54 protein-coding genes, 3 pseudogenes and 1 riboswitch (1 of these 58 running past the window's edge) are annotated in these 56793 nt (G+C 59.7%); of the genes and pseudogenes, 18 read left to right on the plus strand and 39 right to left on the minus strand.

All coding sequences use genetic code 11. From position 1 onward, the window contains the following. Both J5278_RS23380 and J5278_RS23385 read left to right on the plus strand, forming a co-directional pair. Positions 1-299, plus strand: the end of a protein-coding gene (locus J5278_RS23380; protein ID WP_209207209.1) for a tellurite resistance TerB family protein. The gene continues 421 nt to the left of window position 1, outside the view; only the last 299 of its 720 coding nucleotides appear in the window; its start codon lies beyond the left edge, outside the window; it ends in the stop codon at positions 297-299. A 277-nt stretch (positions 300-576) separates the two neighbouring features. Next, complete coding sequence (locus tag J5278_RS23385) at positions 577-2661, plus strand: carboxy terminal-processing peptidase (protein WP_142831401.1); 2085 nt, start codon at positions 577-579, stop codon at positions 2659-2661. An 80-nt stretch (positions 2662-2741) separates the two neighbouring features. On the opposite strand, the gene J5278_RS23390 is transcribed toward J5278_RS23385, so the two are convergent. Next, positions 2742-3008 carry a hypothetical protein gene (locus tag J5278_RS23390; protein WP_142831402.1) on the minus strand — a complete coding sequence of 89 codons (267 nt, stop codon included), beginning with the start codon at positions 3006-3008 and terminating at the stop codon, positions 2742-2744. Between the two features lie 120 nt (positions 3009-3128). Continuing rightward, positions 3129-3953, minus strand: coding sequence for a metallophosphoesterase (locus J5278_RS23395; RefSeq protein WP_219258524.1), 825 nt, complete (start codon positions 3951-3953; stop codon positions 3129-3131). A gap of 295 nt (positions 3954-4248) precedes the next feature. On the opposite strand from J5278_RS23395, the gene J5278_RS23400 reads away from it, so the two are divergent. The 4 genes from J5278_RS23400 to J5278_RS23415 all read left to right on the plus strand — a co-directional run bounded on the left by J5278_RS23400 (position 4249) and on the right by J5278_RS23415 (position 7592). After that, complete coding sequence (locus J5278_RS23400) at positions 4249-5361, plus strand: ABC transporter substrate-binding protein (RefSeq protein WP_219258526.1); 1113 nt, start codon at positions 4249-4251, stop codon at positions 5359-5361. A 7-nt stretch (positions 5362-5368) separates the two neighbouring features. Continuing rightward, positions 5369-6274: an ABC transporter permease subunit gene (locus J5278_RS23405; protein WP_247749340.1), complete on the plus strand. Its 906-nt coding sequence runs from the start codon at positions 5369-5371 to the stop codon at positions 6272-6274. 1 nt (position 6275) lies between these two features. After that, positions 6276-7025, plus strand: a complete 750-nt coding sequence (locus J5278_RS23410) for an ABC transporter permease (RefSeq protein ID WP_219258528.1) — start codon at positions 6276-6278, stop codon at positions 7023-7025. Between the two features lie 162 nt (positions 7026-7187). Further along, a complete protein-coding gene (locus J5278_RS23415) occupies positions 7188-7592 on the plus strand; it encodes a host attachment protein (RefSeq protein ID WP_142831405.1) in 405 nt (134 codons plus the stop codon). A 93-nt stretch (positions 7593-7685) separates the two neighbouring features. Here J5278_RS23415 and glpK read toward each other — a convergent pair whose 3' ends face one another. The 15 genes from glpK to J5278_RS23490 all read right to left on the minus strand — a co-directional run bounded on the left by glpK (position 7686) and on the right by J5278_RS23490 (position 25078). After that, positions 7686-9179: a glycerol kinase GlpK gene (gene glpK, locus J5278_RS23420; protein ID WP_209229704.1), complete on the minus strand. Its 1494-nt coding sequence runs from the start codon at positions 9177-9179 to the stop codon at positions 7686-7688. 141 nt (positions 9180-9320) lie between these two features. Continuing rightward, entirely contained in the window at positions 9321-11045 is a 1725-nt protein-coding gene (locus tag J5278_RS23425) for an ABC transporter substrate-binding protein (protein ID WP_142831407.1), read from the minus strand. 75 nt (positions 11046-11120) lie between these two features. Further along, entirely contained in the window at positions 11121-11408 is a 288-nt protein-coding gene (locus J5278_RS23430) for a DUF2160 domain-containing protein (protein WP_142831408.1), read from the minus strand. A 2-nt stretch (positions 11409-11410) separates the two neighbouring features. After that, positions 11411-12259, minus strand: a complete 849-nt coding sequence (locus J5278_RS23435; protein ID WP_224128692.1) for a carbohydrate ABC transporter permease — start codon at positions 12257-12259, stop codon at positions 11411-11413. Position 12260: 1 nt separating this feature from the next. Next, complete coding sequence (locus J5278_RS23440) at positions 12261-13127, minus strand: carbohydrate ABC transporter permease (RefSeq protein WP_142831409.1); 867 nt, start codon at positions 13125-13127, stop codon at positions 12261-12263. Further along, positions 13124-14200, minus strand: a complete 1077-nt coding sequence (locus J5278_RS23445; RefSeq protein WP_209187984.1) for an ABC transporter ATP-binding protein — start codon at positions 14198-14200, stop codon at positions 13124-13126. The genes J5278_RS23440 and J5278_RS23445 overlap by 4 nt, the downstream gene beginning before the upstream one ends. 10 nt (positions 14201-14210) lie before the next feature. Next, on the minus strand, positions 14211-15287 hold the full coding sequence (locus tag J5278_RS23450; protein ID WP_142831411.1) for an ABC transporter ATP-binding protein: 1077 nt from the start codon (positions 15285-15287) through the stop codon (positions 14211-14213). A gap of 58 nt (positions 15288-15345) precedes the next feature. Then, entirely contained in the window at positions 15346-16842 is a 1497-nt protein-coding gene (glpD, locus tag J5278_RS23455) for a glycerol-3-phosphate dehydrogenase (protein ID WP_209187983.1), read from the minus strand. Between the two features lie 122 nt (positions 16843-16964). Then, entirely contained in the window at positions 16965-17735 is a 771-nt protein-coding gene (locus tag J5278_RS23460; protein WP_142831413.1) for a DeoR/GlpR family DNA-binding transcription regulator, read from the minus strand. A 111-nt stretch (positions 17736-17846) separates the two neighbouring features. Further along, on the minus strand, positions 17847-18929 hold the full coding sequence (locus J5278_RS23465) for a DUF2218 domain-containing protein (protein ID WP_219258532.1): 1083 nt from the start codon (positions 18927-18929) through the stop codon (positions 17847-17849). Next, on the minus strand, positions 18926-19777 hold the full coding sequence (locus J5278_RS23470; RefSeq protein WP_209207218.1) for an ABC transporter ATP-binding protein: 852 nt from the start codon (positions 19775-19777) through the stop codon (positions 18926-18928). Before J5278_RS23470 ends, J5278_RS23465 begins: the two co-directional genes overlap by 4 nt. Further along, a complete protein-coding gene (locus J5278_RS23475) occupies positions 19774-20817 on the minus strand; it encodes an iron chelate uptake ABC transporter family permease subunit (protein ID WP_257623420.1) in 1044 nt (347 codons plus the stop codon). Before J5278_RS23475 ends, J5278_RS23470 begins: the two co-directional genes overlap by 4 nt. Further along, positions 20814-21857, minus strand: a complete 1044-nt coding sequence (locus tag J5278_RS23480) for an iron chelate uptake ABC transporter family permease subunit (RefSeq protein ID WP_209207219.1) — start codon at positions 21855-21857, stop codon at positions 20814-20816. Before J5278_RS23480 ends, J5278_RS23475 begins: the two co-directional genes overlap by 4 nt. Continuing rightward, on the minus strand, positions 21857-22870 hold the full coding sequence (locus J5278_RS23485) for an ABC transporter substrate-binding protein (protein WP_209207220.1): 1014 nt from the start codon (positions 22868-22870) through the stop codon (positions 21857-21859). Before J5278_RS23485 ends, J5278_RS23480 begins: the two co-directional genes overlap by 1 nt. Positions 22871-22921: 51 nt before the next feature. Beyond that, complete coding sequence (locus J5278_RS23490) at positions 22922-25078, minus strand: TonB-dependent siderophore receptor (protein WP_257623474.1); 2157 nt, start codon at positions 25076-25078, stop codon at positions 22922-22924. A 115-nt stretch (positions 25079-25193) separates the two neighbouring features. Here J5278_RS23490 and J5278_RS31200 point away from each other — a divergent pair, with 115 nt between their 5' ends. Further along, a complete protein-coding gene (locus J5278_RS31200) occupies positions 25194-25328 on the plus strand; it encodes a hypothetical protein (RefSeq protein WP_257623421.1) in 135 nt (44 codons plus the stop codon). Positions 25329-25373: 45 nt separating this feature from the next. Here J5278_RS31200 and J5278_RS23495 read toward each other — a convergent pair whose 3' ends face one another. Then, positions 25374-26195: a phosphodiesterase gene (locus J5278_RS23495; protein WP_219258534.1), complete on the minus strand. Its 822-nt coding sequence runs from the start codon at positions 26193-26195 to the stop codon at positions 25374-25376. A gap of 251 nt (positions 26196-26446) precedes the next feature. Then, positions 26447-26675: riboswitch (cobalamin riboswitch) on the plus strand. Positions 26676-26855: 180 nt separating this feature from the next. Here J5278_RS23495 and J5278_RS23500 point away from each other — a divergent pair. The 4 genes and pseudogenes from J5278_RS23500 to J5278_RS23515 all read left to right on the plus strand — a co-directional run. Then, positions 26856-27872: an ABC transporter substrate-binding protein gene (locus J5278_RS23500; RefSeq protein WP_219258536.1), complete on the plus strand. Its 1017-nt coding sequence runs from the start codon at positions 26856-26858 to the stop codon at positions 27870-27872. Continuing rightward, on the plus strand, positions 27869-28912 hold the full coding sequence (locus tag J5278_RS23505; RefSeq protein WP_142831420.1) for an iron ABC transporter permease: 1044 nt from the start codon (positions 27869-27871) through the stop codon (positions 28910-28912). The genes J5278_RS23500 and J5278_RS23505 overlap by 4 nt, the downstream gene beginning before the upstream one ends. After that, the gene (locus J5278_RS23510; RefSeq protein WP_209187977.1) at positions 28909-29673 is read left to right on the plus strand and encodes an ABC transporter ATP-binding protein; all 765 of its coding nucleotides are present in this window, start codon (positions 28909-28911) and stop codon (positions 29671-29673) included. Before J5278_RS23505 ends, J5278_RS23510 begins: the two co-directional genes overlap by 4 nt. A gap of 168 nt (positions 29674-29841) precedes the next feature. Beyond that, a pseudogene (locus tag J5278_RS23515) lies at positions 29842-30558 on the plus strand (glycosyltransferase family 2 protein); the annotation flags it as partial. Here J5278_RS23515 and J5278_RS23520 read toward each other — a convergent pair. After that, positions 30556-31635, minus strand: a complete 1080-nt coding sequence (locus J5278_RS23520; protein WP_111223089.1) for an IS630 family transposase — start codon at positions 31633-31635, stop codon at positions 30556-30558. The pseudogene J5278_RS23515 and the gene J5278_RS23520 sit on opposite strands and share 3 nt — an antisense overlap. A 98-nt stretch (positions 31636-31733) precedes the next feature. Between J5278_RS23520 and J5278_RS23525 the strand changes: the two genes are divergently transcribed. Both J5278_RS23525 and J5278_RS23530 read left to right on the plus strand, forming a co-directional pair. Beyond that, positions 31734-32057, plus strand: coding sequence for a hypothetical protein (locus J5278_RS23525; RefSeq protein ID WP_219258538.1), 324 nt, complete (start codon positions 31734-31736; stop codon positions 32055-32057). 23 nt (positions 32058-32080) lie between these two features. Then, the gene (locus J5278_RS23530; RefSeq protein ID WP_219259213.1) at positions 32081-33769 is read left to right on the plus strand and encodes a hypothetical protein; all 1689 of its coding nucleotides are present in this window, start codon (positions 32081-32083) and stop codon (positions 33767-33769) included. Positions 33770-33972: 203 nt separating this feature from the next. On the opposite strand, the gene J5278_RS23535 is transcribed toward J5278_RS23530, so the two are convergent. From J5278_RS23535 to J5278_RS23590, 12 genes are all read right to left on the minus strand, one after another. Next, the gene (locus J5278_RS23535; protein ID WP_142831423.1) at positions 33973-34491 is read right to left on the minus strand and encodes a DUF992 domain-containing protein; all 519 of its coding nucleotides are present in this window, start codon (positions 34489-34491) and stop codon (positions 33973-33975) included. Between the two features lie 86 nt (positions 34492-34577). After that, the gene (locus J5278_RS23540) at positions 34578-34841 is read right to left on the minus strand and encodes a BON domain-containing protein (protein ID WP_209186198.1); all 264 of its coding nucleotides are present in this window, start codon (positions 34839-34841) and stop codon (positions 34578-34580) included. An 83-nt stretch (positions 34842-34924) separates the two neighbouring features. Further along, positions 34925-35104, minus strand: a complete 180-nt coding sequence (locus tag J5278_RS23545) for a CsbD family protein (RefSeq protein ID WP_219258539.1) — start codon at positions 35102-35104, stop codon at positions 34925-34927. Between the two features lie 119 nt (positions 35105-35223). Next, positions 35224-36774, minus strand: a complete 1551-nt coding sequence (locus J5278_RS23550; protein ID WP_219258541.1) for a helix-turn-helix transcriptional regulator — start codon at positions 36772-36774, stop codon at positions 35224-35226. Positions 36775-36942: 168 nt separating this feature from the next. After that, the gene (locus J5278_RS23555) at positions 36943-37794 is read right to left on the minus strand and encodes a formate/nitrite transporter family protein (protein ID WP_247750598.1); all 852 of its coding nucleotides are present in this window, start codon (positions 37792-37794) and stop codon (positions 36943-36945) included. A 315-nt stretch (positions 37795-38109) separates the two neighbouring features. After that, the gene (locus tag J5278_RS23560; RefSeq protein ID WP_142831426.1) at positions 38110-39009 is read right to left on the minus strand and encodes a homocysteine S-methyltransferase family protein; all 900 of its coding nucleotides are present in this window, start codon (positions 39007-39009) and stop codon (positions 38110-38112) included. Then, positions 39002-39694 (minus strand): GntR family transcriptional regulator, encoded by a 693-nt coding sequence (locus tag J5278_RS23565; RefSeq protein ID WP_209187974.1) that lies wholly within the window; start codon positions 39692-39694, stop codon positions 39002-39004. Before J5278_RS23565 ends, J5278_RS23560 begins: the two co-directional genes overlap by 8 nt. A gap of 9 nt (positions 39695-39703) precedes the next feature. Next, a complete protein-coding gene (locus J5278_RS23570) occupies positions 39704-40477 on the minus strand; it encodes an ABC transporter ATP-binding protein (protein ID WP_142831428.1) in 774 nt (257 codons plus the stop codon). Further along, complete coding sequence (locus J5278_RS23575) at positions 40474-41160, minus strand: ABC transporter permease (protein WP_142831429.1); 687 nt, start codon at positions 41158-41160, stop codon at positions 40474-40476. The genes J5278_RS23570 and J5278_RS23575 overlap by 4 nt, the downstream gene beginning before the upstream one ends. Next, positions 41160-41879: an ABC transporter permease gene (locus J5278_RS23580; protein ID WP_209229684.1), complete on the minus strand. Its 720-nt coding sequence runs from the start codon at positions 41877-41879 to the stop codon at positions 41160-41162. The genes J5278_RS23575 and J5278_RS23580 overlap by 1 nt, the downstream gene beginning before the upstream one ends. A 7-nt stretch (positions 41880-41886) precedes the next feature. Further along, entirely contained in the window at positions 41887-42744 is an 858-nt protein-coding gene (locus J5278_RS23585) for an ABC transporter substrate-binding protein (protein WP_219258543.1), read from the minus strand. 40 nt (positions 42745-42784) lie between these two features. Further along, positions 42785-43972, minus strand: a complete 1188-nt coding sequence (locus J5278_RS23590; protein WP_219258545.1) for a M20 family metallopeptidase — start codon at positions 43970-43972, stop codon at positions 42785-42787. Between the two features lie 278 nt (positions 43973-44250). Between J5278_RS23590 and J5278_RS31205 the strand changes: the two are divergent. Then, positions 44251-44373: pseudogene (locus J5278_RS31205) on the plus strand (IS110 family transposase); the annotation flags it as partial. A gap of 517 nt (positions 44374-44890) precedes the next feature. On the opposite strand, the gene J5278_RS23595 reads toward J5278_RS31205, so the two are convergent. Next, positions 44891-45265 (minus strand): hypothetical protein, encoded by a 375-nt coding sequence (locus J5278_RS23595; protein WP_209184806.1) that lies wholly within the window; start codon positions 45263-45265, stop codon positions 44891-44893. Between the two features lie 427 nt (positions 45266-45692). Next, positions 45693-47165 carry a sensor domain-containing diguanylate cyclase gene (locus J5278_RS23600; RefSeq protein WP_219258547.1) on the minus strand — a complete coding sequence of 491 codons (1473 nt, stop codon included), beginning with the start codon at positions 47163-47165 and terminating at the stop codon, positions 45693-45695. Positions 47166-47490: 325 nt separating this feature from the next. Here J5278_RS23600 and J5278_RS23605 point away from each other — a divergent pair, with 325 nt between their 5' ends. The 3 genes and pseudogenes from J5278_RS23605 (at position 47491) to J5278_RS23610 (ending at position 49399) form a co-directional block, all read left to right on the plus strand. Continuing rightward, positions 47491-48084, plus strand: coding sequence for a hypothetical protein (locus J5278_RS23605; RefSeq protein ID WP_142831435.1), 594 nt, complete (start codon positions 47491-47493; stop codon positions 48082-48084). A 131-nt stretch (positions 48085-48215) separates the two neighbouring features. Continuing rightward, positions 48216-48568, plus strand: a pseudogene (locus J5278_RS31680) (hypothetical protein); the annotation flags it as partial. A 222-nt stretch (positions 48569-48790) separates the two neighbouring features. After that, a complete protein-coding gene (locus J5278_RS23610) occupies positions 48791-49399 on the plus strand; it encodes an MFS transporter (protein WP_219258549.1) in 609 nt (202 codons plus the stop codon). 214 nt (positions 49400-49613) lie between these two features. On the opposite strand, the gene J5278_RS23615 is transcribed toward J5278_RS23610, so the two are convergent. The 6 genes from J5278_RS23615 to J5278_RS23640 form a co-directional block, all read right to left on the minus strand. Then, positions 49614-50114, minus strand: a complete 501-nt coding sequence (locus J5278_RS23615; RefSeq protein ID WP_219258551.1) for an NUDIX hydrolase — start codon at positions 50112-50114, stop codon at positions 49614-49616. A gap of 142 nt (positions 50115-50256) precedes the next feature. Further along, complete coding sequence (locus tag J5278_RS23620) at positions 50257-51087, minus strand: glycerophosphodiester phosphodiesterase family protein (RefSeq protein ID WP_219259215.1); 831 nt, start codon at positions 51085-51087, stop codon at positions 50257-50259. Between the two features lie 87 nt (positions 51088-51174). Continuing rightward, positions 51175-52035 carry an ABC transporter permease gene (locus J5278_RS23625; RefSeq protein ID WP_219258553.1) on the minus strand — a complete coding sequence of 287 codons (861 nt, stop codon included), beginning with the start codon at positions 52033-52035 and terminating at the stop codon, positions 51175-51177. Further along, the gene (locus J5278_RS23630) at positions 52032-52892 is read right to left on the minus strand and encodes an ABC transporter permease (protein WP_209207234.1); all 861 of its coding nucleotides are present in this window, start codon (positions 52890-52892) and stop codon (positions 52032-52034) included. Before J5278_RS23630 ends, J5278_RS23625 begins: the two co-directional genes overlap by 4 nt. Continuing rightward, on the minus strand, positions 52889-53929 hold the full coding sequence (locus J5278_RS23635) for an ABC transporter ATP-binding protein (RefSeq protein ID WP_219258555.1): 1041 nt from the start codon (positions 53927-53929) through the stop codon (positions 52889-52891). The genes J5278_RS23630 and J5278_RS23635 overlap by 4 nt, the downstream gene beginning before the upstream one ends. 98 nt (positions 53930-54027) lie before the next feature. Continuing rightward, complete coding sequence (locus J5278_RS23640) at positions 54028-55251, minus strand: extracellular solute-binding protein (RefSeq protein WP_219258557.1); 1224 nt, start codon at positions 55249-55251, stop codon at positions 54028-54030. A 137-nt stretch (positions 55252-55388) separates the two neighbouring features. On the opposite strand from J5278_RS23640, the gene J5278_RS23645 reads away from it, so the two are divergent. After that, on the plus strand, positions 55389-56537 hold the full coding sequence (locus tag J5278_RS23645) for an ROK family transcriptional regulator (protein ID WP_142831441.1): 1149 nt from the start codon (positions 55389-55391) through the stop codon (positions 56535-56537). The last annotated feature ends 256 nt before the right edge of the window (positions 56538-56793 follow it).

Raw genomic sequence — 56793 nt, forward strand, 5'->3', positions numbered from 1 at the left:
ATGCCGAACGGGCGCTGATCATGGACAAGATTGCAGCGGCCGACGTGACGGGTGAGGCTGCGAATTTCATTCAGCGAGAATTGACCGTGCCAACGGACCTCGACGCCCTGATCGCAGCGGCCGTCAGTGAGGAACAGAAGGTCGAACTCTACACAGCCTCGAGGCTGACGATCGAGCCGGATACTCGCTCAGAGCGAGGCTATCTGGATCTTCTCGCAGGACGCCTCGGCCTTGCCGATGGTCTCGTCGATCATATCGAGGCAATGGTGGTGCAGACGAAGAACGCTGCCCCACAATAACAATCGCGCAAAATTGGCATTCACGCTTTGGTGACGGCGGCAGCCACTGGCTGCCGCTTTCATGCCGGAATTCCCGTTATAAATTCGCTGAAATGCGCACAAGGCCGCGCTCGAGTGGCATCTTTAGCCGAATTCCAGGCCCGCCTTCAGAAGATAGGGGTAACGACGTTTGAGAAACGCCATACGCTTTGCTCATCCCCTTGGTTGCCAAAAGTCTAAAATTGTTCCACCAACGCTAAGCATCGAGACTCGGCATTACGAATTGGATCAAAGCTGAATGCGTAGACTTTCTGGTTTCCTCGGCATCTTTCTGGCGCTTTCATCTTCGGCTTATGCTCTGGAAATGGGACCGCTGCCCGTATTGGCGCCGCTACCGCAACAGGGACAGGCTGCACATCTCAGCGCCCAGTTTCTCACCCGCTTCAGCTACAAGCCGGTTCCGCTCGACGATGCGTTGTCGGTGAAGATAATGGACAGGTTCATCAAGTCGCTGGATCCGGACAGGATGCTGTTCCTGCAGGCCGATATCGACAAGTTCAAGGCTCAGGACACCAAGCTGGACGATGCCGTCAACAAGGAAGACCTGCAGATTCCGTTCTCGATGTTCAATCTCTATGAGCAGCGTGTCGTCGACCGTATGAATTATGCGCGCGACTTGCTGAAGACGAGTTTCGATTTCAGCAAGGACGAGAGCTATTCCTTCCTGCGCGAAGATGCGCCTTGGCCGAAGTCGGAAGCCGAGATCGACGATCTCTGGCGCAAGCGCGTCAAAGGTGACTGGCTCCGCCTCAAACTTGCAGGCAAGGACGACGCAGCCATTCGCGATACGCTCGACAAGCGCTATGAAAATTCGCTGGAGCGGGCCTACAAATACAAGAGCGAAGACGTGTTCCAATCGTTCATGGATGCCTACACCACATCCATAGACCCGCACACGGACTATTTCGGCGCCACCGCTTCGGCTGAATTCGATATCTCGATGAAGCTGTCGCTGGTCGGCATCGGCGCAGTGCTGCAAGAACGCGACGATTACACCACGATCCGCGAGCTTGTTCCCGGCGGCCCGGCGCAGGTGTCGGGCAAGCTTGCCGTCGGCGATCGTATTATCGGCGTTGGCCAGGGCGCCGATGGTCCGGTGAAGGAAGTGGTCGGCACTCGCCTCGACGAGATCGTCCAGATGATCCGCGGCGCCAAGGACTCCATTGTTCGCCTCGATATCTTGCCAGCGGAAGCAGGTGCCGATGGCGCCCATCACATCGTCAGCCTGACGCGCGACAAGATCAGCCTCGAAAAGCAGGCCGCCAAGAAAACGCTGCTCTCCATCAAGGACGGCGATGCGACGCGCAAGATTGGCGTGATTACCCTGCCGGCCTTCTACGAAGACTTCGACGCTCGCCGCAAGGGCGACAAGGATTACCGTAGCGCCAGCCGTGATGTGGCCAAGCTCATCGACGAATTGAAACAGGACAAGGCAGACGGCGTTCTTATCGACCTGCGCAACAATGGCGGCGGGTCGCTGGCCGAAGCGATTGATCTCACCGGTCTGTTTACGGGCAAGGGTCCCGTCGTCCAGCAGCGCGATGCTGGCGGCAAGGTTGCCATTGAGGGCGACGACCGCTCGCCTGCTGCCTGGACAGGTCCGGTCGGCGTGCTCATCAACCGCGGTTCCGCATCCGCCTCGGAGATTTTCGCGGCCGCAATCCAGGACTACAGCCGCGGCGTGATCATCGGTGAACCCAGCTTCGGCAAGGGTACCGTGCAGACAGTGGTCAATCTCGATCAGGTCGCGCACAACGCCAAACCGAAATTCGGCGAACTGAAAATGACGATAGCGCAGTTCTTCCGCATCAATGGGGGCACTACCCAGTTGCGCGGCGTGACGCCGGACATCGGGCTGCCGAGCCTGTCGGACCCGAAGACCTTCGGCGAGGCCAGCTACGACAATGCTCTTCCATGGACGCAGATCAAGCCGGCCAACTACAAGCCGGAAGGCGATGTGGCGGCAAAGATACCTCAGCTGCAGAGCCGCCACGACGCACGCGTTGCCAACGATCCGGATTTCAAGCGTCTGGTCGAAGACATCGCCGAGTTGAAGGCGCAGCGCGAGAAGGGCATCGTTTCTCTCAACGAGGCAGAGCGTCGCAAGGAACTGGCAGCTCAGGCGACCCGTGACAAATCACGCGAGAAGATAAACGATGGCGTCGACCCCGGGGAAGACGATGGCCTGCAGGCAAACGAACGCAGCCTGAGTGCCGATATCGCCATCGAAACCGCCCGCAAGAACGCCAAGGATGTCCTCTTGAACGAGGCGGCATCCATCATGGCCGACGACGCCGGCATAAAGGCGGCGAACTCGAAGTAAAACGAAAAGGCCGCCGGCAAACGACACTGCCGGTGGCCCGAAACTGTCAGAGACGACAGGACGGCAAAATCCAAAACCGATCAGCGCTGGTCTGTATTCGACCGCAGTGGAAACATGTCTTCGCCGTAGCGATGAAGACGCGTGTGATGTCTGCGGCAAAGCCAGCGAACCCTCAGGGGTTCGTCATACTCGTCGTGATGGGCGTCGACGGCATCGTGACCACAGACTTCACAGCCGAGCTTTTCGAGATCGCCGGCGACGATGGCACGCTGCACCGCGAGATGAGCATTGTACTTCATCGGGTTGGCGCGGCGCCAATCTGCCTGCCTGGTTTGACTTTCGATCATTCTCGCGTTCCGATTGACGTCGTTGACTTCATTGAACTGATGCCCCCCGTTTGCCATAAAACGACATCGTTAGCCAGCCACGATCAAAATCTGCAACTGCTATGCCCGCAACGAGGACCGCTATTCCGGTTTCGGATAAATCGAGCCGTTATAATCCTCGATGTAGGTTTCCGAGATGCCCGCAACACTGTCGAAGCGGACCTTGAGCGCGCCGTCGGTAAAGTCGAGTATCGTGATACCGAGGTTTGCCGCGCCCGGCTGTGACGGCATCGACGCATCGCGCGACAGGAAGCTCGTCGCCGCTGCCCAGATCTGGCGGGGACCATCGGCGCCTGGAAGATCGAGGGTCCGGTGGATATGGGCGCTGACGATGGCAGCCGTTCCGGTGCTCTCCACCAGCATCCGCAACCGTTGCCGCGCGGCAGTCGGGATGGCCCAGTAGGGTCGATCGGCTTCGTCCCAGTTCTCTAGAAACAGCGGCATGTGGGTGAGCAGGACAGGGGCGCGCTCGCCCCGTCCGCCAAACGCCTCGTCAAGCCAATGCCACTGCTCGGCTTCTTCAGCCAATCTGGTCGCAAGAACCTGGCTGTCGATGCCGATCAGCCGCCATCCCGGAATATCGTCGCAAATCCAGCGGTCCGCGCCGAGATGCCGGTTCCAGCGCTCCAGTCTTTCGCGGCTTGCCGGCTGACGGCTGGCGCGCGAGATATCGCCCACGTCGTGGTTGCCGGGCAGCACAAGAACCGGCCGGCGGAGTGTGTCGAGAGATTGCCGCGCGAAAGCAAGATCCGCTTCCAGATTGGCGCCATCGAGCGTCAGGTCTCCGAGCACAATCGTGAATGCCACATCGAGATCGTTGACGTGCGCCACCGCCGCATTCCAGTTGGCAACGAAATCATCGGTCTTCGCGCCGATATGGGGATCTGCGATGATCGCAATCTGCATGATGGCCTCTCTGGTTCTGTCCGGTGGCGCGGTTTGTCGGCCCTCCGACGCAAGGGCCGCATTCCCGTAACGGATCGACGCGACAGTCCGGTGACAGCTGCCCGCCATAAGACGCACGCAGAAAGCGAATATATTTCAATCGGATACCGAGGCGCGATATCGCCCGTCACGCTTTTGAAACTTCTTAAATCTGTCAATTGCCTGTCACTGACGATGCCTATTGGCAAATCGCCACAAGCTTTCGACGGCTCTCCCAAACGGCCATCAGGCGATACGCAACCCGAAGGATTTTTCGATGAATTCGTTTCACATCAATCGCAGGACTTTATTGCAGGCGGGCTCGGCGGCGCTCGGCGCATCGCTGCTCAACCTCGGCCCGCTGCGTGCCGAAGCTGCGACCATGCCGGACGGCCTCGTTGCTGCCGCCAAGAAAGAAGGCGCGCTGAACGTCGTAGCCCTGTCGCCGAACTGGGTCTTCGGCAAGATGATGACCGACTTCTCAAAGCTCTACGGGATCGAGGTGAATGCCGCCAACCCGGAGGGTTCGTCGGCCGAGGAACTGCAGGCCGTTCGCAGCCTGAAAGGCCAGGATCGCGGGCCGGACACGCTCGATCTGGCGCCGTCCTTCGGGTTGCAAGCCGTCACCGACAATCTGCTGCAGCCCTACAAGGTCGCCACCTGGAACGATATTCCCTCGGAGGTTAAAAACCCCGATGGCCTCTGGCAGGGCTGCTACTACGGCATCATCTCCTTTGCCGTGAACAAGAGCGTCGTCAAGACCGTGCCGCGTAGCTGGGCTGACCTCCTGAAGCCGGAATACAAGGGCATGGTGTCCATGGGCGGCAGCCCCGTCCGGGCTGGCGATTCCTTCGCGGCCGTGATGGCGGCGGCTCTTGCCAACGGTGGCAGCTTCGACGATATCGCGCCCGGCGTGGAGTTTTTTGGCAAGCTTGCCGCTGCCGGCAACTACAATCCGATACAGAGCGACAAGGGCACCATGATGAGCGGCCAGACGCCGATCGCGCTGCGCTGGGACTACCTCAACCTGACGATTCGCGACGACGAAGCCGGCAAGGTCGATTTCGAAGTCGTCGTTCCCAATGATGGCGCGCCGTTCGGCAACTATTATTGCGAGGCGATCAGCGCCTATGCGCCGCACCCGAACGCCGCCAAACTGTGGCAGGAATATCTGTACAGCGATGAAGGCCAACTGGGCTTTCTTGCGGGCTACGCCCATCCGATCCGCTTTGCCAAGATGCTCGACGCCGGAGTGCTGCCCGCCGCGCTGCTGGCCAAGCTGCCATCTCCGGAAGCCTACAAGAGCGTGCGTTTTGCGAGCCAGGCGCAGATCGATGCCGCAAAGAAGGTTGTCGCCGACATGTGGCCCAAGACCGTGAAGACCAATTAAGCCAGGCATGGTGCAGCCCTTTGACCCCGCCAAGAGACGGTCACGCTCCGGGCACGGCGTCGGTGCGATGCTCAGGCAGTGGGGCCTACCGGTCCTGCTGGTGGCACCATTCCTGCTGTTCTCACTGGCATTCATGGTGGCGCCCACGCTCATGCTTGTCGTCCAGTCAGTCAGCACCCGCACCGGCTTCACGCTGGAATACATCGTTGCTTTGGGTGGCGAGACATTTCGTCTCGCCACCTATAATTCGATTGTGCTCTCCGTTGCGTCAGCAGCGGTTGGCGTCACCTGTGGCGGCGCCATTGCGGCGACCGTCATTCATCGCGATGCCCACCCGGCGCTCGGTGCCATCGCCTCGAGTTTCAGCGCAGTTGCGGCAAACTTCGCCGGCGTCCCGCTCGCCTTCGCATTCATTTCCAGCCTTGGCATGTTCGGCCTTCTCACCCGGGCGCTGAAGGTCTTAGGCATCGATATCTATGCCGCCGGCTTTAGCCTGTTCTCGTTGACCGGATTGACGATCGTCTATGCCTATTTCCAGATCCCTCTTATGATCATCATCATCATGCCGGCCTTGCAAGCCCTTCGCCGCGAATGGGCGGAGGCGGCAGAAAGCCTTGGCGCAACGCCTTGGCAATACGGGCGCCTGGTCGTCCTGCCAATCCTCGCCCCGTCGCTGATATCGGCATTTATCCTGCTGTTTGGATCAGCCTTCTCCGGCTATGCCACCGCCTATGCTCTGACCTCCGGCAATCTCGTGCTGCTGACCACGGAAATCGGTAATGTGCTGTCCGGCGATGTCATGAATTCGCCCCAGACCGGAGCGGCGCTCTCCGTCGCCATGATCGTGACGATGGCGGTCGTCGTTGCGACGAGTAACCTGCTGATGCGCCGCGCCCGGCGCCGGGGAGTGTGAGATGAGCGCCTGTAAGATGCTGCGTCGGCTTATCCTCGTTCTCGCGGCGACATATTTCGTGCTGCCGTTGGCGATGACTGCGATCTTCAGCCTTTGGGAAGGCGGCACCGCCTGTGGTGTATCCGCCTATGCCGCCGTCTTCAGCCACAAGGCCCTGCTGCAACCGTTGATCCTGTCGCTGGAACTGGGGGTGGCAACGATAGCAGCGATCTACATCATCCTTGCACCCGCAGTCATCGCCGCACATATCTACATGCCGCGCATGCGCGGGGTTATAGAGTTCGTGGCGATCCTACCCTTCGTGGTGCCGGCCATTGCTCTTGTCGGCGGTCTTTCGATGCTGGTTACGGGGCCGATGTGGCTAATCGGCTCGCCGTTCTATCTTGTCATTCCCTACTTCTTCCTGGCGTTGCCTTTCGCATTCCGTGCGCTCGATGTCGGCCTTGCGGCGCTCGATATCCGGACCTTGAAGGAAGCTGCGGAAAGCCTTGGGGCCGGCGGGCTGACGACGATCCGGCTGGTCGTGGTTCCCGGCATAGGCGCGGCAATCGTCAACTGTGCGCTGCTGACATTCACAGTCGTCATCGGAGAATTCACGGTCGCCAACATACTGCTGTTTCCAACCTTTCCGGTGGCGATCAATGAGGTCGGCAAGAGCTCGCCGACCCAGGCCGCCGCCCTTTCGATGATCAGCTTCGTGCTCACATGGCTGGCAATGCTGGTCATGATGGCATTTGGCCGGAAGACCTGAGCTGCGGGCCGGCGCCGACAGTCCGGCGCATTGAAAACACAGAGACAAGCACCATCCGAAGCCACGCCCGGGCGGAACAGATAAGCGCTCGAGGGGTTATTAGAGCAGCTGATATCAGTCGGCCAAACCGGCGAAATGCCACTTTGTGAATGGAAATCAGATATGCAAATTCCTCAGCACACCGTCATTGCCGTCGCCGACGGCGAAAAGCTCAACCTCTTCCAGAATGAAGGCGACGCGGCCAACGTCAAGCTGAAGGCAATGCCTGACGAGGCCGTCGACAGCTCTAAGATAGGCTCCGGCAGCCGCCACTCGAGCAGCTCTGCCAACCCCGACGACAGCCAGCAGGACGAAGACGGTTTTGGAGCCGGTGTCGCCGATCTTCTCAACAGAAAGGTGCTGGCGGGCAAGATCAAGAACCTCGTCGTGATTGCAGCGCCTCGTACGCTCGGCGAACTGCGCAAGGGCTACCACAAGACGGTATCCGACGTGCTGATCGGCGAACTCGCCAAGGACCTTACGGGTCATTCGATGCAGGACATCGAAAAGGCCTTGGCTGCAGCTTAACTGGAGCAAAACGAATGTTTGAGTTGCACCGGCCGCTCGTGGCCGGTGTATTTTTTTGGGCGTACCGCACTGAGGCTGGGCTCTATGTGAAGTCTACCCACCCGTTAGCGTGCGTGACACCGCATCGCGCCAGCCGGCGATCTTTGCCTGGCGATTGCTTTCGCTCATCGATGGCTCGAAACGCCGGTCGCAATTCCAGCGTTCGGCGAACTCCTTCTGGTCTGGCCAGACCTTGGCCCTGTGGCCGGCAAGCCAGGCGGCACCGAGTGCGGTTGTTTCCAGTATGGCGGCGCGGTCGACTGACGTCGAAATGATGTCGGCAAGGCGCTGCATCGTCCAGTCGGAGGCTGCCATGCCCCCATCGACGCGCAGCACTGTCTCGACATCGTGGCTGCCCCAGTCGCGTTTCATCGATAAAAGCAGGTCCATCGTCTGGTAGGCAACCGCTTCCAGCACGGCGCGGGCGATTTCGGCGGGGCCGCTGTTGCGTGTAAGGCCGAAGATCGCGCCGCGCGCCTCGGCATCCCAGTAGGGCGCGCCAAGACCGGTGAAGGCCGGCACGATGTAGACTTGCTGCTCTTCATCGGCAGCATCGGCAAGCTCGCCAGCCTCTGATGCCTTGCCGATGATCCCCAACCCGTCCCTCAACCACTGCACGGCAGCGCCGGCGATGAAGATCGAGCCCTCAAGGGCATAGGTGGTCACGCCGTCGAGACGATAGGCGATCGTCGTCAGCATGCGGTGGGACGAATTGACCCTTTCCACGCCCGTATTCAGCAGCGCGAAACAGCCGGTGCCATAGGTCGATTTCATCATGCCCGGTACAAAACACGCGTTGCCGATGGTCGCCGCCTGCTGGTCGCCGGCAACGCCAAGGATCGGGATCGCTGCACCGAACAGATCTGGCGTCGTTTCACCGAAATCGTCGGCGCAATCCCTGACGTCCGGCAGCAGGCTAGGGGGTATCCCCAGGATGGCGAGAAGTTCTTCGTCCCAACGATTATCGGTAATATTGTAAAGCAAGGTCCGGCATGCGTTGGTCGCATCGGTCAAATGCCTCTTGCCGCCGGTCAGTTTGTAGATCAGCCATGTATCGATGGTGCCAAAGCAGACAGAGCCGGTCTCCGCCTTGTCTCTTAACCCATCGACATTCTCGAGCAGCCAGCGCAATTTCGTGCCGGAAAAATAGGGATCGAGCAGAAGTCCGGTCTTGGCGGAAAACAGTTTCTCGTACCCGTCCGCCCTGAGGCTTTCGCAGATCTCGGCCGTGCGACGGTCCTGCCAGACAATGGCCGGGTGCAGTGGTGCACCCGTGTCGCGTTCCCAGACGACCGTCGTCTCGCGCTGGTTGGTGATACCGATGGCGGCGATGTCGGCGGCTCCAAGCTTCGCCTTCTCCAAAGCCTCGCGAACAACGTCGACGACTGTTTGCCAGATCTCCTGCGGATCGTGTTCGACCCAGCGCGGCTGCGGATAAGACTGGGTAATTTCCCGCTGCGCCGAGGCGACCATTTTCATCTCTCCATCGAAAACGATAGCCCGAGACGATGTCGTTCCCTGGTCGATTGCGAGAACATAGCTACTCATTCATGCGCTCCGATAAGGCAGTAAGCTGCGATCCCGCCGGTCGGCAGGTTGTTTGTGGGATGGTTTTGCGGGCAAAGGCCGCCGGGTGAACCGGCGGCCAAGGGGTGGCTCAGGCCATCGGGCCCGAGCCTGTAGATCCGGCTACTTGGACTGCCAGCTCTTCACCAGTTCGTCGTAGTTGACGGTCTGCGGCTTTTCCTTCTCCTCGGCAATCTTCAGCTGAGGCGCAAGGTTGCCCTTGGAGACGGCATCCTTGTTCCAGTAGGCCAGATCATGCTCTTCGGCGAGTTTGGGGCCGATATCGCCCTGGACCTTGGACCGCTCGATGCGCTCCATGACCTTTTCCTGGGCTTCGCAAAGCGAATCCATCGCTGCCTGGGCCGTCTTGGCACCGGATGCGGCATCGCCGACTGCCTGCCACCAGAGCTGGGCAAGTTTCGGATAGTCCGGAACGTTGGTGCCGGTTGGCGACCATTGCACGCGGGCCGGCGAGCGATAGAACTCGATCAGGCCGCCAAGCTTGGGTGCGCGCTCGGTGAAGCTCTTGTCGCGGATGGTCGACTCGCGGATGAAGGTCAGGCCGACATGGCTCTTCTTGACGTCGACCGTCTTCGAAGTGACGAACTGGGCGTAGAGCCAGGCAGCCTTGGCGCGGTCGGTCGGTGTCGATTTCATCAGCGTCCAAGATCCGACGTCTTGGTAGCCGAGCTTCATGCCGTTCTTCCAGTAGACGCCATGCGGGCTTGGAGCCATGCGCCATTTCGGCGTGCCGTCGTCGTTCATGACCGGCAGGCCGGGTTTGACCATGTCGGCTGTGAACGCCGTGTACCAGAAGATCTGCTGGGCGATATTGCCCTGTGCCGGCACGGGTCCGGATTCGGAGAAGGTCATGCCTTGCGATTCCTGCGGGGCATAGGCCTTTATCCAGTCGAGATATTTCTGGATCGAGTAGACGGCGGCAGGACCATTGGTATCGCCACCGCGCGCGACGCAGGAGCCGACCGGACGGGACTTCTCGTCGACCTTGATGCCCCATTCGTCGACAGGAAGGCCGTTCGGCAATCCCTTGTCACCGTTGCCGGCCATGGAAAGCCAGGCGTCGGTGAAGCGCCAGCCGAGCGACGGGTCCTTCTTGCCGTAGTCCATATGGCCGAAGACCTTCTTGCCACCGACATCCCGGCCGGTGAAGAATTCGGCGATATCCTCATAGGCAGACCAGTTGACGGGCACACCGAGCTCGTAGCCGTACTTGGCCTTGAAATCGGCCTTGTTCTTCGGATCGTTGAACCAATCGTAGCGGAACCAATAGAGGTTGGCGAACTGCTGGTCGGGAAGCTGGTAGAGCTTCTTGTCAGGAGCGGTGGTGAAGGATGTACCGATGAAGTCCTTGAGGTCGAGACCGGGATTGGTCACGTCCTTGCCTTCGCCGGCCATCCAGTCGGTCAGGTTGCGGACCTGCTGGTAGCGCCAGTGGGTGCCGATCAGGTCGGAGTCGTTTACCCAGCCGTCATAAAGGTTCTGGCCGGTCTGCATCTGCGTCTGGATCTTCTCGACGACGTCGCCTTCCTGGATGACGTCGTGGGTGACCTTGATGCCGGTGATGGCGGTAAAGGCCGGTGCCAGCACCTGCGATTCATACTGGTGGGTGGTCAGGGATTCCGAGACGACCTTAATTTCCATGCCTTTGAAGGGCTTGGCGGCGTCGATGAACCACTGCATTTCCTTTTCCTGCTCTGCCGGCGACAGCGTCGACATGTCGCCGATTTCCTTGCCGAGAAAGGTCTTTGCCTCCTCCATTCCCGCATAGGCAGTCCCAGTTACGGCCAGCAACAAGGCTGCCGTGGTCGTCAGTAGATGCGTTCGCATGATATCCTCCCGAATTGCGATTGCAGTTGTGTCAGTCCCGGAGCGCCGGATATCGGCGACCCGTATCGACTTGCCTCAGACGAAGCGGAATACGCCGACGGCGTAGGCAACGGAGAGAGCAAGAGCCCACCACAGGTTGGGTCCGACAAGACCCAGCCATGCGAGATGAATGAATGCGGAACCGAGCAGCGACACGAAGAACCGGTCGCCGCGGGTGGTTTCGAAATGAAGAATGCCGACGCGCGGATTTCCGCCCGGCGAGACATATTCCCAAAGCCCCATGCCCAGCAGCAGGACGAGTATCACCACGAAGAAAATGATCGTCGGCGGCGTCCATGCCATCCAGCTGAAATCGAGATTCATGATCATACCCTCCCGAGGGCAAAGCCCTTGGCGATGTAATTTCGAACGAAATAGATGACGAGCGCCCCTGGGATTAGCGTCAGTACGCCGGCCGCCGCCAGCAATCCCCAGTCCATACCGGCTGCCGAGACGGTTCTGGTCATCGTCGCGGCGATCGGCTTGGCGTCGGTCGTCGTCAGCGTCCGGGCGAGGAGCAACTCGACCCAGGAGAACATGAAGCAGAAGAACGCAGCGACCCCGATGCCGCTGGCGATCAGCGGAATGAAGATCTTCACGAAGAAGCGCGGGAAGGAATAGCCGTCGATATAAGACATCTCATCGATCTCCTTCGGCACGCCGGACATGAAACCCTCGAGAATCCAAACCGCCAGCGGCACGTTGAAGAGGCAATGGGCGAGAGCGACGGCGATATGCGTATCGATCAGGCCAAAGGCCGAGTAGAGCTGGAAGAACGGCAGGGCAAAGACCGCCGGCGGTGCCATGCGGTTGGTCAGCAGCCAGAAGAACAGGTGCTTGTCGCCAAGGAAACGGTAGCGCGAGAAGGCGTAGGCGGCAGGCAGGGCAGCGGCAACCGAGATCACCATGTTCATTACCACATAGATGATCGAGTTGATGTAGCCGGAATACCAGGCACTGTCGGTAAAGATGATGACGTAGTTGTGCAGCGTCGGGGCGTGGGGATAGAGCGTCATCGAGGAAACGATTTCCTCGTTGGTCTTGAAGCTCATATTGACCAGCCAGTAGATCGGCAGCAGCAGGCAGAGGATGTAGATCGTCGGGATCAGGAAGCCGAAGCGCGATCCCTCTGCCTTGAGGACCGGATTGGCGGATGGAGCGTGAGCGATAGCCATATCAGGTCTCCGCGTCGTAGCTGGTCATCACGGTGTAGAACACCCATGAGAGCAGCAGGATGATCAGGAAGTAGATGATCGACATGGCCGCAGCCGGGCCGAGATCGAACTGTCCGAGCGCGGTCTTCACCAGATCGATTGACAGGAACGTGGTCGAGTTGCCAGGTCCGCCGCCGGTGACGACGAAAGGCTCGGTGTAGATCATGAAGCTGTCCATGAAGCGCAGCAGGATGGCGATGGTCAGCACCCGCTTCATCTTCGGCAGCTGAATGTAACGGAACACGGCCATGCGGGACGCGCCATCGATCTTGGCGGCCTGGTAGAAAGCATCCGGAATGGACACCAGACCGGCATAGCACAGAAGCACAACGAGGCTCGTCCAGTGCCAGACATCCATGACGATAACGGTCAGCCAGGCATCGAGGGGATTGCGGACGTAGTTATAGTCGATACCCATGGAATTGAGCGTATGCCCAAGCAACCCGATATCGCCACGCCCAAACACCTGCCAGATCGTGCCGACGACGTTCCAGGGAATGAGCAGCGGCAGCGCCATTAGTACCAGGCAGACGGGGACCCCGAGACCCTTCTTCGGCATGTTCAGCGCGATGAAGATGCCGAGCGGAATTTCGAGCGCGAGGATGATGAAAGAGAACACCAGGTTGCGCTCGAGCGCGGACCAGAAGCGGTCGGACTTCAACGTCTGGACGAACCAGTCGGTACCGGCCCAGAAGAACTGGTTGTTGCCGAACGTATCCTGGACCGAATAATTGACCACCGTCATCAGCGGGATCACCGCCGAAAAGGCCACCAGCACCAGCACCGGCATGACGAGGAACCAGGCCTTGTTGTTCCATGGCTTGTTCATGCCCGTTCCTCCCGGCCGACACGCCAGGAATCGGCGTAGATACTGATGGCGGTGGGATCAAAGGTGATCCGTGGCTCCGATGGGATCTCGCCGTCTTCGGGAACGATGATGGCAATTGGCTGGCCCGCAAACTCGGCGCGGACGATTTTCTGACGGCCGATATCCTCGACCTTGCTGATCGTCACCGGCATGCCGTCGCGGTCGATGCGGATGAATTCGGGGCGAATGCCAAGCTCGGTCTTGGCCGCCTTTCCGGTGTCCGGCGCATAGCCGAGCGCCAGGGTCTGGTCGCCGACATGCACTGAGCTGCCTTCGACGCGCGCCGCCATGACGTTCATGCCGGGCGAGCCGATGAAATAGCCGACGAAGGTGTGACTTGGTCGCTCGAACAGCTCGGCCGGCGTACCGATCTGGACGATCTGTCCGTCGTACATGACCACGACCTTGTCTGCGAAGGTGAGCGCCTCCGTCTGGTCATGGGTCACATAGACCATGGTGTAGCCGAACTGCTTGTGCAGCAGTTTCAGTTGCGAGCGCAGCTGCCATTTCATGTGCGGGTCGATGACAGTCAGCGGCTCGTCGAACAGGATCGCGCTGACATCGTTGCGCACAAGGCCACGTCCGAGCGAGATCTTCTGCTTCTGGTCGGCGGTGAGGCCGCTGGCCTTGCGGTTCGCCCAGCTCGATAGATCGATCATGTCGAGCGTCTCGCGGACCCGGAGATCGACGTCGGCTTCAGCCACGCCCCTGTTGCGCAGCGGAAATGCCAGGTTGTCGTAGACCGTCATGGTGTCGTAGACGACCGGAAACTGGAAAACCTGGGCAATGTTGCGCTCCTGCGTCGGCAGATCGGTGACGTCCCTGCCGTCGAACAGGATGCGGCCATGGGACGGGCGCAGAAGGCCCGAAATGATGTTGAGCAAGGTCGTCTTGCCGCAGCCGGAGGGTCCCAGCAGCGCATAGGCGCCACCGTCCCGCCACTCGTGGTGGACTTCGCGCAGCGCATAATCCTTGTCTGCCGTCGGGTTCGGCGCATAGGCATGGCGGATGTGATCGAGCGTGATGCGTGCCATTTCCGGTCTCCTATCCGTTCGCCGCGCGGGCAATCGAGTGTCCCGCGGTATCGAAGGCCATCAGGTGGCGGGTATCGACGAACAGGTCGACGATGGTGTCGGGATCGATATCGTGGATGCCATGTTCCAGCATCACCCAGCGCGAGCCTGCCGCCTCCACGTGGATAAAGCTTTCGGAGCCGGCGATTTCGGAGATGATCACCCGCGCCTTGAGGGCTGCCGAAGTTTCATGCCGCCTCGCGACAGACAGATGGTGAGGCTGGAAGGCTATGACGCATGGACCTTCCGGCACGCCGGCGAGGTGGTCCGGCAGCTGCAGGATCGTTTCTCCGTCGCGCTGCAGCGCATTGCCGGCGCGCACCAGTGCGATCGTATTCAGCGGCGGATCGGCGAAGGTCCGGGCGGTGACGAGGTCGGCAGGGTTGCGATAGACGTCGATGGTCGGACCGAACTGGCTGATGCGCCCTTCGCTGAGCGACGCGGTGTTGCCGCCAAGCAGCAGAGCCTCGGACGGTTCGGTCGTGGCATAAACGAAGATCGATCCCGAGGCGGCAAACAGGCGAGGCAGTTCCTCGCGCAATTCCTCGCGCAGTTTGTAGTCGAGATTGGCGAGTGGCTCGTCGAGCAGCACGAGGCGGGCGTTCTTGACGATGGCACGCGCCAGCGCCGTGCGCTGCTGCTGGCCACCGGAGAGGTTGAGCGGCAGGCGGTCGAGATAGGGCGTCAGCTTCATGAGCTCGGCGGCCTTGCGCACTTCGCGGTCCACCGTCTGCTTATCCTTGCCGGCAATCCGCATCGGCGACGCGATATTCTCGTAGACCGTCATCGCCGGATAATTGATGAACTGCTGATAGACCATGGCGACCGAGCGCTTCTGCACCGGCAGGCCGGTAACATCGACGCCATCGAAGTGAACCGTTCCCGAGGTTGGCTTGTCCAGCCCGGCCATCAGCCGCATCAGAGACGTCTTGCCGGACAAGGTCGGACCCAGCAGGACGTTCAGTGTTCCTCCCTGAAGGACAAGGCTGGAGGGGTGAATATGATATTCACTGCCCGCCATCTTGGCCACATTTCGCAATTCCAGCATTAAATCCCCGTGCCTCCTCCAAACCAGCGGTGATATTGTCCTCGAGCGGCAAACGCTCCTAGTGCGTGATCACCCCGGCGATAAAAGTCTCAAGTTCTGCGGCCTGATCCTTCGACAGATACAGTCCCTTCTTGGTCCGGCGCCAAAGCACGTCCTCCGCGTGCCTTGCCCATTCCATGTCGATCAGCCACCGGACCTCGCATTCGAAAAGGTCGTCGCCGAAATTACGGCCGAGATCGGACGCGTTTGCTGCCTTGCCGAGCAGGAGCGCCGCGTTCGTGCCGTAGAGCCGGACAAGCCGTCGGGCATGGCGGTCGGCCAGAAACGGGTAGGAGCCCTTGAGCTTGGCAACTTCGCTCTCATAGCCCGTCGCGGCAAAGGCACCGCCGGGCAGGCTGCTGCCGGCCGTCCAGACCTTGCCTTTGACACCGATCGCATCGCCGATCTTCTCCAGCGCGTGCTCTGCAAGGCGCCTGTAGGTGGTCAGCTTGCCACCGAAGATGTTGAGCAGTTCACCGCCACCGGGCAGTTCCTCGCGCTTCAGCACATAGTCCCGCGTCGCTTCCTGCGCCTTCGAGGCGCCGTCGTCGAACAGCGGACGAACGCCGGAATAGGACCAGACGATGTCATCAGGCGTTACCGGTTCGGCAAAATATTCGCTGGCGGCGCTGCAGAGATAGTCGACCTCGCGCTGCGTGATGCGGATATCCTTCGGATCGCCCTCGAAATCCTGGTCGGTCGTCCCGATCAGGGTAAAATCCTGCTCGTAGGGAATTGCGAAGATGATACGATTGTCAGGGTTCTGGAAGAAATAGGCGCGTGGATCGTCGAACTTCTTCCTGACGACGATGTGGCTGCCCTGGACGAGCCGCACATTGTGAACCTGGTTCTTGCCGAATGCACTGGACAGCACCTGATCGACCCAGGGGCCTGCCGCATTGACAAGCATGCGCGCCTGAAAGCTGTCGATCCTGCCTGTTGCCATATCCTGCGTCTCGACAGACCAGGCATTTTTTTCCCAGCGCGCCGACCGCACGCGGGTCCGCGGCATGATCTGGGCTCCGCGATCGGCAGCATCCCGGGCGTTGAGGACGACAAGCCGCGCATCGTCGACCCATCCGTCGGAATATTCAAAGGCCTTGGTGAACAGGGATTTCAATGGCTTGCCTGCCGGATCCTTGCGCATGTCGACAACGGACGTCGCCGGAAGCAGCTTTCTGCCGCCGATATGGTCGTAGAGGAAAAGCCCGAGGCGAATGAGCCAGGCCGGGCGGATGCCGCCCTTCTGGTAGGGCAGGACGAAGCGCATCGGCCAGATAATATGCGGCGCCATGGCCCATAGGACCTCGCGCTCCATCAGCGATTCGCGAACCAGCCGGAATTCGTAATGCTCGAGATAGCGCAGGCCGCCATGGATAAGCTTGGTCGATCCGGAAGATGTGCCGGAGGCGAAATCGTTCATTTCGGCCAGCGCGACCTTATAGCCACGGCCGGCCGCGTCGCGCGCAATGCCGCAGCCGTTGATACCGCCGCCAATGACAAAAAGATCGAACATTCTATCCCCCACTGCCTCTCCCCCAAGAGCCAGACCTTCGCAATGCACAAATTTATTGCGCTTGCGGTACGGGATACATCTGAAACGAAAACATAACGAATGTCAAACGAAAGTTTCGCGGGTCAGCTCGCTTTTGATGTCTCGATCAGCGCGACGTTGCTGTCGTGGCAGATCGTCCGGATGGCCTCGACGGAACAGTGGTCGGTGATCAATGTCTGGACCTGCGACAGCTGTCCGATCCGCACCGGTGCCGTGCGCTCGAATTTGGTGGAATCCGCCACCAGAATGACATGCCGGGCATTGGCGATGATCGCCTGTGCCACCTTCACCTCGCGAAAATCGTAGTCGAGCAGGGCGCCGTCGGAATCGATGGCGGAGGCGCCGATGACTGCGTAATCGACCTTGAATTGCCGGATGAAATCGACGGCCGCTTCGCCGACGATGCCGCCGTCCGAAGCGCGCACGACGCCACCCGCAACCACGACCTCGATTGCCGAATAAAGGCGTAACCGATTGGCCACATTGATGTTGTTGGTGATCACCATCAGCTCATGGTGGGCGATCAGGGCCTCGCTTACCGCCTCGGTCGTCGTGCCGATATTGATGAAAAGCGATGCGTTGTTGGGAATGAGTTGGGCAGCTGCGGCGCCGATCGCCTGCTTCTCGGCGGAGGCTATCTGACGGCGCTGCTCGTAGCGCACATTCGCAGTGCCGCTGGGCAGGCTGGCGCCGCCGTGCATGCGTGTCAGCATTTGCCCGTCGCAGAGATCGTTGAGATCCTTGCGTATGGTCTGCGGCGTCACATTGAACCGCGTCGCGAGATCGTCGACGAGAACGCGGCCCGTCGATTTGGCAAGAGCAACGATCTCGGTCTGGCGATCTGTCAAAAACATCGATTCATCCTTCGCTGGCATCGCGTTTGCGCGAAAGCGAACTTAACCGCAATGAAAGAGAAAACTCAAAGGCGATCTGTCGTCACGGACACGAAACCGAGCGCAAATCCATCACGGCTGATTTACCGCGTCAGGCTTTGGCTTCTCCCAGTACCACGCCGCATAAGTCAACTTGCGATCATGGCCCTTTTGCTTCAGGAGCGCGCGAATGGGGCGCATCTCGTCTCTTTCGCAGGCCACCCAGACATAGGTCTGCGCATCCGCCGCGCTGATCGCGGTCCTGACCGCGTCGCCGAACCGATAACCGGTATCACTCTTGTCATCCTTCCGGTGGAGCCAGCGCACATCCAGAGTTCCCGATGTTGGCAAGGGTTGCTCCTCGCCTGCATCCTCCACCAAGATGATGGCCTGCATCCGGATATGGGCCGGCACTTCTGCCGCGATCCGGGCGATGGCTGGAAGCGCCGTTGCGTCGCCTGCGAGGAGCATGGACGACGCCTGCGGAATTCCACCGCCGCCGGGCCCAAGAAACGCCAACTTTTGCCCCGGTCTCGCCTTGCGCGCGAATTCGGCACCGGGCGCCGCGACATCGTGCGTGGCATGCTGCAGGAAATCGATCCATAATTCACGGCGTGCGACATCGACAGCACGGATCGTATAGACCCGTACCGCGAGTTCGTCTTCCCCCTCGGGCCAGCCGGTCCTGCCGTCCGCCAGCAGGGTCGGCCAGACCGGTATGCGTCCGTCGGGCGGCAGCAGGACACGCACATGCATGCCGCCGCCGATGAACGGTGTGAGATCCTCGCAGCTGAACTTGACCCGCCGCATATGTGGCGTGACGTCCGCGGCGGACACCACGGTTACCTCGCGCAGATCGGGCAGGATGCCGGGCGCCGGTGGCGTCGACCAGCTAAGCTCTAAAGGTTCTTCGCCGGCGAAGTAGACCAGATGCTCGACAATGTTGTTGCAGGTCAGCTGCAGCGCCTGTTCCGTTGCGCAAGCGAGTTCTATGAGCAGGCGGCTGTCCTTTAGGCGGATGGCGACAAGTGCCGTTTCGCTTCTCAGCAGCGCCAGATTGCCCGTCCGCTCGACGCTCGAATGCTCGACGAAATGCTCGCAGATCTCATCCAGCATGCTTGCGGCATCGTGCGGAATTGCGACGCCGTTCAACTTGAACTCCCGCGCAATGCTCATGCGATATGCTCGTTGTCTGCAGCGGGGCCGGGGATGTCGGCGACCGGCCGGGCTTGCGCTGCCGAGTGGCGCCCGCGCGGCACGATCATTGGGGTTCCCGTCACCGGATCCGGAACGATGACGCAGGCAAGGCCGAAGACGCTTTCTATCAGTTGTTCGGTGACGATCGCTGCCGGCGTGCCTTCGGCAACGATGGCGCCGTCGCGCATCGCGATCAGGTGCGTGGCATAGCGGCAGGCATGGTTGAGATCATGCAGCACCGCAACGACGGTGCGTCCGTCGGCGTTGATTTCGGCCAACAGGTCGAGCAGGTCGATCTGGTGGGTGATATCGAGAAAGGTGGTTGGCTCGTCGAGGAGCAGGATCGGTGTCTGCTGGGCCAGAACCATGGCGAGCCAGACCCTCTGGCGTTGCCCGCCGGACAGTTCGTCGACGAGCCGGGTGGCAAGGTCGGCGACCCCTGTGGCTGACATCGCAGACGCGACGGCCTGCTGATCGGCGGCCGACCATTGGCGAAAGATCGACTGGTGCGGATAACGGCCGCGCGACACGAGGTCTTCGACGGTAATGCCGTCGGGTGCGATAGAACTCTGCGGCAAAAGCCCGAGCCGGCGCGCCACGTCCCTGGCCGGCAGACTTCCAATGCTGGCACCGTCGAGGATGATCTCCCCCTGCGTCGGCCGAAGCAGGCGCGACAAGGCCCGCAGCAATGTCGACTTGCCACAGGCATTCGGGCCGACGATAACGGTAAATGCGTTATCCGGAATGGTCACCGAGAGCTCGCGGGCGACCGTCAACTCCCGGTAGCGCAAAGTCACTGCTTCCGCGCGCAGTCTGGCCGTCGTCATTTGCGTCCCTCGCTGACTAGCACCCATATGAAATACAGGCCGCCGATATTAAACGTCATTACGCCGACCGGCAGCTGGAGGCCGAGCGCGTGCTGGGCTGCCCAATCCGAGGCGACGAGCAATACCCCGCCCATCAGCGCCGATGGTACCAGCGCCACCCCGGCCGACCGGGTCACGCGCCGCGCAAGCTGCGGCGCTGCCAGCGCGATGAATGCGATGGGGCCTGCCGCAGCCGTTGCCACCGCGATCAGGGCCACGCCGATGACGGCCAGCGCCAGCCGGACGCGATCCGGCGACACACCAGACGAAAGCGCCGCCTCGTCGCCGAGTTCGAGCTGACGGAGGGGCCTTGCCAGGGCAAGGGAGATCGGCACGAGCACTGCCAGCGCCACCGATACCGCCAGCAGGCGATCAAGGCCGAGGCCGTTCAGCGAGCCCGCCGCCCACATGGCAGCCGACATCGCGACCTGCAGGTCCGCCTTGCGGATCATCCAGACATTGGCGGCAGACAGCATGGCGGCGACCGCGACACCGACGACGATCAGCCGAAATCCGTCGATACCCCCTCGGTAGGTCAGCATGTAGACTGCGATCGCCGTTGCCAGACCGCCGATCAGTGCGCCCGTGGCTGTCCCTAAATAGCCCTCTGACAACAGCAGCATCGCCACCAGTGAGCCGGTGTGGGCGCCGGCAGAAAAGCCGATGATATCCGGCGAACCGAGCGGATTACGCGTCAGCGACTGGAAAATAGCACCGCTGATGCCGAGCGCGGCGCCGATCAGCAGCGCAAGCAGGGCGCGGGGCAGGCGCCATTCGAGAACGATCATCTCCTGCATCTGGTCGCCCCGCCCCGAAAGGGTCCGCGCGACACCCGACATTGAAACCGCATAGTCGCCGGAAACCAGCGACAGCAGCACGAGCATGAGGCAGACAGCCAGCATGAAGGCGCAGGCGATAACACTCCGGCTGCGCAACCGCAGCGAAAGCCGCCCACGGGGCGAGCGCAGAACGATGACGCCTGGATCCGCCGCCCGCGTCACAGCCCGCTCACTTTCTGCCGCTGCACCAGGAGGATCAGGACGGGCGCGCCGATGAAGGCGGTGACGATGCCGGCTTCCAGTTCACCCGGGAGGAGAAGACGCCCGATAATGTCGGCCGACAGCAGCAGGATCGGGGCAAAGATCATCGTGCCGGCGAAAATCAGCCGCTGATCGGGGCCGAACAGCCAGCGCACGACATGCGGCGTCATCAGGCCGATGAAGCCGATCGGTCCGACCGCCGCCGTGCCACCACCGGCAAGAAGGGTCAAGGACACAGCCGCCAGGATGCGGCTGCGGACAACATGGGTGCCCAGCGCCCGGGCGGTGTCATTGCCGAGCGCTATCGAATTCATCGCCGGTGCGATGAGGCCCGCGATGCCAAGCCCGACGATAAGGAACGGCGCCACCGCAGACACCACCGCCATGTCGCGGCCGCCGAGAGCGCCGATCGACCAGAGACGCATGCTGTCGAAGCCGACCGGATCGAGCAGTACGATGGCTGATCCGAGGCCGCCAAGCAACGCATTGATCGCGACGCCTGCAAGCAGCAGCCGGACCGGGGTCGCTCCGGCGCGACTGAGCGAGCCGAGCACATAGACGATCACAGTGACAACGATGGCGCCGAGAAAGGCAAACCAGAGATAATTGCTCACCGCCTGCAGGCCGAATACGCCGGCAGCAATCGTCACGAAAAAGGCAGCGCCGGCATTGACGCCGAGTAGACCGGGATCGGCGAGCGCATTGCGCGTGATCGCCTGGATGATGGCACCGGACACACCGAAACCCGCTCCGCATAAAAGCCCCAGCAACGTGCGCGGCAAGCGATAGTCGCGGACCGCAATGTGATCTGGCAGGCGAGCGTCATAGGCCGTCAACGCATCGAAGACGGTGGAGAGAGAAACAGAACGCGCGCCGACGGCCAGGCTGACCAGGCACAGGACCACCAGCAGCAGAAAGCCCGCAACGGCAACTGCCAGCCGTTGCCGTGCTGTATGGTGCTTTCCCGCTGTGGGCTGCGAGGGGACTGTGGCAGACGGCATCACGGGGCAAGTCCGGCACGGACCGCCGAGGCTACCGATGTCCTGGGGTCGCCATCGAGTGCTGCTGCAATATCGGCCTCGAGTGCAGACAGCACGAAGGGCAACGACAGGACGCTGCCGAAAGACAGCGCGGCTGCGACCGTACCGCCCGCAAAGACTTCGCGACCCTCGGCATGGGCCTTCAGGACACGGCGCATCGGCAGGGCGGCGAGATCGGTAGCGGTTTCGGAGGACGATACCCAAAGGACGATATCCGCTTCGAGAGCGGACAGGTCTTCCGGTGAAAGTTTTTGATAGAAGCTTTTGGACCCATCGAGCAGGCGGCTGGCGGCTGTGGGGGCAAATCCGAGCTCGGTCAGGAAATGGCCGCGCGTGTCCGAGGATGCGAAAAATCCGGTCTCGCTGCCATAGTGATAGGCGGCGACAGCCGTGCGTCCGCCCCAATCCGGATGTCGCAGGCGCGCTGCCGCAAAGTCCTGGCGGGTCTTGGCGACCAGTTCGTCGGCTAGGCGATCCTTGCCGACGGCGCGACCGATCAGCCGTGTCATCTCATCCCAAGGCATGCCATAGGCCGGAAACGCCTTCGGCTGCATCAGCACGGGCGCAATGCGGGAAAGCCCGGCGTACTCTGCTTCCGATATGCCTGACCCGATGCCGACGATCAGATCCGGCTGCAAGGTAGCGACGAGTTCCAACCCGACATTGCCCTTGATGACAACGGGGCGGGCGTCCTTCAGAAAAGGCTGCGCCCATGGCCAGACGGCAAACGGCTGGTCGCCGAACCAGTCGCGTATCGCAAGCGGGATGACATCGAGCGCGAGCAGGGGATCTTGGGTGAGGTAGCCCAGCGATACGACACGGGTAGCGGGCTTCGGCAGGACGGTCACGCCGAAGGCATGATCGAATTGCAGCGGCCCGTCGGCAGCGATGGCGGGTGTGTGCATCAGCTCCGGCGCCAAGAGAGCGGTTGCCAGCCCGCACAGCAGGTCGCGACGACGGGTAACGAGAGCCATGACATCCATTCCTGTGTTTTGTGGTTGCGCCGAGAGATCGTCGCGCAGGCGCTACCAGGTGTAGCGCAGGGTCGCCCGCACCGCGCGGCGGTCGCCGTAGTAGGCGGCCAGACTGTAGTCGTCGATGCTGGCCACATATTCCTTGTCGAAGATGTTGGTGGCGTTGACGGCGAGGGCAACGCCGTTCTTGAACTTGTAATTGAAAGCCGCGTCGAAGACCGTTCTTGAGGCAAGCGGCAGCGTGTTGGCATTGTCGCCGAAAGTATTGCCGACAAAGCGGGCGCCCATCCCGACGTTGATGTCACCGATCGCGCCTTTGCCGGGAATGGTATAGTCGGCCCAGAGCGTTGCCATGTGGTTGGGAACGAGTTCCGGCCGATTGCCAATCAGCCCGGTGGTCGCGTCGTCCTTGATCCGCGCGTCCCAGTACGAATAACCGGCAGTCAGGTTCAGCCGGTCGGTGAGCGCGACCTTGCTCTCGAACTCGATGCCCTTCACGTTCACCTTGCCCACCTGGTACTGGTAGGAATAGTCCGACGCCCACTGCGCCACGTTTTTCTGGGTCAGGTCGAACAGTGCCAGGGTAAACAGCGCATCCATACCCTCGGGCCGATATTTTGCACCGATTTCGTACTGTGTGCCCTCCTGAGGCTTGGGCGTGCCGAGGAAGGTCGAGCGGCTGGCTGCCAGTGGCTGGAAGGATTCCGAGTAATTGGCGTAGACCGAGAGCTCGGAGGTCGCCTTGAAGGTAAGCCCGGCGCGCTTGGAGAAATTCGTATCGACCGCGTCGTCGCGGATGCCTGAGCTCTCCGACATCGTGTCGGCGTGATCGTATCGGCCACCCAGCGTCAGGATCCAGCGGTCGTCGATCGTCAGCTGTTCCTGGAGGAATGTGCCCGCCGTTGTCAGCCTTGTCCTGGTGTCCACCGGTGCGCCGAACGAGATGCAGCGTGTGCCGCAATAGACGGGTTTGCTGTCATCGAGCACGCCACCGGCCGTCCCGTCGAGGCGACGTTCGCTATTGCTGTCGCGGCCATAATCGGCGCCCAGCAGTGTGCGGCTTTCGAATGGGCCGTAGCTGCCGTCATATTGGAGCTGGTTGTCGATCTGGAACCGCTTGCTATGGCCATAAATTGCCAATGCAGCGCGGCTCGAAGCAGGATCGGCAGCTCCGAGATAGATCTGCTGATAGGTCATGTCGAGATTGGTGTAGCGGGCATTCTGCCGGAACTCGAAACCGTTGCCGAAATCGTGGCGCAGCTGATAGCCGACATTGCGCTCGATGGTGTCGACCCTGTCGAAATCGGGCTCACCGAGATAGGTCTCGGAATCGATCCCAGACTTGTAGGGAATGGCATGGCCAGGGTTGCCGTCGCGCTTGTTGTAATCCGTCAGGATGGTGACGGAGGTGTCGGCATCCGGCGACCAGGTCAGCGCCGGCGCGACATAGACGCGATCGTCGTTGGTATGGTCGATGCCGGCATTGGCATTCTGCCATTTGCCAGTCATGCGGTAGGTCCAGATGCCATCCTTGTCGAGCGCTCCGCCGAAGTCGGTGCCGGTTTCGACATGTCCGTTCCCAACCGTTGTATAGATCTCGCCGAAGTCTTTGTCCTGCGGCACCTTGGTGAGCGCATTGACGATACCGCCGGGGCCGGAAAGGCCGAACAGCGTGGAGTTGGACCCCTTCAGCACATCGATCCGTTCCATGCCATAGGGCTCGAGGCGGCTGGCGGTAAAGGAGCCGCCGACACGCATCGGCAGCCCGTCACGGAAAGAGCCGTCGGTCGTCTGGTAGAAACCGCGGATCAAAAAGTGGTCGTAGCGGTCGTCGGAGCCGTAGATATCGGTGGAGACGCCGGGCGTGTAGGCCAGCGCCTGGTCGAGGTTGGTGACACCGCGCTCCTTCATTTCCTTGGCGGTGACGACGGAAACCGAGGCCGGCGCGTCGAGAAGCGGGGTGTCGGTCTTGCTGCTGGAGCGGGAACTCTTTGCGACAATCGTCTTGTCAATGGTGCCAGCTCGGTCGCCTTGGCCCGCAATGGTGATCTTGGCGAGCGTGGTTGCTTCCGCGTCGCCTGACTGAGCGAAAACCGGGGTTGCGGCAAGCAGCGTCGAACTCGACAGAAACGCGATCATCAGACGTCCGACGGTCGTCGTAAAGGATGTGCCCACCGGCGATACAGTCGTCCTAGCCTCGCGAAACATCACGGCAGCCCCCTGCAATCAATCTATCAAATACCTGAAAAGTCTACGGAATACCGACCAACGACCATGATCAATAAGTTGACTGGTTAACTCCTGTATTGTTTGTTGACTCCCGATGTCAACTATTGCCTACAAATTTTCCGATCTTTCCACCGGTCTTGCCGAGGCGCGCGCGGCAACCGGAGGATGCGCACGTGAAAACACCAACGCTGACCTGCCGGTCAGCGTCGGTGCCATGGAAGCGGCCTAAAGACGAGGCGGCGACGCGGCATAGTCCGACGTCAGGGCATATGTCTCAGTTACCGAGTGCGTCGCTGCCCGATATCGAATGGTTGGACAGTTCGTAATCCTCGACATGAACGAGGCATCCCTGCGGTTTCAGGAAAACGATGCCGTAGGCGCCCGGTTCATCGACGGAGAGGGAAGTATCTTCCGTATCGAATACCATCGGCTGCTGATGGACCGGGCTCTTGAATACCGAGAAAGGTATACCGCGATGGGAGCCGCCAATCGTACGGTGAACATGGCCGGCGAAGATGTGGCGGACATTGCCGTATTCGGCAAGGATATCGTAAAACTCCTCGCCGTTCCGGAGCTTGATCTTGTCCATCCCGGGAAACCCGGTGTCGAGCGGTGGGTGATGCATGAAGATGTAGACGGGCCGGTCGCCGGCACGAGTGAGGTTCTGCTTCAACCAGGCAAGCCGATTGTCGCACAGCACCCCGGCATGAACGTCCGGCGAGACGTAGGGCGGTCCGCAAAGCGTATCGAGCAAAAGCATGACACCGTTTTCGGTCTCGATCCGCTGCTGGATAAAACCGTGCTCGTCACGCGGGCTTTCGGGATAGGCGGCAATGAAGTTTTCGCGGTTGTCGTGGTTTCCGACCAGCAGGTGGACGGGAATTTCGAGCGTGTCGAGCAGTTCGCGCAGTCTCGCATAGGATTGGCGACTGCCGCGGTGCGAGAGGTCACCCGTCATCACCGCAAACTCAGCATCGCGGTGATGCAGGTTGACATGATCTATCCCTCTTGAAAGGCGCTGATAGGGATCGAGGCCGATGATCGTCTCTCCCTCCAGGACCATGTGCAGGTCGGTGAATATAATAATTTTGCTCATGCGCTACTCCTGCCTGCGATTCCCGGAATGCCTTTCGTCGGGCACCTTTCCGGTACGTACATTCCAGACCCTGCACGTCGTTTGCAACAGGTTTGCGTCAGCAGTCTGTTTGTTGGCTAACGCGACAAGACACTTGACTGCCTGCATTTTACTAGTAATGTAACGTTATAACATAATATAAAGCAATGATGGATTTCCGACCTGTGCGAGATTTTGCGAGACCCGCCCACCTTGACCGCCGTTGCAGGCCTGTCATAGATGCCATCGACGGTTCCCTTAGGATGACTCCAAGGGGATTAATAGGGAACACGGTGAGGGCCACCCGAATGGGACCAAGACCGTGACTGCCCCCGCAACTGTAAGCGGATTGCTGCTCATCCCAGGGCCTCAGGGCCATGTCACTGCGAAGGTTTCGCGGGAAGACAGATGATCGGCGCATATCCGCAAGTCAGGAGACCTGCCGTCAAGCGCTATCCCATGAACCCGGGCGGGGATGCCCGGAAAGGAACAGATATGTCTCATTTGAATTTTCGCCATAGCCTGGCGCATCTCCGGCTCGATTGGGCTTCCGACAGCTGACGTGGCAACCGCAGCTTGCCTCGCTGCCGCATACCTGCAGCACCAGGGCACTCGCTTTCCCATAAAATCGAGATATTTTTCATGCGTCAGTTTCTGTCCAGCATTACGCTTGCCTGCGGGCTTCTCGGCATGGCCGCCCCCGCATTCGCGGCAACGGTCTATCCGCTGTCCATAACCAATTGCGGTCAACAGGTGACCTTTGCCAGGGCGCCTTCGAAGATAGTGTCCATCGGCCAGGGGATGACGGAAGTTCTCCTGTCTCTCGGCCTTGCCGACAAGATCGTCGGCACGGCGGTCTGGGTGGGTCCCGTGCTTCCTCAATATGCACAGGCCAACAGCAAGATCAAAAGGCTGGCCGACAACGATCCGAGCTTCGAATCCGTCGTCGGACGCCAACCAGACTTGGTGGCTGCGGAATTCGAGTGGCATGTCGGACCGCAGGGTTCCGTCGGTAAGCGGGAGCAATTCTCCGACCTCGGAATAAATACCTATATCTCGCCGGCTGATTGTGTCGCCAAAGTCAATTCCGACGGCGGAGACGGGGTCCGCAAGCAGATGTTCAGCATGGATCTAGTCTATCAGGAGATCGCCCAGCTCTCCGAAGTCTTCGATATCAAGGACCGCGGCGATGCCCTGATCGCCGACCTTAGGAAACGCGAGGCCACCGCTGTGGCATCCGTGGAGGGTGCGGCCGCCAAGCACCTGCCGATCGTCTTCTGGTTCTCGAGCAAAGAGGTCAGGGGCGATGCCTTCATAGCCGGCAAGAACGGTGCCCCCGCTTATATGATGAAGGCCCTCGATGCGCGCAACGTCGTGACCACCGAGGAGGAATGGCCGCTTGTCGGCTGGGAAACAATATCCCAGGCGAACCCGGCCGTCATCGTCATCGCCACCATGGATCGCCGCCGCTATGCGGCAGACGATCCCAAGGTGAAGCTGGACTTCCTGCAGAACGATCCCGTCACCAGCGAAATGGACGCCGTCAGGAACAAACGATTTGTGATGATGGATGCGCAGTCCATGAACCCGACGATCCGGACGATCGACGGCATCGAGGTTCTTGCAAATGGCATCAGGTCCTTCGGTCTGGCCCGGTGAGCAACAGCGCAGTCGTAACACGGCGTAGATGGTGGGCGCTTGCAGCGCTCGCCGTTGCCGCCATCGTCGTCCTCGGATTTTCGATCAGCCTTGCCGTTTCCATCGGGGAAATCTCCATCCCGCTGCAGACGACGGCAGAGGCTGTGTCGAACCGCATCTTCGGCACGGGCTTTGCAATCGACCGTATTCACCAAGGCATCGTCTGGGATTACCGTCTCAGCCGGGCACTGGTTGCAGCCAGTGCCGGAGCCTCGCTGGCGCTCTGCGGCGCCGTGCTCCAGGCCCTGCTGCGCAACCCGCTGGCCGAACCCTATGTGCTTGGCATTTCGGCAGGCGCCTCGACAGGGGCAGTTTGCATCACGATCCTCGGGCTCGGCGCAAACGTTCTCGGGCTGTCCGGCGGAGCATTCATCGGGGCCGTCGTCGCCTTTACGCTGGTGGGCATTCTGGCCTCAGGGGCAGGCGGGTCGGGCGAGCGGATCATTCTCTGCGGCGTTGCCGGATCGCAGCTGTTCAATGCCCTGACCTCCTACATCGTCACGACGTCTGCCAATGCAGAGCAGGCGCGCGGCGTGCTGTTCTGGCTGCTCGGTTCGATGAGCGGCGTGCGCTGGCCAGACGTCTATCTCTCCGCCCCCGTGACCTTGGCGGGCTTCATCGTCTGCCTCTGCCATGTCAGGGCGCTCGACGCCTTCGTCTTTGGCGCCGACGCGGCGACCTCCCTCGGCATCCCGGTGCGCCGCGTACAGATCGTACTCCTTGGCACGACCGCCGTCATGACGGCGAGCGTCGTCAGCATGGTCGGCTCGATCGGCTTCGTCGGGCTTGTCATTCCGCACGCCGCGCGCTTCCTGGTCGGGCCGTCGCACGGCCGCCTGCTGCCGGCGACCGCCCTTGGCGGCGCGATCTTCATGGTCGGAGCCGATATTGCTTCGCGCATCATCATCCCCCAGCAGATCCTGCCGATCGGCGTCGTCACGGCTCTCTTTGGAGCGCCCGCTTTTGCCGTCATCCTCTATCGTGTCCGGAGGACCCCATGAGCATATCCGTCGACGACGTCACCTATGCAGCCGGTAACACGCTCATCGTTAACGGCATCAGCCTGGCGATCGAGCAAGGCAAGGTTCTCGGTCTGCTTGGGCCGAACGGATCGGGGAAATCCAGCCTGCTGCGCCTGATCTGCCGGTTGAGGAAGGTCCGCAGCGGCATTATACGACTTGGAGAACATGATGTGGCTAGCCTGTCGCGCAGCGAGATCTCGCGCCGCATAGGCTTCGTTGAGCAGCAATCGACGACCGACACGCCATTGACCGTCGCCGACGTCGTCCGCCTCGGTCGCACGCCCCACAGAGGATTGCTCTCCACCTGGAGCAGCGACGACGATGCCGCCGTCGAGATCGCGCTCGCCCGGGTCGACATGCAGGCCCGGGCAGCCCAACTATGGCAGACGCTGTCGGGCGGCGAGCGTCAAAGGGTGCACATTGCCCGCGCGCTGGCGCAGGCTCCGACCGAGCTACTACTCGACGAGCCGACCAACCATCTCGATATCCAGCACCAGCTGGATATCCTGTCACTTGTCGCCAAGCTGGATATCACCTGTATCGTCGCCCTTCACGACCTCAATCTTGCGGCCATGTTCTGCGACAGTCTCGTCGTCCTGCGAGACGGCAAGGTCGTCGCCGCCGGATCACCGGAAGACGTCCTCACCGAACACCTCATTCGCACGGTCTTCGGAGTAAAAGCGCACGTAGAAAAGTCCGCGATCCACGGCCGCTGCCACATCCAGTACCTGCTCGCATAGGCCTCGGGCGGCGTGGCAAATGTGTGTGGGGGGCCATCACGGCCAATACACTGCGCAACATCCGAATGTCGAAGGATAGCGGTAGCCGTGATTGAGCATTTCTGCTGCTTTGCAAGAAAGTCTTGACCTTTGAAGGTTAGGCTACGAGCTGAAAATTGACGAGCGCATATGACCAATATTTCACCACTCATCCTCTCAATCGTTGCACCCTGCTACAACGAGCAGGAGGGGATATCGGAATTCTGCCGTCGCTGCGTCGCGGCGGCTCGATCGGTAGCCGGTGAGGATTTCGAGATTGTTTTGGTCGATGACGGCTCCAGCGACGAAACTTGGAATATAATTGCTGCAATGACAGCACTCGTGCCCCAGATCCTTGGGGTACGCTTGATGCGTAATCATGGCCACCAGCTGGCGGCTACCGCTGGGCTCGCTGCATGCCGCGGCGAGCGTATCCTCTTAATCGATGCAGATCTGCAGGATCCGCCGGAACTGTTGTTGATGATGATGCCGATCATGGATCGTGGCGCCGATGTGGTCTACGGCCAGCGTTGCCAACGTCAGGGCGAAACGTGGTTCAAGCGCGCCTCGGCTTCGCTTTTTTACCGTCTTCTTTCCCGGCTGGCGTCTGTCACGATACCGCGCGACACGGGCGACTTCCGGCTGATGCGCCGCCGGGTTGTCGACATCCTGCTGGCTATGCCGGAGCGTGATCGGTTCATACGAGGGATGGTCAGCTGGATCGGCGGGCGACAAGTTGCCTTGCCCTACGAACGCGACGCACGTTTTGCCGGCGAAACCAAATATCCTCTGCACAAAATGATTGGCTTTGCGTTGGACGCCGTTACGAGTTTTTCGACAACTCCGTTGCGTGTCAGTACTATCCTAGTGGATGGAATCTAACGCTTGGTGCCCGCGTTTAACGGCGGCGATGATTTTGTCGGGATCGGCGGTCCAAGTGAAGGGCTTTGGCTTTTTGTTGTGCTCAACGAGGAAACGGTTGATGGCGGCCTGGAGATCGACGACGGAATGGAAAACGCCGCGTTTCAGACGCCGCTTCGACAGCCTGGCGAAGAAACCCTCCACCGCGTTGAGCCATGAGCTTGAAGTCGGAGTGAAGTGGAAGGTGAAACGCTCGTGACGGTCGAGCCAGGCTCTCACCTTGGGATGCTTGTGGGCAGCATAGTTGTCGAGGATGACGTGGACGGCCTTGTCGTCCGGCACCTGGGCGTTAATGGCGTTGAGGAAGCGGATGAACTCCTGATGACGATGACGCTGCATGTTGCGACCGATGACGGTGCCGTCGAGCACGTTGAGGGCGGCAAACAGCGTGGTTGTGCCGTGCCGCTTGTAGTCGTGGGTCATGGTGCCGAGCCGACCCTTCTTCATCGGCAGGCCCGGCTGGGTGCGGTCGAGCGCCTGGATTTGGCTTTTCTCATCGACCGACAACACGACGGCGTGGGCTGGCGGATCAACATAGAGGCCGACAACGTCTCGCAGCTTGTCGACGAATTTCGGGTCGTTGGACAATTTGAACTGCCGCCACCGATGAGGTGCGAGGCCATGCGCTTTCCAGATACGCCTGACTGCGCTGGCGCTGATGCCGGCGGCCGTCGCCATCATGTCGGCCGTCCAGTGCGTCGTCTCGCCCGGCGGATCAGCCAGCGTCAGGGCCACCACACGCTCGGCGACATCGGGTCCGAGCCGCACAATACGCGACGGCCGCGTCTTGTCGCGCAGGAGACCCTCGACGCCTTCTGTGGCGAAGCGCTCTTGCCAGCGCCATACGCAGGTCTTCGATTTGCCGGTCTGGCGCATAATCTCGACAGTCCCGACGCCATCGGCACTCAGCAGGATGATCTCGGCCCGCCAGACGTGCTTTTGGGGCGCATTGCGATCCCTGGTCAAGGCCATCAGGCGTTGGTGATCTGTTGGCGAAACGGTGAACGATATTCCTGTGCGCATGCGCCAGACTCGCATGCCAACCCAGCAAATGGAATCCCATACAGGACTCTTATGTCAGGCGGTAACCACTAGGGCTTGCGACTGCGGGCATTGCATTTTTGCTGCTCATCTTTTCGATCGCAAGGTGGCTCTCTGGTGACACGATCGTTGGCTGGTCCAGTATCATGTGTGCCGTCACAGCCTTCAGCGCTATCCAGTTGATATGCATTGGAATTATTGGCGAATATCTGGGGCGATTGGTGCAGGAAAGCAAACGACGGCCGATGTTCATGATCGAGAGCCTGCTGCAAAATGGACGAGATCTGACGTTAACCAGCGATTTCTCAGATTTAGACGCCGCAGGAAAGCGCAGGGCAATCGCGTCAGCCTTGCAGGATGGAGGCGAACAGCCGGAGAATGCAAGGGCAAGGGCCGTCCGATGAGGCCCGTCGACCTCGTCGTGGATATGCCCTCAGATCCACAGTCCGAAACCGTACCGAAAGGAACCGCGGTTTCGGTCCTGCAGAACACCAACACCTCGATTTTCGCCTTCCTCGGCATTGTAGGACTGATGGTGACGGCGTTCAAGTTCCCGCCGCTCCTCGATTATGCGAACCACTATACACGCATGTGGCTGATCGCAGGCGGCATTACGGAAGTCCATCTCGCGCAAATCTATGCGCTCGACTGGCACGGCACCTTCACAAATCTCGGCATAGATCTTATGGCCCATTATCTTGGACCGTTGATCGGTGTCAGTATGCTGGCACGCGCTATTCTCTTTGCAGCGATCGTGCTCCCGCCAATAGGCGCCATAATACTGCATCGTAAGGTGTTCGGCGGATCTTACTACTGGCAGATCGCAATGCTCTACCTTGCATGGTGCGCGACGCTTATCGGCGGTTTCATCAACTTCCAGATCGGCCTCGGCTTAGCATTGCTGTTTGCATCGGTCGATCTGCATTTACAGGTCAGGAACAGACGGGCGTTATTCGTCTGGCGACTTCTGGCTTCCCTGCTTTTAACGATAATGCATCTATTCTCACTGGGGTTCTACCTTGCGCTGATCTGCGGTCTCGAAATCTCCCCCCGGTTAGAACTGCGCCGTTCACTGGCCGATTGGAGCAGATTGGCCATTCGGATAGCGCTTGCATTCCTGGCTTGCGCGATTTTCCCGCTTCTGTTGTTTCTGCGGTCGCCGGTCTTACCTGGGAATGCGCTGGGATTGGAGACGATGTGGAACGCCACGCCGACCCGGCAGATGATGAACCTTTTCTCGGCGATTTGGACGTACGTCTCCGTGGTCGATGTGATGCTGCTTATCCCTGTAGTCCTGGTCTGCACCAACGCCGCCCGCACTGGCCGGTTCAGGATGCACACGGGACTTGCGATAGCGGCACTCGGTCTCACCATCATCGCCTGCCTTTCCCCCCGCAGCATGATGGGGACCGGCTGGATAAGCTGGCGCTTTCCCATAATGGCCGCACTCACGGGCATGGTGATGTTCTGTCCGCTGCCGAAACTGGCGCGACACGAGGCACGTGTCATAATGCTCGCCTTGACCCTCGTTGTCTTCGGGCGCACCGCATGGATAAGCTACAATTGGTGGCAAGGCGAAAACGACGCCAACGACGTCATATCGGTACTGGAATCAGTCCCACCGGGTTCGGCCATCCTACCTCTCGCTCATCTTGTGCTCGCCGATCCCCTGGGCGGTTGGCAGAGACACTATGCCTGGGGCGAAGACACGTTCCGACACCTACCGACATTGGCGATACCCTTCGCACAAGCCTTCGTTCCTGCAGTCTTCACGGCACGCGGCAAGCAGCCTCTCATGGTGTTGGCGCCATGGTCTTCCATTGCGGTGCCAGAAGGTAATTTATCATCGACCGGGGTACTGAGTTGCCCTTCTTGGCTCGAAAGGGAATCCGTCCTGGCGCCGTATCTGTCTAATTGGCGAAAGCGTTTTGACTATGTTCTTGTCATGAACGCAAACCAGCCGGACAAATATGTGGGATATGCACTTCCAGGCGGCTTGAAGTTGATAGGCGACAAACCCTTCGCCCAGCTTTACAAGATTGACGCGAGTTTTGTGGCGGATAAAAGCACAACATCGCCTGTAATTTGCCCCGAACCGCTCACCGCTTTTGAGTGACCACGACAGCTGCCACGCTAACAGCGAGGTCGGGAATTTGCACGGCTCGCCTAAATTTCCTGCGGCGGTTTAAGTCGTCCGTACGGGCGTGGAAAATCCGACGACGGTCAAAATCGCGCCGGTTGCGAGGACCTGTGACATGAACGAATTGGAAAACAGGGCCGCCAAGCCCTGTTTTCGGATTTGGTGAAGGCTAGTGGGCCTTAGCTTGCAGGGCGCAGCTGCAGTCGCGAGACGCCGGCGGCGACGTTCAGGCCGGTTCCCACTTCTGCGCTGAGCGGCTGCAGGCCGAAGTTCTTGGAGTTGCCGCCGACCAGTGCATTGGCGCCGAGGCCAAGGCCGACTGAAGCACCTGCCGAAGCTCCGACATAGGTGCCGGCGAGGCTACCCTGTCCGACGCTCGTCGGTGCCGTATTGACGACGACCCAGCTGAGGTAGGACTTGCCTGTGATGCCGACATCGAGACCGAGCTTGCCGATCGTCCCGGTGTAGCGTTCGACCTCACCGGTGCGCTGCTTGAACTGGCAGGTGACTGCCTTGCTTGAGCCGATTAGCAAGCCGATTCCGCCTGCCACTTCGCACGACAGGGTGCCGAGACGTTCCTTCGGTTGCGTTACCACCTGCTTTGTCGGGTGCTTGCGATGGTGGTGCGGGCTGGTGGCCGAGGCCGCAGAGCACAGGGCCAGGCTACCCGCCATGGCGAGGATGAATGCTTTCTTCATGTGATTGATCCTTTTTCAGATCTCGTTCAGCACCCACGAGACGCGAGGCTGTGAGATTTCACGTTGTTTTGCTCAGAATGAGAGGTTCAGGGCGCAGGTTCGCCCGGGGCGATCTCGATGATGCTGTGCACCGCCTTGTGCGTGAACTCGCCCGCAACCTCGACTGCTCTGGCTGCCGCACTCTGCGAATGTGCACGGCCGCTGAGGGTCACGCATCCGTTCGAAACCTCGACTTCGATCTCGCAGTCTTCGTGGCCGAAGGTATAGGCAAGCAGGCACTCGATTGCGATCCGGGTGGAGCAGTCGCTGGATGCACTGACGGCCAAGGCAGGGTAGGGCAAAAACATCATCTTGAACTCGCCTCCATGGGATTTTCGGCTCGCCAGGTCTGGCGAGCCGAATGATCGTCTCGGTTGGGTAGAGTGGCGGTCGGTTACTTGAGCGCGTCCTTGACGGCATCCATGCCCTTGCCAACGGTGCTCTGCACTTCGCCGGCAGCCTTGTCGACCTTGCCTTCTGCTTCCAGCCGCTCGTTGCCGGTCAGCTTTCCAACAGTTTCCTTGATCGTGCCCTTGAGTTCCTTTGCGGCGCCTTCGATACGGTTCTTGTCCATTGTACTATCCTTTCATTCGCGTTGTTTATCCTGACCCCGGTCTGGCCGGCGTCATGCAAATGGAGATAGCGCTCCGAACAGGCGTCTTGCAGATTGGAAAATACCAATCCCGCTAGTAGCTAGTGACCTTTTTTCGTCAATTTAGTACTTTTTTTGGCTGGGGTCGCAACGTTAGACTTGGGAGATTTACCCTGGCCCTCGGGCAAACCCGTAAAGCCCCGTTCCCTTGCCCAGATGACCGCTGCCGCCCGGCGGTTAACGCCGATCTTGGCGTAGAGCGAGGCAACGTGGTTTCGGATAGTATTCTTCGACAGGTGCAGGCGTTCTCCCATCTCCTGATCGCTGTGGCCGCTGCAGATCAGCCCCAGGATCTCCCGCTCGCGGTCACTTAGCTCGAACAGTTGCGCCGTCGGCGCGCGGCCGGTCGAACTGTGCTTAAGGGTCGCAAGACGGTCAACGATCGAACGGCTGAACCAGGAGGTATCCGCCATGACGCTTTCAATGGCCTCGACGAGCTCGGCCTCGCTGCGCCGTCGCTCGGTCACGTCCTGCAGGGCCCAGATGACGCATTGCTGGTCGTTGATTTCCACCCGCTCGGCGGAGACGAGGCATTCAGCAGCGCCCCCGGCCTTCTGCTTCATCTGCATCGGCTCGTTTCGAATAATGGTGTTGTCGCGCAGCTTTTGCTCGATTGTCCGGCGCGCGGCGACGTCCTCCCAGAGATGGAGTTCGCCGGCCGTCCGCCCGACGACCTCGCCGGCAGCATATCCGGAGATCTGCAGGAAGGCGTCGTTTGCTTCCATGAAGACGAAGTCGTCGAGCCGGGAAATGGCCGCTGGCGCAGGCGACAGCCGGAAGGATTTCGAGAACCGCTCCTCGCTTTGCCGCAGGGCATTCTGGGCCTTCCTGCGACCATCCAGATCGGCAAAGGTGAAAAGCATACAGGGTTCTTCGACCACCGAAATCGGCTCGCCGGCGACGATCACCAGCCGGTCGCCACCATCCGGCAACGGCACCAGGGCCTCGCGGTGGCGAATGACGCGGCCCTCGTTCAGCTTCGTCAATGCATCTTCGCCGGTTTCGCAGTTGGAAAACAGACCGAGGGTCTCGACGCTCTTGCCGACGACATCTTCCTTGGCAAAGCCGGTCATCTCCAGGAAGCCCTGGTTGACGCGGATGAAGCGGTGATCGTCGAGACGGCAGATCAGGCCGGGTGCCGGGTTGGCGTTGAAAGCCCGCTCGAACCTTTCCTCGGCTTCGAAGCGCGGTGTCTCGTCCCGCATGATCAGCACGAGGACATCTGGCTTGTCGCCACCATCCGAGATCGCGAGGCTGCGCACAGTGTGCACCCAGACGAGGTCGAGATCCGAAGACGGCGAGAGCTCCACCGTCACGTCGTCGACCGTCTCGCCCACGAGCAGGCGCTCGATCGGATATTGTCCCTCTTCCAGGGGGTGGTTGTTTCGGTACCGCAGCGTGAAATTGCGGCGGTAGCCCTTTGCGTCCTCGCCGAGATCCTTAACCGCCTCGACCCGGTGCATCTTCAACGCTGCTAAATTGGCCCAGGCGATCGAGCCGTCGGGATCGACAAGGATGATGCCGTCGCTCAGCCCGGCGATGAGTTCCTGGAGAATGGAGCGATTTACCCTGGGCGCCGCAACTTCGGCCATATCAACCTCCTCGTTGGAAGTCTGGGCATGTAGGCACTTTTCTTCGGGAGGAAATAGGCAAGGCGCGATCTGCGCGCTCATGCTGCACGCGGATCGAAATTTCGCGTGGCCGGATTGCAATAGGTTCGGCACGGTTAGCCCGCCCGCTGTGCACGCCGATGATAGCGCTTACGTGATTTCGTCGCGAACTTGGCCGTGGGCCACCACCGCAAAGAGGCCTGTACCCCCAATGATGTTGCCGATCAGCGCCGGCAGGATAAACCCGCCGGCAGCCTCCCAGAGCGTCGTCTGACCGCTCAAGAACAGCAGCCATGCTTCGCCCGAGCCAGCAACGACATGGCTGAACCCGCCAATCGCAATGACATAGGTGATGAGCAGGATCACCCAGAACTCGCTGCCCCTTGCATTGGGCAAGATCCATGCAATCGACGCCACCAGGAACCCGGCAGGGGTGGCGAGGAGAAGTGTCGTGACGAAGTCATGTTCAAGAGCCGTTTTCGAAATCTCCAGGGCCGCTGCCAATTGCTCGGGGCCGACAATGATCTGCGAGGCGACAAGGGCTGCCACGAAAAATGTGCCCATCATGTTGGCAAGGAATACCGCCGCCCACAGCCGGAGCAGTCGGCCGAGATTGCGAACTGTCGGGTGGGTGGCCAGCGGCAGGACCGCAGTCACCGTCGTTTCCGTGAACAGCTGGAGCTTGCCGAGGATGACGATGACGAAGCCCACAGTGTAGCCGAGCGCAACGACCAGTTCCCGCCACGGTGCATCCGGCAGACGCAAGCCAATGAACGCTTCCGCCAGAGGCGAGATGCTGATCGCCACGCCCGCTGCAAAACCGGAGAACAGCAGCGAGATGATCGGCCGGGCGAGTTCTTCGTCGCCCTGCAGCCGGATCACCTCGTGGACGACCTTGGCCGATCCCGACGTCCGCTCCGACACCGCCCGCTTGTCATCTTCTGAAATTTCTCTGGAAGGCGCGCCCTCACTGGCAGTCCCGTTCTCGCTATCGTTCGACAAACAAATCTCCTGAGGCGCGGTGCAGGCGCGGGTTGGCGTTCTTTAAAGGGGGCAGGATATTGGAGATCTTCCGACCAGTCACGCCAACTATGTTGAAGCCGCCGAGCAATCGGCCGCCGCTTGCAATTGCACAAGCCATCTCTGTACCGGGAAATGGCGCTTTCCAGCGATGAAAATAGCAATGCACATCCTGTGCAAGCAGCGCAATATCGCCGCGTGACGCAGATCATGGACGTCGTTGGACAAGCAACTGTCGGCCCGCAGCTTTGCATTGCGCCGCTCCAACTGCTTCCACGTTCAGCGCCATCGGCACGTCTACCGCGTTGCTTCACAGACCAAATGGTTTGTCAGGTGGTGGATATGATCTGTTCCTATGCCGCAGCAGCCACCGATGATCGTCGCGCCGGCTTCGATCCAATGGTTGCCCCAATTGCAATAGGATTGTGCGTCAAGGTCAGTCCTCACCGCAGAGACGACCTCGTTGGCAGCACCGTCTTCATCCTGAGAGCCGAAGGCGTTTGCATAGACGCCGAGGGGAAGCAAAGGCACTGCGGCCCGCGCGGCCCTGAGTGCGGCAGCCATTACTTCCGGCATCGAGCAATTGAATAAGAGAGCCTCGGCGCCGAGCGCGGCGGCGAGGCGAGCCGCGTCCGCGACAGTCTGGTGCGACCGGAGTTGCGGTTCAGTCATCTCTTCGGACGGAATATCGTCACGAAGCGTGAACGAAAGCCAGAGCGGCTTGCCGGTCTGGCGAATTGAAGTCGCGGCCGCGGTGGCCTCTTCCAGGCTGCTTTGCGTTTCTGCAAGCCAGAAATCGACGTAAGGGGACATCCCGCGAACGAGGACGCCGAGATAATCGGCCGCTAGTTCGGCGTTGAAAAGCTCAGGCTGATAGGATCCGAAGACGGGCGGCAGAGAGCCTGCCACCTTGACATTTGTGGCGCCCGCCGCATCGCGTGCCAAGCGTCCCGCCAACGCGGCAAGCTCCTCGCCGCGCTCGCGAAAGCGCGCTTCGCCGATGTGAAAGGGGACGATGGCATAGCTGTTGGTGGTGATGACCTTTGCACCGGCGCGGATGTAGCTGTCGTGGACCTTTCGGACCATATCAGGTGCCTCCATCAGCGCGAGGGCAGACCATTCAGGCTGACGGAAGGGAGCGCCGATGCGTTCCAGTTCGCGCCCCATTCCACCGTCGAGGATCAAGATATCAGCCATGATGTACTTTCTGTTTTTGGGTGTTGGCTCTCTGAAGTTCATGAAAGCCGGCGATGTCGTCCGCTATCGAATCCGCGATATGATCGCGAACGGCCTTCTCGGCATCCTCCGGATTCTCCTGCATCAGGGTCTCGAAGAGACGCTGGTGTTCCGCAACGAGCGGCCGCCGACGCGGCCAGTGCAGCTCCGACCAACGATAGAGCCATTCCATCTTGTCGGCGAGCTGGGCGTGGCGGCGCATCAAAAGCCGGTGGTTGGCGGCCTCGACGATGCTGGCGTGAAAGCCGAGATCTGCTTCCAGCCTTGCATCGGTGCCACCGTCCTCCGCGCCACCGAGATTGTCGAAGGCCTCCGTGATCCTCGTCGTGTCGATCGCGCACCACCTTTCTGATACGATGCGGGCTGCCAAGCCTTCGAAGGCAGCCCGCATCGAATAGATTTCAGAGATCTCGCGGGCGTCGAGATGGGCGACATGCCAGCTCGAATAGGGCGTTCGCATCACGAGTTCCTTCTCCTCGAGTGCAAAGAGAGCCGAGCGTACTGTTCCGCGGCCGACGCCGACTTGCTGCGCCAGTCCCTGCTCGGTCAGAGTGGCGCCTGGAAGAAACTCGCCGCGAACGATGGCATCGCGCAGCCAATCCACCGTATTGTCCTGCAGGCTCTTCTTGTCGATCGGTTCGCGCATCACGTACCCTCAGCGATTACGGTCGAAGTGGCCGCTGAGGAACGAGCGACAGCGATCGGACTTGGGGTTGGCGAAAACCTCTTCCGGCGTACCGTCCTCGGCGATCAGGCCCATGTCGAGGAAGATCGTGCGCGACGACACCTCGCGGGCAAAGCCCATTTCGTGGGTGACGATCAGCATGGTCATGCCGTCCTCGGCAAGGCTGCGAATGACCTTCAGCACTTCGCCGACCAGTTCCGGATCGAGCGCCGAGGTAGGCTCGTCGAAGAGGATGGCGCGAGGATGCTGCGCCAAGGCACGGGCAATGGCGACGCGCTGCTGCTGCCCGCCGGAGAGGTGAGCCGGCCAAGCATCGCGCTTTTCCGCCAACCCGACCCGCTCGAGGAGTGCCAATGCCTCCGCGATACAATCGGCCCGAGGGCGTTTCTGGACATGGATCGGCGCCTCGATGACATTTTCGAGCACGGTCCGGTGCGGCCAGAGGTTGAAGCCCTGGAAGACGAAGCCGAGATGGCTGCGCATGCGCCGGGCAGCCGCCTCCTCATTGCGCGACAGCCTTCCCGCTCTGGGGGAGATGCGGTCTGCCCCGACGGACACCGAGCCCTCATGGGGGATCTCGAGCATCGGAATGCAACGGAGTAGTGTGCTCTTTCCAGAGCCGCTGGCACCAATCAGGGAAATGACGTCCCCGTCATCAGCCGTAAGATCGATACCGCGCAGCACCTCGTTATCACCGAAGCGCTTTCGCAGACCGCTGATGGAAATTGCCGGGAGGGCGGTCATCGGTATGCTCCAAACTGCCAAGGAGAGAGGCGGCGCTCGATCCAGTCGGCGGCCCGCGTCACGAGGAGGGACAGGGCGAGGTAGATCACCGCCGCGCAGAGAAATATCTCGATCGCGCGCCAGGTTTCAGACACCAGCGCACGGGCGATGCCGGTGACCTCCATCAACGTGATGGTGCTGACCAGCGCGGTCGATTTCAGCATTGAAATGACCTCGCTTGAATAGGAGGGCAGGGCCTGGCGGAAGGCGATGGGCAGCACGATGCGTCGGGTGACTGTAAGCCGTGTCATCCCGGAGACCCTGCCGGCCTCGATGAGGCCCTTTGGCACGGCGCGCAGGCCGCCACGAATAATCTCCGTCGTGTAGGCCGCGTCGTTCAGCACCAGCGCCAGCAGGCCACACCAATAGGGTTCGCGAAAGAACGGCCAGAGGAATGTGTGCCGGATCACCCAGAAATGGGCGAGCCCGTAGTAGATCAGGAAGATCTGGATAAGTAGCGGCGTGCCCCTGAACAGGAAGACATAGGCCGAGACGAAGGCTTCACCGATGGGGTTGACGCGAATGAGATTGAAGAACAGCGCCAGGCAACCGCCACCCAGCAGCGACAGGATGCCGAGATTGAGCGTCAGCGGCAGGCCGACCAGCAGTTGCTTCTCGATATCGGCGAGGAACTGGATGTCCATCAGAAGCCTCCTGCCGATTGGCCGTGCAGGCTGCGACGTTCGATGAGGCGAAAGACCTGGCCGGAGATCGTAGTGATGACGAGGTAGACGCCGGCGCCGGCGGAATAGAACAGGAAATCCTCCTGCGTCGAGCCGGCTGCTGCCGAGACCTGGCGCATGACCTCCACCAGTCCTGTCACCGAAACGAGCGCGGACTCCTTGATGACCGACTGCCACTGGTTGCCAAGGCCGGGAATGGCCGTGGTCATCGCCTGCGGTGCAATGACGCGACGAAACAGCAGCCAGTTACCCATGCCCACGACGCGCCCCGCTTCTATCGTTCCCTTCGGGACCGATTGATAGGCGCCGCGCAGCACCTCCGACTGGTAGGCCGCCGATATCAGGCCGATGGCCAGCATGCCGGCGACGAACCCGCTGATTTCGAAGGGGCCGGCAAAGCCGAGCGCCTGTCCGACAAGCGCGACGATCTGGCGGCCTCCGAAGTAGAAGAGATAGATCACCAGAATGTCCGGCACGCCGCGCATTACGACGGTGTAGGCAACCGCGATTTTTCGCATCGGCCAGCTTCCGGCGACGCGGGCCCAAGCGACCAGCGTCCCCAGCAGCATGCCGACGATAAAGGCGCAGATGGAAACGGCAAGCGTGGTAAGGCCGGCGCGAAACAGCGCCATGCCCCATCCATCGGGCCCAAATCCAAGAAGCGCCAGGTCTGCCTGCATGTCGGCCTCAGAGCTTTGGCGTGATGACCATACCGAACCATTTCTTCGAAAGCTCAGCCAAAGAGCCGTCATCGGACATGGATTTCAGGCCCTTGTCGAGCTTCTGCTGCAAATCCTTGTTGCCCTTGCGGATAGCGACGGCCGACCCTGTCCCCATGACGCCGCCCTTGATCGACGGGCCGGTCTTGACGGCTTCGGCAGCATTCTTTTCGAGAAAGGCAGCTACATTGGTCTCCGCCGCCATGCCCGCGTCGATCCGTCCATTGAGAAGGTCGTGGTAGACATCAGGCCCGTTCGGGTACGTGCGGACCGTCACGCCCTTGTCGGCGAGATATTTGGTGAGAAACGTGCTCTGGATCGTCGACACCTGTACGCCGACAGTCTTGCCGGCCAGGACCTTGGCAATGTCGGCGATCGCTGGCTGCGTCGCTGCATCGTCGGCAAGGTCGACGGACGTTCCGTTGCCGGGCAGTTCGAGACCGCTGTCCTTGGCGACAAAGAAGGTCGAGCCTCCGGTCGTGTAGGGTAGCGAGAAGTCGATGACCTCGCGCCTTTTGTCGGTGACCGAAACGGAATCAATCACGCCGTCATACTTGCCGTCGATCACGCCCTGGATCATTCCGTCCCAAGCCTGGGGAATGATCTTCACATCGAAGCCGGCGCGTTTGCCGATCTCGTTGATCATGTCGATCTCGAAGCCCTTCAATTCGCCCGTGGGAGAGGTCATGTTGAAAGGTGGAAACGCACCCTCGGTCGCGAACACGTAGGATGTTTGGGTCTGCGCGAATGTGGCTGCAGGTGTCATGGCGATTGCGGCGATGGCAGCAAGGCCAAGGCGCAGGAAATGGCTGCGTGTGATGGTCATGAGTGTGATCCCGGATATGTAGGAGGGTATGGAATGGGTGTCAGGTGAGTAGCTCGACAGCCACGCGCGTCAAGGCGATGGCGCTCTGCTTGATGCAGGATTCGTCGGGCTGATAATCGGAATTGTGAACACGGTCGTCACGACCGGGCTGGCCGGAACCGATGAAGATTTGGATGGACGGAAGGCGTTCCGAAAAGTAGGAAAAGTCCTCTGCGCCGAAGCTGGAACCCTGCTCTACAAGTGGCAGAACGCCAAATTGCATTCCGAGCGCTTCCGTGGCACGATCGACCAGGCGGTCGTCGTTCATCAGCGGCGGTGCGCCGCGCACATAGTCGATATCGACGGATACGTTGAGTGCGGCAGCAGCACCCTGGCAGATCCGGCTGAAGGAGGCCTCTGCCAAGTCACGGGATTCCGGCGACCGGCATCGAACCGTGCCCTCGAACATGCAGCTGTCGGGAATGATGTTCTGTGTCGCGCCGCCTTGGATATGGCCGATCGTCAGTACCGCCGACGTCGAAGGATCCATCTCGCGGGAAATCAGGGTCTGCAACTGGGTGATCATGTGTGCGGCAGCGACGATGGGGTCGATGGCGGCATGCGGGCGGGCCGCATGGCCGGACTTGCCGTGGACAATCACCTTGAACTCGTCGCTGGATGCGGTGCTGGCGCCTCTGTTGAGGACGATCTTGCCAGCTGGAGTTTCCGGACGATTGTGAAAAGCCACCGCCAGGTCGGCACCGTCGGCAGCGCCATCGGCGATCATGGCGGCAGCGCCGCTCTCCTGCGTTTCCTCGGCCGGTTGAAAAATCAGCCTTATCGATCCGGCAAGCTCGGACGAAATCCTTAAAAGCGCGCTCGCAGCGCCAAGCAGCGCCGCCGTATGAATATCGTGTCCGCACGCATGCATGGCGCCGGGGATCGTTGAGGCGAAGGCAAGCCCGGTCTGCTCTGCTATCGGCAGGGCATCCATGTCGGCGCGCAGGATGACGCACGGTCCGGGACGACCGCCGGTAATGGTCGCAACCACACCTGTTCGGCCAACACCTGTCTTGGGATCAAGTCCGAGAGCCCGCAACTCGTCCGCGACGAGCTGCGCCGTCCTGAAGGTGTCGAAGCCGATTTCCGGATGCGCATGGATGTCGCGCCGGATCTCAATCAACCGCGGCTCGAGCGGCTGCAATAGATCTTCGATTATTTTCGTTGGATCGTTGGAGGGGTAAAGCATATTTCGATCCAAATCTGTCGGTTCAGAGCCTTCCCCAAGCATGCGAAAGACGGGGCTCTCTGTCAAGGATCGACAATCGATGCTTCAGCCCGCTAAAGCGCAATAAAATTCTATTTTTCTAACCAACTTCAGAATATCGTACCGATGATTGTTTTGACAAATTGACGATATGGTCGTTGTGTTCAAAGGGCTTTGTCCTTGCGCCTGATGCCGCAGAAGACGATGTTAGCCATCAACAATTGAAGCCTATTGAAGAAACGCGTCCAACTCTAAGTTATCTGGTGGCCGCTCGCAATCAGCTCCTCAGCATCTCGACCCAGCTCAGCAATCAGATCCGCGGCTTAATGAAGACGTTCGGTCTCATCATCCTGGAACGCACAGGTCGGGTATTCGTTCGCGAACATGAGAGTGGATGGGTATGGCGGCCTAGGTGTTAAGAACAAATTGCCAGATCGGCGCTCACGAGATTCAATCTAGAATCCACTGTCGCTTCTTTCCGCGACTGACTGAAATCCCTGTCCGGGACTTTGTGAAACCCGCAGTGTCGCGCTGCAGACGCCATTCCATTCAGCAAAATTGCGATTGATGGTGACGATGGTGCTCTTAGTCTTCCACGGTTGCCCGCACGGCGGAAGCCGATCACTTTGCTTGGAGCTACTGGCAGTTCGAAAGCAGTTTCAGCGCCTACGACTACCACATCGTCAATGACCGTTGGATCGAGCCGATTTCCAAAGCTCTGCTTCCCGCTTCATCGTCGGAAGTCAAATAGGGAAGTACGATGTAGTTTACGTCCTCATCACGGCCCAAAGAGTTCCGTGGGGGGAGCTTCCACGGGATTGGGGTCGCTTCAAGCGATAAACTCACACTATTCGATCGAGTTTATTGCCGCTTAAGCTTGTCGGTGCGTCGCTCCCCCGGTCAGGTCAAATAGTGAACGACGAGGTAGAGAGCCGCGGCAATGCCAGTACCGGCGCATAGCAATGTGCTTGTCGATCGAAATGCCGCCCCGCTCTGACCAACGGGGATATTTATCGGTCCCTTGGCGGGAGCAGGGGATGTGATCGCAAGGGTCTGCGTTGCGGTTGACGATGACGTAGAGATACCCGGACGGACGAAACTCGGATCGGTCCCACCGCAGGTCGGAACAATTACTTTCGTGCCGGTGTTCTCATCGGCCTTCACGTTGAAGGTCAGCGTTTCACTTTTGCACATTTCCCCGTAAACTTTTGCCGCAGCGGTCGCTTCGTCATCCGCCTCGATCAACGAGGTATGTGTGACCAGAAAATACGGCATTGCTCACCTGTCGAAATCTGCTCTTACACAGTATGGCTGCGGTCGTACATGTCGCATGATATGCGCGGATTTATTCGGGGCGGACTCGATAGCTACACTATTTGATAAATTCGCAGCCAATTAACGGCCTTCCCCAGTGGAACAGTCAGCCAACATAGAAGGGTGGAAATTAGTAGGATTGAAAAGGGCCCGCCGGGCAGTGGATGGCGGGCCCTCTTTGGCACAGACGCGCTACAAATTGTGACATCGGCACTGTAACTTGCGATGGTTAACAAATTTCGGACGACTATTGGGGAAAGCGCTATCGAATATGCGATAGTTACAGCTAGCGCTCGCCAAAGCGCTCAAGCATTTCTCGCAGCTGCTGGTTCTGCTGAACCAGATGCGCCTGTAGCTTCACGGCTGGTTGGCCGGCAACCTGCTTATCTCAGCTATCACGGCTCTGTCGCCCGTCAGCCACGCCCAGTTGGCTCCGAAGCCTTTCGTAATGTGCGCGTTTTGCTTCGTACATCTTGAGGTCTGCGCGTTTAACGACGTCTTCCATGGAGTCGTCGGCGAGACTGGTTGCGACACCGCATGAGATGCTGAGGGGCATGCTGGAATAAAATTGGTTGTTGATCGACAGCAGTTCGTTGATGGTTTCAACGGCTATGCTTGCGGCCTTGGCGTCTGCGCCTGGCATCAGAACTGCGAACTCGTCGCCGCCGATGCGACAGGCATGGTTCGGGGGTGAAATCGCGCCGCTCAGAATTTCGCCGAACCGCCTCAGCAGAGCGTCACCCACGTCATGCCCGTGCTCGTCATTGGCGCGTTTCAGGCCGTTGAGGTCGATGATGATGGCCGAGACGGGTTGAAGCGATTTCCGCTCCAGACGGCTCAATTCTTCGCTGTAAAAAGCGCGATTGTAGAGCTTTGTCAGGACATCGTGTTTGCCGAGATATTCTAGATAGGCTTCCGCCTTCTTGCGGGCAGTAATGTCAGCGAGTGCGACCTGCACCCTCGACCAATCGCGTTCGTAACCGGGGAAGACGGAAAAGTGCAGCAGGATGTGACGGGGCGACCCATCGAGCGCATAATTGACGACCTCGCGATGGTGATGCAGGTTGCCATTCCACAACTCCATCAGTTGCTCCCGAAACGGCTTTTCCATATCGTCCCGGAAAATCTCGGTGATCCGCTGAAGAAGTTGCGACCGATCCGCCGCGCAGAAGAGATCGAGTGTCGCCTGATTGACGTCCAGCACGCGGATCTCGCTCATGCATTGCCTGACGAATTCCGGATGGACGTCCATGAAAGTGCGGAAATCCGTTATCCCGCGATCCCGTATGGTTTCCAGCAATGTCCTGATCTGGCTGAAGTCTTCAATCCAGAGAGATACGGGAGAATGTTCGAATATCCCTTCGGCGTAGCTGCGTTGCGCAATCTCTGCGCGGCGGGCCGTCTCACGGTCCGTGACGTCTTCAGTCGTCAGCAACACCCTTGAGAGCGTCTCTTCGGCGCCCGGCATAATCATGCCGCGAAGCTGAATATCAAGCCTTCGGCCAGTCAGGGTGTAATTCACCGTCGCGCTTGAAAACGATGGCTTGCCGTCAAAAAGCGCTGCAAGCTCGTTCACATGCGTCTCGAGCATGTCGTCACGAAACACGGTGGCCATATTCGCCCGGAGATGTTCGACGTCTCTGGCCTCGACCAGATCGAGCGTCCACCTGTTGACGTCGAGGAGGCGAATGCGCCTGGAGCATTCGGCGACACGGGACAGATCCTCTTGCAAGAATCCTCGAATATCGGTTACGCCTTCCAATCGCCAGTCATCGAATAGCTTTTTCACCTCGCTGAAATCTTCGATCCACATGGCGATCGGGGCGAGGTTGAAAAGTTCGGAATCAGGCACAGACGACATCACGTGTCCTTAGCGTCAATCGAGTAGGCTTCGTTTTATACAGTCTGCTATTAACGAACGGTTGGGGACGGCACGATGACGGCTTTTTCCACCACCACCGCGCTCTTGGTGTCCGTGGCCGATATCGGCACTCCCGATCGATCCATTTAGGCGGGTCGGCAGCGTTTCCAATGTCAACGGCTTTGCAACGATTTATATTCCTCAAGAAATTGAGACGCACCCTAGCTCTGGCATGGCCTTTTCAGCGATGCCAGGTGCGCTATGGTAAACACACCCGGATGGACGATAGCCGGGCAGTCGTGCGGCGCGACGAGAGGAAGCGTATATGGCATTGGATGCGGCTGGTATGAGCGCGGAAGGCTTCTCACATGTGCGTGTCATAGTCGGGATGGTTCTTGGCTTAAGTCTGGCGAGATTGGTCAATGGCCTGACGCGCTTCGTGCAGCACCCGGGAAGTATCAAGATCTACCCGATCCATTTGGGCTGGGTCGTTTTCCTTCTCATCACCATCATTCATTTCTGGTGGTACGAATTCAATCTCAGGCTGGTCCCGATATGGACCTTCCCGATTTACTTCTTCCTGATTGTCTATGCGATGCTCTACGCGGCGTTGACAGCCCTGCTTTTCCCCGATCAGATGAGTGAATACAGCGGCTACGAGCAATATTTTGAAGCTCGCAAACGCTGGTTCTATGGCGTTTTCGCCCTGACGTTCATCATCGACCTCGGCGACAGCCTGATAAAGGGATCAGACTATTTTGCAGCCCTCGGAACCGAATATCTTTTTCGCCAGTCCATATTTGCGTTCTGCGCCGTAGCCGCGATGTTCGTGCCTGGCAAAGGTTTCCAGGCACTGTTTCTCATCGTCGGAACGCTCTACCAGATCAGCTGGATTCTGAGAGTTTACGATCTGCTCTAACAGCAATCCTCGTCACGAAAACCCAAGACCACCGCGGTCTGGCCGAGCGGGAGATCATGTCGCAGCATCAGCCTATTTTGATGCCCAAATGTTTGAACTGAAATGCTGCAATCGCCATTCGATCCACGCGCATGGACCGCCCGGGTTTGTCGCAGGACCCACCTCGAGAGACGCAGGGTCTATGTCCCCGCAAGACGGCGAACAAATTTTCTCCTGAAGTCTCTGCCCGTGCCGTGCGAACGGTGCCAGAGCAGGTCACATGACGCCCGGCATCCGTCGCAGTGCGCTGCCCTTTCCTTTATCGCAGAATAGATCGGCCGCTCGGCACAGACGCTCAAGGCGTGCACGAAGAAGGCACAGGTCGAGGGAGGCAAGCGGGCAGGCCTGCCACACGACGTGACCGAGACGGTGAAGGCTCCGGAACGGGAGAGCCGGGGGAGGTCGTCACGAGAACGAGAATTTGCGCAAAGCCTCTACAAATTTTGGATTGGACCTATCCCTGCAGCCCAGCCTTTGGTCACAATCGGACAATGTTCGATTTTCCCAAGCGGTAAAGCAACTAGATGAGGACATGAAACGGGAAGCTGGGCCCCAGCGACGAAGTCACCGATAAACATCGTCCCCGTCTGTTGAATTTAAGTGAGATGTTGGCGCTCCCTCCGGTCTTTGTCATGACCGGCATGCTGGGACTGGTCGCAGCCGTTCTTTGGGCGACGATCTACAGGGATCTCGACACTTCAAAGGCACCAATCAAGCCGAACTCAATCTCATCAAAGAGAGGGGAGGGGTGCCGGAACTGAGCGACCGACTACAAAGCGAGCAGGCAGGAAGGAGTGCATTTTCGTGGCACGACCTGAAATTTGTCCTGAGCAAGAAGAAGGTGTGGGGGATCTACATCGGACAATTCAGCTATCTGGCATCGGCCAATTTTTTCTTGACGTGGTTTCCGACCTACCTTGTTCAGTATCGCCACCTGGATTTTATCAAGGCGGGATTTTACGCATCAGTACCGTTTCTTGCCGGGTTTGCTGGCGTGTTGGTGTCGGGCTTCCTGTCAGATGCGCTGCTTCGGGCAGAATTCAGCCTCAGTGCATCGCGCAAAATTCCGGTCCTCACCGGCATCGCTTTGTCCATACTGATCATTGGTGCTCAGTTCGATGATAGCCCGCCGTTGATTATCCTCTTTTTGGCAATCGCGTTCTTTGGCACCGGCATGGCTTCGATCACCTGGTCTTACGTTTCAGCGCGGGCGCCGGAGCGCCTTGCCTTCATCGAGGCGGCGGCCGTAAAAATGCAAACCCGTCTACTCCGCTAGCGGATGTCGCTCGAGATAGGTAATCGACAACAGAAACCGGTGGATGCTGACGGCTTTTACCGAATGTCGGATCCGGCTTGCGCCCCTCAGGCGCCGACGGCTGTGATCCGCGAACAATCGCCGGCCCCGAGCACATCAGGAGCCGCGTGGACATCGCTTGCAGTCCAACTGCGGATGTCAAACGTCGGCGCAAGTCAGAAAGTTGTTCAACCAGTTACCAGGTATCGGGCTTGGGGCACATGAACTGGTTTGCCAATTCCCGCACGCTTGAAATCAGGCACTTCAAATCGGGCTCGTGGACGGCTGCCGCGGCTGCGCCGGGGGAGAACCAGCGAAGTTCCCGTTCATCCTTCTGAGGGAACTGGCTGTCCAGTCCGAGAACGTTGAGAAGATGGACCTGAACAACGGTCAGGACGCTCTCCTCCTCACTCAGCTTTTTCTTGTAGGTGTAGTAGCCACAAGGCTTCTTGCGGACCCGCCCTCGGACCCCGGCTTCGTGCCATGCCTCACGCTGGGCGACTTCGTGAGGTTTTTTCTTGGCAAAGCCCCAGCCTTTCGGGATGATCCAGCGGCCAGAATTACGGCTCGTGATCAGCAGGACCTGAATGGGCTCTTCCCAGCCGGGCACAAGCCTGAAGCAAAGGGCAGCATATTGCTTGTCGGTAGCCGACGATCGCGGCGCGCATCGTCGGCGTTTTTTCTTCTCATTCAGCATTGGTCCAGCAACTCAACGAGAAAGACTTTGTCGGCAAGCATCGGATTGCCGGTTGGGACGACGTGACGGTGCCTGCGCTTGAAAGCGATTGCTTGCACAAAAAGGGTCAATACACCGACCATGCCTCCGTCCACGATTGCCATCATGCGGGGCCTTGCGCGGCATCGCTTGTCAACCAGGCCTTGAATGCCTCGACTTCGTCTGTCTGAATTGCGCCGACCCCGGCTTCTTTCAGCGCTCCCCAAACCTGACTTGGTTCGCTTAACGCCCGTGTGTCGTTGTAGGCGAGGCAATGGGAGACATCGAGCGTGTTGATCCACAGCCGGATGTTCTGGCGCTCCAGTTCTTCGCGGCCTGCGGCGAGATCGGCGATGTCGGAGAACTTCACTTCGATCATCGGCGCGCGAAGCCGTTTGATACGGCGGAGATCCTCTGCAAATTTGCCGTTCGGACGCACCTGGAACATCGGCATATGTGGAATACGTCCGAACCAGTCCTGGTCGATGAGCGCGAAACGGTCCGCCGTCGGATCAATATCCGTCTTTACCAGAACTTGTCTCTCCATTCCGAGCCTCAGCACCGTACTCATGACGAGCGGCAGATCACGGATGAACTTCGTATCGATATTGATGGCAATGCGTCCGCGCGCTTCTTCGAGCATTTCTGCAAGGGTTGGCACGCACTCGTCGGTGGCGGTTGCATGCGCTCCACCGGCGCCAGCGCGCAGCATGGCGCGACGGAGGGAAGAAAACGGCATGTTGCCAACTTTCCCCGTTGCCGTTGTCGTTCGATCGAGAGTTTCGTCATGAATGACCACAAGCACCCCGTCGGCGGACGACTGGGCGTCGATTTCCACCATCTCGACGCCGAGCGCGATTGCAGCACGAATGGAGGCAAGCGAGTTTTCCGCCGTCGTCTTCCAGACGCCCCGATGGGCGATGGTCAGGATCGCGGGGTTGCTGCGCGTCGTCATCTCGAGGACGTCGCCGTGGAAAGCAGGAATACGGTTAGTGGCAGGCGCGTGTTGCATAGTTTTCGGCTTTCGACAGGTTGGGACGCATCAGATCTTGCCCATGCCCGCTGCCATCAGGTCGTCGCGCAGGATGCGGCCGGCAATGATGAAAACGATGAGCGCAGGCAGGAGGAGGATGAAGGAGATGATAGAGGCCAGCGGGAGTTGTATCGAATAGGGATCAAGATACATGTAGAGCTTGATCGGCAGCGTCTCGACGACCGGCGCGCCGACGATGAAGGACTTGTCGAATTCCTCGAAACTGCCGATGAACGACATCAGTCCACCGGCGAGAAGCCCGGGGACGGCAAGTGGCAGTATGATGTGGGCAACGATGCCGGCAGTGCCCGCGCCAAGCGAGCGTGCGGCATGGATCACGTCGTCAGGAATGGTTTCGAGCGTTGCGCTCATCAGCCGGATCATCAGCGGCAAGGTGCCGACGATCTGCACGAGGACCACGCCTAAGATGGAGTAAGAGAGCCCGAGCGTCATGAAGAGCTTCCCGATGCCGATCGCCACAACGAGGCCCGGAATGATGATCGGCGCAAGAATGAAGATCTCCACCAACCGCTTGAGGCGGAATGGAAAGCGGGCCATCGCCCAAGCCGTGGGGAGCGCCAGGAAGGCCGTTGCCGATGTCACCACCACGGCAATCAGGATACTGTTGATGGCGGCCCGCAGAAGGCCCGGATCTGACAGGATGATCCTCCAGCGGCTTGCGGTATAGTTCCGCGGCACGACAAGCGGCGGCTGCCATCCGTCCGCAATGCTCCAGAGGAACATCAGTGCCAGTGGCAGCGCAATGGCAAGAAAAAGGGCGCCGTAAAGGCCGATCGCCACCGGGAGACGATCTTCCTGTGTGAAGTAGCGGCGACGGCGCGGTGGTGCCGCGGCAATGGAGAGCGTCATTGATGGCCTCCCTTCGCATTTCCGGCGCCGATACGATCGGTCAGCGCGTAATAGGCCATCAGGACCAGAACCGCGAAGAGGCTCAGCAACATGCCCATCGCATAGACCTGCGGAAAATGTCCCTGATTGAACTCGTTGACCATCAGGACCGACATCGGCCGGGCAACGGGCGGACCGACGATATCGGGAATGGCATATGAGCCCATCGAGCCGATGAAGGTCAGAAGAATTGCAGCGGTGATACCGGGCATGGCAAGCGGCACCTCGACGAACAGGAACGTCTTGATCTGCGATGCGCCGAGGGTTCGCGATGCAAAACGGATGTCGTCGGGAATGGCCGCGAAAGCGCTGGTGATGATCAAGGTCATGAACGGGATCTGTTTCCAGACGCTGGCCAGAATGACGCCAACGCCCCAGTCGTCGCGCACCAGCTTGGGAAGGCCGAGGCCAAAAGGTGCGATGATACGATCGACAAATCCGCCGCGTTCGAACATCACGATGACCATCAAGCCGACGATAATGCCGGGCACCGCCATGGGAAGTTTGTACAGGCCGCTGAAAAGCTTGCGTCCGAGAAAGCTCCTGCGGATCAAAAGAGCGAGTGGCACCGACACGAGAATGGAAACGATAACGGGTGCGACGCCGTAATAGATCGACGTCTTGAGGCCGCGCAGCATGGACGGCCTGGTAAATATCCGAACATACCACTGCAGCGTCAACACTCCGTCGTCATTGAGAAAGCTGCCAACCAAGGTGGAAAACAGCGGCCCGCCAAAGAAGAGCAGCAAATAGCCAACGCCCGGCGCCAGCAACAGCGGCACAAAGAAGCGCCGGTCTCGAAGAAGAACGCCCATCATGCCGCTTCCCTTGCTGGCCGGTCATCGAGACGATGGGCGACGTCGGGAAGAGCGAGCGCGACCCTGTTGCCGACCTCGATCAGGTTGTCGGCCCCGGCCTTGCTGACCTTGATCACATGGCCGGCAATCGAGATGGTGTAGAGCGCGCTGGCACCCAGGAAGGAAAGGGCGGTGACAGTGCCGGGTCCCTCGGCGTCGACAATGATTTTGATATTTTCCGGTCGCACGGAAATCTGGGCCGCGCCCGCAGACCCGGAATCGAGCAACACCGACTGCCCCCAGGGAAGCCGCGCATGTCTGCCATCGGCATGGACGGCGATGATGTTGGTCTGACCGAGGAAGCCTGCCGTGAATGCGTGCCTCGGCGAGCGGTAGAGATCGAGCGGCGTGCCAATCTCCACCACCCGGCCTTCGTTCATGACGACGATGCGGTCCGACATCGCCATCGCTTCGGCCTGGTCGTGGGTGACATAGAGGCTGGTGGTGCCGATGCGCCTGTGCAGTTCGACCAGTTCTTGGCGCAGTATTTCGCGCAGCTTGGCGTCGAGGTTCGACAGTGGCTCATCGAACAGCAGCAAGCCGGGCTGCATGACAATGGCCCGTGCCAGGGCAACGCGCTGCTGCTGCCCGCCCGAAAGCTGACGCGGCATGCGATCGACAAGTCCGGTCAGGTTGCAGATCTCAAGCGCATGGGCAATGCGGCGCTCGCGCTCCCCTGGGGGTACCTTTTTCATCCTGAGCCCGAAACCGAGATTTTTCGCCACGGACATGTGGGGAAACAGTGCGTAGGACTGAAAGACCATCGCTATGTCACGCGCTTCCGGCGGCGCCGTATCGATCCGCCGCCCGGCCAGGTGAACTTTTCCGCTGCTCGGTGTCGTGATGCCCGCCAGAATGCGAAGGAGCGTCGACTTCCCGCATCCAGACGGTCCGAGAATGGTTACGAATTCGCCCCGCTCAACGGTGATTGAAACCGGATGCAACGCCCGGCTCAGGCCGTAGGCCTTGGATATATCGGTGATTTCGAGTTCGCTCATGGCTATCTACTCCGGGCGGGCGCGCTGATGGTCCTTGATCGACGGAGATCACAGCACGGCTGATGGGCCGATCTGAGATGTCTCCGGTCGGTTGGCCGCTACTGGTTGAGCACTTTTTCGTCCAGTGCCTCGCCGAGCGCGGTCGACATATCCCAGAAGGCTGGCACCGAGAGGCGCGGATAGACGCTGGCCGGCAGCATGTGGGTTTGGGCGGATGCGGAGATCAGGTTGTCCGTCACGTCGGTGCGAGGGGACCGCGAGGCCTTGTTTTCCAACTTCCAAAGCTGGAATTCCTTGCTCATCGCCATGTCGACCAGCAGGAGTGCTGCCGCAACATGCTTGGCGTTGGCTGGCACGATCATGGCGTCGCCCGAACCGACCTGGCCTTTTTCCAGCAAGGTGAGGCGAAAGGTATCGGGCAGTTGTTTCGTCGAGAGGAAGGTCATCACCTGGTCTTCCCAGACCGTGCCCATGTACAACTGTTGATTATTGATCAGGTTGAGTGTGTCGGCATTGCCATTGGTGAGTTCGGCGACGGACAGCAGGCGGCGGTAGTAGCTCCACACCGGATCGAGACAATCCGATTTCATAGCCCAATCTTCGGCTTCCTGAGCGGTCTGGGCATAGTTGGTCAATTGCTTGCGGCAATCACCGGTGAGGTAGCTGAGCGCCACGGAGTAGATGAACCCGCTGCCGGATCCACCCTTGGACGGAAGGGTGACGCCAAGACGTTTTGGATGCTTCTCGGCCCACACGAGCAGTTCGTCGAAATTCTTCGGGACTTCCTCCGGCTTGACGAAAGCAGCGTCATAGCCGATCGCCGTCTGATTGAGGTGAACCAACGGAAAGCTGCCGCCGTGCGGTTTGCCGAAAACAGTGTCGGCAAGCGTCGGATCGTAGCTCCTCATATTCGGCAAGATCTTGGTCAGCGCAATATTGCCTATCACGCCTTTCGAAGAGAGAAGCGGAAAGCTTCCCCCTCCTGTGAAATAGGCATCCACAGGCGCATCCTGCCCGGCCTGCTGAACGACAATGAGTTGCTGGTTGGCCTGCTCGCCATTGACGTCGTGATATTCGACGTTGATGCCATATTTGGCTTTGAAGCGGGTGATTAGTTCCTGCCACGTATCGCTGAAGCTGCCAGCGAAATTGTACATCGTTACCGTACCCTCGGCGTTCGCGGCGGGAACAACGATGTCGTAGAAATTGTCGCGGGTCACCTTTGCCAGATCGAAGTCGAGATTTTTCATATTCGTATCTGCTGCCATACAAGGCGAAGCAAACATCGCCAGTAAGGCAATCGCACAGGACTTCAATGACATGGGTTCCCCTCAGCCGCATTGGAAGATGGGGCTAAATACTACACATTAGGTGTAATATTTATGACAGTTTCGTGAAGTCTGCTTGAGAGCGATACTCACCGTTGCAGATAATAAGCCTACCGGTTAATCCAGACGCCATGGTTTCAGCAACAGACGCCTCTTTTGAGCTCGATCGCCGCCCTCTCGCCAGCGATAATGAGCGATTGATACTTGATATCGTCAGACGGCACGGGCCGATCGCGCGTGCGACAATTACTGCGCACACAAACCTGGCCCAGCAATCGGTTCACCGGCTGGTCGAGGGGCTGATTGAGCGCGGGTTGCTCCAGACCGGCAAACCGCTACGAGGCAGCCGGGGCCAGCCAAGCCCGACGATTGAACTGGTCAAGACCGCAGTCTTTTCGATCGGGATATCAATCAATACCGATTCGGCGGTGTTGTGCATCTCGGACTTCGGCTGTGGCGTCGTTGCCCAGGAGAAGCTTTCAATCGCACCGCATGACCGGACGGAAACACTGGTCGCCCTGACCCGGACACTGGATGCGTTGCTTGTGAAGCACGCAATTGCACGCGAACGGCTGATTGGCCTCGGCTTTTCCATGTCCGGCTTTTTCGTTTCGAAAAACCACATTTTCAATGCACCGGAACCATTGCGGCAATGGTCCCTGATCGATCTTCAGCCGATCATGGAAAGTGCATTCCGATTGCCTGTCTGGTTGGAGAATAATGGAACCACGGGCGCGATCGGCGAGAGCCTTCGCGGCGTCGGTCTGTGGTGCCAGACATTTGCCTATCTCTCGTTCAATTACGGATTCGGCGGCGGCCTCATCCTCGATGGCAAGCCATTCCATGGTTTCTATGGAAACGCTGGCGAATTGAGCGGCATTTACAACGCGGATGAGGCAGCGCGCAGGCCGGCGCTTCAGTATCTCATGCAGAGGCTGCTGGAGAACGGCGTTGATGTCTCGTCGGTGGAGATGCTCTGCGAAACGTTCGATCCGGCGTGGCCGGGCGTCAGCGACTGGCTGACGGAAGTAATGCCGCAACTCAATCGGCTCATCGCAAGCTTGATTGCGGTCATCGACCCCCAGGCGATCGTGCTCGGCGGCCAGTTGCCTCGCGCGCTCGGAAACATGATGATCGAACGCGCCGTCATGCCCTCGACGCGCAAGCACCGCTACGACATTGGACCGCAGGAGGCCAAACTTCTCCTTAGCCAGACCGATGGCGATGCAGCAGCTCTCGGCGCCACCCTATTGCCGCTCAAAGTCCGATATTTCCTTTAGAGACTATCTCAAAGCCTCGAGCATCCCGACCCGCGCCACGTATCTAGCCCGTCAGCGCTGCATGGACGGATAGTCGCTTGCGAACGCATAAAGGACCGCCGGCGCGAGCCAATCAGCGTTCGACGGCAGGCCAGACTCGAAGCCATCTGATGATGGATCGGCCTCATGCGGCCATAAATTGTAGTCCGCTCACCCGGTTTCTCGTCGCCTGCCGGGTCGCACGTTGCAAATGAGCAATGTCCCAACATCGCTTTGT

The organism is Rhizobium sp. B21/90, from assembly GCF_019355815.1.
GTDB classification, from domain to species: Bacteria; Pseudomonadota; Alphaproteobacteria; order Rhizobiales; family Rhizobiaceae; genus Rhizobium; species Rhizobium rhododendri.

Excerpts from the sequence above, each read along its gene's own strand:
- J5278_RS23385 (WP_142831401.1), top strand. The coding sequence starts at position 577 with ATGCGTAGACTTTCTGGTTTCCTCGGCATCTTTCTGGCGCTTTCATCT.
- J5278_RS23390 (WP_142831402.1), bottom strand. The coding sequence starts at position 3,008 with ATGATCGAAAGTCAAACCAGGCAGGCAGATTGGCGCCGCGCCAACCCG.
- J5278_RS23395 (WP_219258524.1), bottom strand. The coding sequence starts at position 3,953 with ATGCAGATTGCGATCATCGCAGATCCCCATATCGGCGCGAAGACCGAT.
- J5278_RS23400 (WP_219258526.1), top strand. The coding sequence starts at position 4,249 with ATGAATTCGTTTCACATCAATCGCAGGACTTTATTGCAGGCGGGCTCG.
- J5278_RS23405 (WP_247749340.1), top strand. The coding sequence starts at position 5,369 with ATGGTGCAGCCCTTTGACCCCGCCAAGAGACGGTCACGCTCCGGGCAC.
- J5278_RS23410 (WP_219258528.1), top strand. The coding sequence starts at position 6,276 with ATGAGCGCCTGTAAGATGCTGCGTCGGCTTATCCTCGTTCTCGCGGCG.
- J5278_RS23415 (WP_142831405.1), top strand. The coding sequence starts at position 7,188 with ATGCAAATTCCTCAGCACACCGTCATTGCCGTCGCCGACGGCGAAAAG.
- glpK (WP_209229704.1), bottom strand. The coding sequence starts at position 9,179 with ATGAGTAGCTATGTTCTCGCAATCGACCAGGGAACGACATCGTCTCGG.
- J5278_RS23425 (WP_142831407.1), bottom strand. The coding sequence starts at position 11,045 with ATGCGAACGCATCTACTGACGACCACGGCAGCCTTGTTGCTGGCCGTA.
- J5278_RS23430 (WP_142831408.1), bottom strand. The coding sequence starts at position 11,408 with ATGAATCTCGATTTCAGCTGGATGGCATGGACGCCGCCGACGATCATT.
- J5278_RS23435 (WP_224128692.1), bottom strand. The coding sequence starts at position 12,259 with ATGGCTATCGCTCACGCTCCATCCGCCAATCCGGTCCTCAAGGCAGAG.
- J5278_RS23440 (WP_142831409.1), bottom strand. The coding sequence starts at position 13,127 with ATGAACAAGCCATGGAACAACAAGGCCTGGTTCCTCGTCATGCCGGTG.
- J5278_RS23445 (WP_209187984.1), bottom strand. The coding sequence starts at position 14,200 with ATGGCACGCATCACGCTCGATCACATCCGCCATGCCTATGCGCCGAAC.
- J5278_RS23450 (WP_142831411.1), bottom strand. The coding sequence starts at position 15,287 with ATGCTGGAATTGCGAAATGTGGCCAAGATGGCGGGCAGTGAATATCAT.
- glpD (WP_209187983.1), bottom strand. The coding sequence starts at position 16,842 with ATGTTCGATCTTTTTGTCATTGGCGGCGGTATCAACGGCTGCGGCATT.
- J5278_RS23460 (WP_142831413.1), bottom strand. The coding sequence starts at position 17,735 with ATGTTTTTGACAGATCGCCAGACCGAGATCGTTGCTCTTGCCAAATCG.
- J5278_RS23465 (WP_219258532.1), bottom strand. The coding sequence starts at position 18,929 with ATGAGCATTGCGCGGGAGTTCAAGTTGAACGGCGTCGCAATTCCGCAC.
- J5278_RS23470 (WP_209207218.1), bottom strand. The coding sequence starts at position 19,777 with ATGACGACGGCCAGACTGCGCGCGGAAGCAGTGACTTTGCGCTACCGG.
- J5278_RS23480 (WP_209207219.1), bottom strand. The coding sequence starts at position 21,857 with ATGCCGTCTGCCACAGTCCCCTCGCAGCCCACAGCGGGAAAGCACCAT.
- J5278_RS23485 (WP_209207220.1), bottom strand. The coding sequence starts at position 22,870 with ATGGCTCTCGTTACCCGTCGTCGCGACCTGCTGTGCGGGCTGGCAACC.
- J5278_RS23490 (WP_257623474.1), bottom strand. The coding sequence starts at position 25,078 with ATGTTTCGCGAGGCTAGGACGACTGTATCGCCGGTGGGCACATCCTTT.
- J5278_RS31200 (WP_257623421.1), top strand. The coding sequence starts at position 25,194 with ATGTCAACTATTGCCTACAAATTTTCCGATCTTTCCACCGGTCTTGCC.
- J5278_RS23495 (WP_219258534.1), bottom strand. The coding sequence starts at position 26,195 with ATGAGCAAAATTATTATATTCACCGACCTGCACATGGTCCTGGAGGGA.
- J5278_RS23500 (WP_219258536.1), top strand. The coding sequence starts at position 26,856 with ATGCGTCAGTTTCTGTCCAGCATTACGCTTGCCTGCGGGCTTCTCGGC.
- J5278_RS23510 (WP_209187977.1), top strand. The coding sequence starts at position 28,909 with ATGAGCATATCCGTCGACGACGTCACCTATGCAGCCGGTAACACGCTC.
- J5278_RS23520 (WP_111223089.1), bottom strand. The coding sequence starts at position 31,635 with ATGCGCACAGGAATATCGTTCACCGTTTCGCCAACAGATCACCAACGC.
- J5278_RS23530 (WP_219259213.1), top strand. The coding sequence starts at position 32,081 with ATGCCCTCAGATCCACAGTCCGAAACCGTACCGAAAGGAACCGCGGTT.
- J5278_RS23535 (WP_142831423.1), bottom strand. The coding sequence starts at position 34,491 with ATGAAGAAAGCATTCATCCTCGCCATGGCGGGTAGCCTGGCCCTGTGC.
- J5278_RS23540 (WP_209186198.1), bottom strand. The coding sequence starts at position 34,841 with ATGATGTTTTTGCCCTACCCTGCCTTGGCCGTCAGTGCATCCAGCGAC.
- J5278_RS23545 (WP_219258539.1), bottom strand. The coding sequence starts at position 35,104 with ATGGACAAGAACCGTATCGAAGGCGCCGCAAAGGAACTCAAGGGCACG.
- J5278_RS23550 (WP_219258541.1), bottom strand. The coding sequence starts at position 36,774 with ATGGCCGAAGTTGCGGCGCCCAGGGTAAATCGCTCCATTCTCCAGGAA.
- J5278_RS23560 (WP_142831426.1), bottom strand. The coding sequence starts at position 39,009 with ATGGCTGATATCTTGATCCTCGACGGTGGAATGGGGCGCGAACTGGAA.
- J5278_RS23565 (WP_209187974.1), bottom strand. The coding sequence starts at position 39,694 with ATGCGCGAACCGATCGACAAGAAGAGCCTGCAGGACAATACGGTGGAT.
- J5278_RS23570 (WP_142831428.1), bottom strand. The coding sequence starts at position 40,477 with ATGACCGCCCTCCCGGCAATTTCCATCAGCGGTCTGCGAAAGCGCTTC.
- J5278_RS23575 (WP_142831429.1), bottom strand. The coding sequence starts at position 41,160 with ATGGACATCCAGTTCCTCGCCGATATCGAGAAGCAACTGCTGGTCGGC.
- J5278_RS23580 (WP_209229684.1), bottom strand. The coding sequence starts at position 41,879 with ATGCAGGCAGACCTGGCGCTTCTTGGATTTGGGCCCGATGGATGGGGC.
- J5278_RS23585 (WP_219258543.1), bottom strand. The coding sequence starts at position 42,744 with ATGACCATCACACGCAGCCATTTCCTGCGCCTTGGCCTTGCTGCCATC.
- J5278_RS23590 (WP_219258545.1), bottom strand. The coding sequence starts at position 43,972 with ATGCTTTACCCCTCCAACGATCCAACGAAAATAATCGAAGATCTATTG.
- J5278_RS23595 (WP_209184806.1), bottom strand. The coding sequence starts at position 45,265 with ATGCCGTATTTTCTGGTCACACATACCTCGTTGATCGAGGCGGATGAC.
- J5278_RS23600 (WP_219258547.1), bottom strand. The coding sequence starts at position 47,165 with ATGTCGTCTGTGCCTGATTCCGAACTTTTCAACCTCGCCCCGATCGCC.
- J5278_RS23605 (WP_142831435.1), top strand. The coding sequence starts at position 47,491 with ATGGCATTGGATGCGGCTGGTATGAGCGCGGAAGGCTTCTCACATGTG.
- J5278_RS23615 (WP_219258551.1), bottom strand. The coding sequence starts at position 50,114 with ATGCTGAATGAGAAGAAAAAACGCCGACGATGCGCGCCGCGATCGTCG.
- J5278_RS23620 (WP_219259215.1), bottom strand. The coding sequence starts at position 51,087 with ATGACGACGCGCAGCAACCCCGCGATCCTGACCATCGCCCATCGGGGC.
- J5278_RS23625 (WP_219258553.1), bottom strand. The coding sequence starts at position 52,035 with ATGACGCTCTCCATTGCCGCGGCACCACCGCGCCGTCGCCGCTACTTC.
- J5278_RS23630 (WP_209207234.1), bottom strand. The coding sequence starts at position 52,892 with ATGATGGGCGTTCTTCTTCGAGACCGGCGCTTCTTTGTGCCGCTGTTG.
- J5278_RS23635 (WP_219258555.1), bottom strand. The coding sequence starts at position 53,929 with ATGAGCGAACTCGAAATCACCGATATATCCAAGGCCTACGGCCTGAGC.
- J5278_RS23640 (WP_219258557.1), bottom strand. The coding sequence starts at position 55,251 with ATGTCATTGAAGTCCTGTGCGATTGCCTTACTGGCGATGTTTGCTTCG.
- J5278_RS23645 (WP_142831441.1), top strand. The coding sequence starts at position 55,389 with ATGGTTTCAGCAACAGACGCCTCTTTTGAGCTCGATCGCCGCCCTCTC.